The sequence below is a fragment of the Nocardia speluncae NBRC 108251 genome (assembly GCF_001613245.1).
Classification (GTDB): Bacteria; Actinomycetota; Actinomycetes; order Mycobacteriales; family Mycobacteriaceae; genus Nocardia; species Nocardia speluncae.
The window spans coordinates 1-57,671 of the sequence record NZ_BDBZ01000008.1; the positions used below are offsets into that span (position 1 = coordinate 1).

The 57,671-nt window shown below is 67.6% G+C and carries 49 protein-coding genes, 4 tRNA genes and 1 pseudogene; 30 read left to right on the forward strand and 24 right to left on the reverse strand.

Going from position 1 to position 57,671, the window contains the following annotated elements; all coding sequences use genetic code 11:
• Positions 1–592: 592 nt before the first annotated feature.
• The gene (gene dusB, locus NS6_RS11880; RefSeq protein ID WP_068040661.1) at positions 593–1,741 is read right to left on the reverse strand and encodes a tRNA dihydrouridine synthase DusB; all 1,149 of its coding nucleotides are present in this window, start codon (positions 1,739–1,741) and stop codon (positions 593–595) included.
• A 429-nt stretch (positions 1,742–2,170) separates the two neighbouring features.
• Here dusB and NS6_RS11885 point away from each other — a divergent pair, with 429 nt between their 5' ends.
• Positions 2,171–2,800 (forward strand): hypothetical protein, encoded by a 630-nt coding sequence (locus tag NS6_RS11885; protein WP_245669277.1) that lies wholly within the window; start codon positions 2,171–2,173, stop codon positions 2,798–2,800.
• A gap of 79 nt (positions 2,801–2,879) precedes the next feature.
• Here the strand turns inward: NS6_RS11885 and NS6_RS11890 are convergent, their stop codons facing one another.
• Positions 2,880–3,848 carry an acyl-ACP desaturase gene (locus NS6_RS11890; RefSeq protein ID WP_068040749.1) on the reverse strand — a complete coding sequence of 323 codons (969 nt, stop codon included), beginning with the start codon at positions 3,846–3,848 and terminating at the stop codon, positions 2,880–2,882.
• A 366-nt stretch (positions 3,849–4,214) separates the two neighbouring features.
• Positions 4,215–4,287, reverse strand: a tRNA-Lys gene (locus NS6_RS11895).
• A gap of 889 nt (positions 4,288–5,176) precedes the next feature.
• On the opposite strand from NS6_RS11895, the gene NS6_RS11900 reads away from it, so the two are divergent.
• From NS6_RS11900 to NS6_RS11925, 6 genes are all read left to right on the forward strand, one after another.
• Positions 5,177–5,839 (forward strand): TetR family transcriptional regulator, encoded by a 663-nt coding sequence (locus tag NS6_RS11900; protein ID WP_068040751.1) that lies wholly within the window; start codon positions 5,177–5,179, stop codon positions 5,837–5,839.
• Positions 5,840–5,934: 95 nt separating this feature from the next.
• Positions 5,935–6,007, forward strand: a tRNA-Glu gene (locus NS6_RS11905).
• A gap of 30 nt (positions 6,008–6,037) precedes the next feature.
• Positions 6,038–6,114 (forward strand) — tRNA-Asp (locus NS6_RS11910).
• Between the two features lie 55 nt (positions 6,115–6,169).
• A tRNA-Phe gene (locus NS6_RS11915) sits at positions 6,170–6,243 on the forward strand.
• Positions 6,244–6,316: 73 nt separating this feature from the next.
• Positions 6,317–6,499: an SPOR domain-containing protein gene (locus NS6_RS11920; RefSeq protein ID WP_068040753.1), complete on the forward strand. Its 183-nt coding sequence runs from the start codon at positions 6,317–6,319 to the stop codon at positions 6,497–6,499.
• Between the two features lie 159 nt (positions 6,500–6,658).
• Complete coding sequence (locus NS6_RS11925) at positions 6,659–7,378, forward strand: polyprenol monophosphomannose synthase (protein WP_210747429.1); 720 nt, start codon at positions 6,659–6,661, stop codon at positions 7,376–7,378.
• Here the strand turns inward: NS6_RS11925 and NS6_RS11930 are convergent.
• A complete protein-coding gene (locus NS6_RS11930) occupies positions 7,375–8,829 on the reverse strand; it encodes a 1-acylglycerol-3-phosphate O-acyltransferase (protein ID WP_068040665.1) in 1,455 nt (484 codons plus the stop codon). The genes NS6_RS11925 and NS6_RS11930 overlap by 4 nt on opposite strands.
• On the reverse strand, positions 8,826–11,306 hold the full coding sequence (locus NS6_RS11935) for a glycerol-3-phosphate 1-O-acyltransferase (RefSeq protein ID WP_068040667.1): 2,481 nt from the start codon (positions 11,304–11,306) through the stop codon (positions 8,826–8,828). The genes NS6_RS11930 and NS6_RS11935 overlap by 4 nt, the downstream gene beginning before the upstream one ends.
• A gap of 535 nt (positions 11,307–11,841) precedes the next feature.
• On the opposite strand from NS6_RS11935, the gene NS6_RS11940 reads away from it, so the two are divergent.
• The 3 genes from NS6_RS11940 (at position 11,842) to NS6_RS11950 (ending at position 14,629) form a co-directional block, all read left to right on the forward strand.
• A complete protein-coding gene (locus NS6_RS11940; protein ID WP_068040669.1) occupies positions 11,842–12,720 on the forward strand; it encodes an oxidoreductase in 879 nt (292 codons plus the stop codon).
• Positions 12,721–12,814: 94 nt separating this feature from the next.
• Entirely contained in the window at positions 12,815–13,282 is a 468-nt protein-coding gene (locus NS6_RS11945) for a carboxymuconolactone decarboxylase family protein (protein ID WP_068040671.1), read from the forward strand.
• A 255-nt stretch (positions 13,283–13,537) separates the two neighbouring features.
• Entirely contained in the window at positions 13,538–14,629 is a 1,092-nt protein-coding gene (locus tag NS6_RS11950; RefSeq protein WP_068040674.1) for a 3-deoxy-7-phosphoheptulonate synthase, read from the forward strand.
• A 78-nt stretch (positions 14,630–14,707) separates the two neighbouring features.
• On the opposite strand, the gene NS6_RS11955 is transcribed toward NS6_RS11950, so the two are convergent.
• Complete coding sequence (locus NS6_RS11955; RefSeq protein WP_068040755.1) at positions 14,708–15,283, reverse strand: GNAT family N-acetyltransferase; 576 nt, start codon at positions 15,281–15,283, stop codon at positions 14,708–14,710.
• A gap of 93 nt (positions 15,284–15,376) precedes the next feature.
• On the opposite strand from NS6_RS11955, the gene sigJ reads away from it, so the two are divergent.
• Positions 15,377–16,306, forward strand: coding sequence for an RNA polymerase sigma factor SigJ (sigJ, locus tag NS6_RS11960; RefSeq protein ID WP_068040676.1), 930 nt, complete (start codon positions 15,377–15,379; stop codon positions 16,304–16,306).
• A 44-nt stretch (positions 16,307–16,350) separates the two neighbouring features.
• Here sigJ and NS6_RS11965 read toward each other — a convergent pair whose 3' ends face one another.
• Positions 16,351–16,995 (reverse strand): LysE family translocator, encoded by a 645-nt coding sequence (locus tag NS6_RS11965; protein WP_068040678.1) that lies wholly within the window; start codon positions 16,993–16,995, stop codon positions 16,351–16,353.
• A 191-nt stretch (positions 16,996–17,186) separates the two neighbouring features.
• Between NS6_RS11965 and NS6_RS11970 the strand changes: the two genes are divergently transcribed.
• The 3 genes from NS6_RS11970 to NS6_RS11980 all read left to right on the forward strand — a co-directional run bounded on the left by NS6_RS11970 (position 17,187) and on the right by NS6_RS11980 (position 21,120).
• Positions 17,187–18,857, forward strand: coding sequence for a DNA repair helicase XPB (locus NS6_RS11970; protein ID WP_068040680.1), 1,671 nt, complete (start codon positions 17,187–17,189; stop codon positions 18,855–18,857).
• A gap of 39 nt (positions 18,858–18,896) precedes the next feature.
• Positions 18,897–19,565: a DUF3239 domain-containing protein gene (locus NS6_RS11975; RefSeq protein ID WP_068040682.1), complete on the forward strand. Its 669-nt coding sequence runs from the start codon at positions 18,897–18,899 to the stop codon at positions 19,563–19,565.
• A 151-nt stretch (positions 19,566–19,716) separates the two neighbouring features.
• Positions 19,717–21,120: a M1 family metallopeptidase gene (locus NS6_RS11980; RefSeq protein WP_068040757.1), complete on the forward strand. Its 1,404-nt coding sequence runs from the start codon at positions 19,717–19,719 to the stop codon at positions 21,118–21,120.
• Positions 21,121–21,130: 10 nt separating this feature from the next.
• Here NS6_RS11980 and NS6_RS11985 read toward each other — a convergent pair whose 3' ends face one another.
• Positions 21,131–23,401: a helicase-associated domain-containing protein gene (locus tag NS6_RS11985; protein WP_068040684.1), complete on the reverse strand. Its 2,271-nt coding sequence runs from the start codon at positions 23,399–23,401 to the stop codon at positions 21,131–21,133.
• Positions 23,402–23,535: 134 nt separating this feature from the next.
• Between NS6_RS11985 and NS6_RS11990 the strand changes: the two genes are divergently transcribed.
• Positions 23,536–23,724, forward strand: coding sequence for a hypothetical protein (locus tag NS6_RS11990; protein WP_068040685.1), 189 nt, complete (start codon positions 23,536–23,538; stop codon positions 23,722–23,724).
• Positions 23,725–23,796: 72 nt separating this feature from the next.
• On the opposite strand, the gene NS6_RS11995 is transcribed toward NS6_RS11990, so the two are convergent.
• Both NS6_RS11995 and NS6_RS12000 read right to left on the reverse strand, forming a co-directional pair.
• Positions 23,797–24,450, reverse strand: a complete 654-nt coding sequence (locus NS6_RS11995) for a transglycosylase family protein (RefSeq protein ID WP_068040687.1) — start codon at positions 24,448–24,450, stop codon at positions 23,797–23,799.
• Positions 24,451–24,829: 379 nt separating this feature from the next.
• The gene (locus NS6_RS12000; RefSeq protein ID WP_068040688.1) at positions 24,830–25,078 is read right to left on the reverse strand and encodes a hypothetical protein; all 249 of its coding nucleotides are present in this window, start codon (positions 25,076–25,078) and stop codon (positions 24,830–24,832) included.
• Between the two features lie 208 nt (positions 25,079–25,286).
• On the opposite strand from NS6_RS12000, the gene NS6_RS12005 reads away from it, so the two are divergent.
• Entirely contained in the window at positions 25,287–25,706 is a 420-nt protein-coding gene (locus NS6_RS12005) for a cold-shock protein (protein WP_068040690.1), read from the forward strand.
• A gap of 59 nt (positions 25,707–25,765) precedes the next feature.
• Here NS6_RS12005 and NS6_RS12010 read toward each other — a convergent pair whose 3' ends face one another.
• The 3 genes and pseudogenes from NS6_RS12010 to NS6_RS12020 form a co-directional block, all read right to left on the reverse strand.
• Positions 25,766–26,272 (reverse strand): DUF2771 domain-containing protein, encoded by a 507-nt coding sequence (locus tag NS6_RS12010; RefSeq protein WP_068040692.1) that lies wholly within the window; start codon positions 26,270–26,272, stop codon positions 25,766–25,768.
• A pseudogene (locus NS6_RS12015) lies at positions 26,269–27,969 on the reverse strand (MFS transporter); the annotation flags it as partial. The gene NS6_RS12010 and the pseudogene NS6_RS12015, both read right to left, overlap by 4 nt.
• 641 nt (positions 27,970–28,610) lie before the next feature.
• Positions 28,611–29,384 carry a glutaminyl-peptide cyclotransferase gene (locus NS6_RS12020; protein WP_068040694.1) on the reverse strand — a complete coding sequence of 258 codons (774 nt, stop codon included), beginning with the start codon at positions 29,382–29,384 and terminating at the stop codon, positions 28,611–28,613.
• Between the two features lie 17 nt (positions 29,385–29,401).
• Between NS6_RS12020 and NS6_RS12025 the strand changes: the two genes are divergently transcribed.
• Together NS6_RS12025 and NS6_RS12030 are read left to right on the forward strand one after the other, a co-directional pair.
• Positions 29,402–30,319, forward strand: coding sequence for a DUF3027 domain-containing protein (locus tag NS6_RS12025; RefSeq protein WP_068040696.1), 918 nt, complete (start codon positions 29,402–29,404; stop codon positions 30,317–30,319).
• Between the two features lie 496 nt (positions 30,320–30,815).
• Positions 30,816–33,635 carry a sacsin N-terminal ATP-binding-like domain-containing protein gene (locus NS6_RS12030; protein WP_068040761.1) on the forward strand — a complete coding sequence of 940 codons (2,820 nt, stop codon included), beginning with the start codon at positions 30,816–30,818 and terminating at the stop codon, positions 33,633–33,635.
• A gap of 16 nt (positions 33,636–33,651) precedes the next feature.
• Here NS6_RS12030 and NS6_RS12035 read toward each other — a convergent pair whose 3' ends face one another.
• A complete protein-coding gene (locus NS6_RS12035) occupies positions 33,652–34,278 on the reverse strand; it encodes a TetR/AcrR family transcriptional regulator (RefSeq protein ID WP_068040698.1) in 627 nt (208 codons plus the stop codon).
• 125 nt (positions 34,279–34,403) lie between these two features.
• On the reverse strand, positions 34,404–34,643 hold the full coding sequence (locus tag NS6_RS34655; protein WP_068040700.1) for a DUF2530 domain-containing protein: 240 nt from the start codon (positions 34,641–34,643) through the stop codon (positions 34,404–34,406).
• Between the two features lie 60 nt (positions 34,644–34,703).
• Here NS6_RS34655 and NS6_RS34660 point away from each other — a divergent pair, with 60 nt between their 5' ends.
• A complete protein-coding gene (locus tag NS6_RS34660) occupies positions 34,704–35,141 on the forward strand; it encodes an Rv0880 family HTH-type transcriptional regulator (protein WP_174552585.1) in 438 nt (145 codons plus the stop codon).
• Here NS6_RS34660 and NS6_RS12050 read toward each other — a convergent pair whose 3' ends face one another.
• On the reverse strand, positions 35,142–35,558 hold the full coding sequence (locus tag NS6_RS12050) for a YccF domain-containing protein (RefSeq protein ID WP_068040702.1): 417 nt from the start codon (positions 35,556–35,558) through the stop codon (positions 35,142–35,144).
• Positions 35,559–35,635: 77 nt separating this feature from the next.
• Here NS6_RS12050 and NS6_RS12055 point away from each other — a divergent pair, with 77 nt between their 5' ends.
• Both NS6_RS12055 and NS6_RS12060 read left to right on the forward strand, forming a co-directional pair.
• Complete coding sequence (locus tag NS6_RS12055) at positions 35,636–36,439, forward strand: TrmH family RNA methyltransferase (protein WP_068040704.1); 804 nt, start codon at positions 35,636–35,638, stop codon at positions 36,437–36,439.
• Positions 36,436–36,741 carry a DUF2537 domain-containing protein gene (locus NS6_RS12060; protein WP_068040707.1) on the forward strand — a complete coding sequence of 102 codons (306 nt, stop codon included), beginning with the start codon at positions 36,436–36,438 and terminating at the stop codon, positions 36,739–36,741. Before NS6_RS12055 ends, NS6_RS12060 begins: the two co-directional genes overlap by 4 nt.
• Positions 36,742–36,758: 17 nt before the next feature.
• Here the strand turns inward: NS6_RS12060 and NS6_RS12065 are convergent, their stop codons facing one another.
• The 3 genes from NS6_RS12065 to serC all read right to left on the reverse strand — a co-directional run bounded on the left by NS6_RS12065 (position 36,759) and on the right by serC (position 40,505).
• Complete coding sequence (locus tag NS6_RS12065; protein ID WP_068040709.1) at positions 36,759–37,547, reverse strand: DUF6928 family protein; 789 nt, start codon at positions 37,545–37,547, stop codon at positions 36,759–36,761.
• Between the two features lie 166 nt (positions 37,548–37,713).
• Positions 37,714–39,147, reverse strand: a complete 1,434-nt coding sequence (gene sepH, locus NS6_RS35770; protein WP_245669282.1) for a septation protein SepH — start codon at positions 39,145–39,147, stop codon at positions 37,714–37,716.
• Positions 39,148–39,380: 233 nt separating this feature from the next.
• Positions 39,381–40,505, reverse strand: coding sequence for a phosphoserine transaminase (serC, locus tag NS6_RS12075; RefSeq protein ID WP_068040710.1), 1,125 nt, complete (start codon positions 40,503–40,505; stop codon positions 39,381–39,383).
• 63 nt (positions 40,506–40,568) lie between these two features.
• Here serC and NS6_RS12080 point away from each other — a divergent pair, with 63 nt between their 5' ends.
• Entirely contained in the window at positions 40,569–41,282 is a 714-nt protein-coding gene (locus tag NS6_RS12080; protein ID WP_084470981.1) for a hypothetical protein, read from the forward strand.
• Positions 41,283–41,351: 69 nt separating this feature from the next.
• On the opposite strand, the gene NS6_RS12085 is transcribed toward NS6_RS12080, so the two are convergent.
• On the reverse strand, positions 41,352–42,494 hold the full coding sequence (locus NS6_RS12085) for a citrate synthase 2 (RefSeq protein ID WP_068040712.1): 1,143 nt from the start codon (positions 42,492–42,494) through the stop codon (positions 41,352–41,354).
• A gap of 60 nt (positions 42,495–42,554) precedes the next feature.
• Between NS6_RS12085 and pdxH the strand changes: the two genes are divergently transcribed.
• The 3 genes from pdxH (at position 42,555) to NS6_RS12100 (ending at position 45,335) form a co-directional block, all read left to right on the forward strand.
• Entirely contained in the window at positions 42,555–43,274 is a 720-nt protein-coding gene (gene pdxH, locus NS6_RS12090; protein WP_068040714.1) for a pyridoxamine 5'-phosphate oxidase, read from the forward strand.
• A gap of 335 nt (positions 43,275–43,609) precedes the next feature.
• Positions 43,610–44,947, forward strand: a complete 1,338-nt coding sequence (locus tag NS6_RS12095) for a citrate synthase (protein ID WP_210747427.1) — start codon at positions 43,610–43,612, stop codon at positions 44,945–44,947.
• A 28-nt stretch (positions 44,948–44,975) separates the two neighbouring features.
• Positions 44,976–45,335, forward strand: coding sequence for an FKBP-type peptidyl-prolyl cis-trans isomerase (locus tag NS6_RS12100; RefSeq protein WP_068040716.1), 360 nt, complete (start codon positions 44,976–44,978; stop codon positions 45,333–45,335).
• 179 nt (positions 45,336–45,514) lie between these two features.
• Here the strand turns inward: NS6_RS12100 and NS6_RS12105 are convergent, their stop codons facing one another.
• The 4 genes from NS6_RS12105 to NS6_RS12120 form a co-directional block, all read right to left on the reverse strand.
• Positions 45,515–46,885: a sensor histidine kinase gene (locus NS6_RS12105; RefSeq protein WP_157112719.1), complete on the reverse strand. Its 1,371-nt coding sequence runs from the start codon at positions 46,883–46,885 to the stop codon at positions 45,515–45,517.
• Positions 46,882–47,586 (reverse strand): response regulator transcription factor, encoded by a 705-nt coding sequence (locus NS6_RS12110; protein WP_371859334.1) that lies wholly within the window; start codon positions 47,584–47,586, stop codon positions 46,882–46,884. Before NS6_RS12110 ends, NS6_RS12105 begins: the two co-directional genes overlap by 4 nt.
• A 129-nt stretch (positions 47,587–47,715) precedes the next feature.
• The gene (locus NS6_RS12115; RefSeq protein ID WP_068040718.1) at positions 47,716–48,114 is read right to left on the reverse strand and encodes a hemophore-related protein; all 399 of its coding nucleotides are present in this window, start codon (positions 48,112–48,114) and stop codon (positions 47,716–47,718) included.
• 92 nt (positions 48,115–48,206) lie between these two features.
• Positions 48,207–50,147: an AMP-binding protein gene (locus tag NS6_RS12120; protein ID WP_068040720.1), complete on the reverse strand. Its 1,941-nt coding sequence runs from the start codon at positions 50,145–50,147 to the stop codon at positions 48,207–48,209.
• Positions 50,148–50,460: 313 nt separating this feature from the next.
• Between NS6_RS12120 and NS6_RS12125 the strand changes: the two genes are divergently transcribed.
• The 5 genes from NS6_RS12125 to NS6_RS12145 all read left to right on the forward strand — a co-directional run bounded on the left by NS6_RS12125 (position 50,461) and on the right by NS6_RS12145 (position 57,520).
• Complete coding sequence (locus NS6_RS12125) at positions 50,461–54,345, forward strand: sensor histidine kinase (protein WP_084470983.1); 3,885 nt, start codon at positions 50,461–50,463, stop codon at positions 54,343–54,345.
• Positions 54,342–54,755 (forward strand): roadblock/LC7 domain-containing protein, encoded by a 414-nt coding sequence (locus tag NS6_RS12130; protein ID WP_030522784.1) that lies wholly within the window; start codon positions 54,342–54,344, stop codon positions 54,753–54,755. Before NS6_RS12125 ends, NS6_RS12130 begins: the two co-directional genes overlap by 4 nt.
• Positions 54,756–54,762: 7 nt before the next feature.
• Positions 54,763–55,137: a DUF742 domain-containing protein gene (locus NS6_RS12135; RefSeq protein WP_033244145.1), complete on the forward strand. Its 375-nt coding sequence runs from the start codon at positions 54,763–54,765 to the stop codon at positions 55,135–55,137.
• Positions 55,118–55,720 carry a GTP-binding protein gene (locus NS6_RS12140; protein WP_174552586.1) on the forward strand — a complete coding sequence of 201 codons (603 nt, stop codon included), beginning with the start codon at positions 55,118–55,120 and terminating at the stop codon, positions 55,718–55,720. Before NS6_RS12135 ends, NS6_RS12140 begins: the two co-directional genes overlap by 20 nt.
• A 72-nt stretch (positions 55,721–55,792) precedes the next feature.
• Positions 55,793–57,520: a carboxyl transferase domain-containing protein gene (locus NS6_RS12145; protein ID WP_068040774.1), complete on the forward strand. Its 1,728-nt coding sequence runs from the start codon at positions 55,793–55,795 to the stop codon at positions 57,518–57,520.
• Positions 57,521–57,671 lie beyond the last annotated feature (151 nt).

The following is a 57,671-nucleotide window of genomic DNA, read 5'->3' on the forward strand; positions in this document are numbered from 1 at the left end:
TGGTTCGGCCGGCGGGCGCGCGGTCCGGCCGGTAGGCGGGCCGGCCGGACCGGGAGCCTCCGGTCTCGGTCGCGGTTCGGCACCCTGGCGCGGCGGCGGCCCCCCGGGCCGGTCCGGCGGCGGTTGCGCCGGACTCGGTGAGGCATGCCGCCCTGTTTCGCCCGGACGGCGCCGGGCCGTACGTTCGCTGTCTACCCGATCGACCAGATCCTGCACCGTCAGTGGTGCCTGGTCTGCCGGCGGCTCGGGTTGCCGTTGCCGCCGAGCCCCTCGTGCGTCGTCCATTTCGGGGGGCTCGGCCGTGGGATAGCGCTCCCACGGTGCGCGACCTCCGGGCCGTGGTGAACGCCCGTTCCGATCGTCACCCACCAATGAACCTCGCTCTTTCGCAACTCGCTGCCACCGCAGCCGTGCTCGAAAGGCTGTGGCGGGATTCCGCAATGATAACGATTTCGCCACTGAGAGCCACTCGGGCATCTCGAGCGGGCGGGCGCCGCGGGTAATGCTGAAAAGTTGCCTGGCGATATGCTTTCACGCGCCGAGCGGTGGCTTCGGCTACCCGTGTTGCGGCGTGTCGCGCGTGTCGAACCGGTCAGCCGCCGCTGTGCATCACGTCGGCCGCGGTCGGCACGGTTCCGTCGTCCGGATCGTCGAGCCAGCCGTGCGGCAACGCGACCTTGCCCGGCGAGCCCTGCCGGCCGCGCGGCCCTTCGGCGTCCTCGGGGAAGGCAACAGTGGGATCGAGCTGTGCGATCAGGCCGTCGAGTTCGGTGAGCGAGGAGACCGTGGCGAAGCTGCGGCGCAGGTCGGCGCCGAGCGGAAATCCCATGAAGTACCAGGCCATATGTTTGCGCAGATCGCGCATACCCTTGTTTTCGCCGTGATGTTCGGCGAGTAGCCCGGCGTGCCGGGCCAGGATCGCGCCCACCTGGCCCAGATTCGGCGGGGTGGGGGCGGGCCGGCCGCGCAGGGCGGCGCTCAGCTCGCCGAACAACCAGGGCCGGCCCAGGCAGCCGCGGCCGACGACCACCCCGTCGCAACCGGTCTGCGCCATCATCGCGACGGCGTCGCCGGCACTGAAAATATCCCCGTTACCCAGCACCGGGATGGTGGTCACCGCTTCTTTGAGCTGCGCGATGGCCGACCAGTCAGCGCTGCCGGAGTAGCGCTGGGCGGCGGTGCGAGCGTGCAGTGCGACCGCCGCCGCGCCTTCGGCCTCGGCGATACGCCCGGTGTCGAGACAGGTGCGGTGGTCGTCGTCGATGCCGATCCGGAATTTCATGGTCACCGGAACACCGGCCGGTTCGGCTGCCCGGACCATCTCGCGGACGATCGAAGCGAACAGGTTCCGCTTGTACGGCAGGGCGGCACCGCCCCCGAGCCGGGTCACCTTCGGGACCGGGCAGCCGAGGTTCATATCGATATGGTCGGCCCAGCCCTCGCCGACGATGATGCGCACGGCCTCGCCGAGCGTGGCCGGATCCACCCCGTACAACTGCATCGACCGCGGCGATTCGCCTTGGTCGAACGACATCATGTGCAACGTTTTCTCGTTACGTTCCACCACGGCGCGGGCAGTGATCATCTCGCAGACATAGATCGCCGTAGGACTGCCGAACTCGCGGCAGAGTTTCCGGAATGCCAGGTTCGTGATCCCCGCCATCGGGGCGAGTACCACTGGCGGGTCGACCGAGTAAGGGCCGATCCGCACACCTGTCTCCTGTTCCAACTCTGCCTGCACGAGGATCCATTTTCCCTGCTGCGGGGTGCGGCGTCACTATCGGGTGTCTCACCGGCGTGTGCCGGTTACAGGTCTGGGTCATTGCTCTGCTGCGGCGGGTTGTCGGCTGCCGAGGGGCTCGGGGTGGGTGCCGGTCGATTGCGACCGGACCACCGCTAGCCTCGTGGACAGGGAATCGCCCCGGTGTTCACGGCCCGACCCGGGCCCGCGACCACGACGGATAGCGGCACGGCCTTACCCGTCCGGCCGCTGATCGCATCGCCGGAGGCGATCGATCGAACCCCACATCGCCCGTGACGCGTCACCGGACACCACGGTCCGGTCGGCGGGAACGAACAATTCCAGGTGGCGAAAGCCCGATAACCGACCGTTTCTCGCACAGCCCGGGCCCCACTCGACCGGGGGCGAACGAAAGAGGACGACAAAACCATGGCCGACCAGACCGAAGACTCCGGCAGCAAGCCGGGCGCCGGCGCCGCCGGCACAACCGATTCCCCGGGAAAGGCAACGGGCGGGCAGAGCACCGCCGAACGGCCGGGCACGGTGTCGATCCGGGTATCCAGCCTGGCCCGCGGCGCACTGATCGCCGTGCTCGCCGTGGTGGCGATCGTGTTCGCCGTGCTGTATTTCACCGCGCGCGGTGACCTGGCCGAACGGGACGAACGCGCCGCCGACGATCGCCGTGCCGAACAACTGGCCACCGAATACGCAGTGGGCGCGGCCACGGTGAGCTTCCGGGATCTCGACGCCTGGGTCGCCGCGCTGAAGCAGAACACCACCCCGCAGCTGGCCGGAAAGTTCGACGAAACCGCGCCGAAACTAGAGCAGATACTGGTTCCGCTGCAGTGGACATCGACGGCGACCCCTATCACCGCGAAGGTCATGTCCGAGCAGGGCGGGGTCTTCAAAGTGAACGTTTTCGTCAACGTGACCTCGACCAACGCGCAAAGCCCGGACGGCACCCGGACAACGGTCACCTACACGGTGACCCTGGACGAGAACGCCGGCTGGCAGGTCACCGATGTGGGCGGAGTGGACGGCGCGCTACCCATGAACTGAGCGGGACCGAACGAGCCGGAAACAACGTAACCGCCGGGATGGTCCCGGCGGTTACGCCTGTGTCGTGCAGTTCGCGTCTTCAGCTGCCGGCCGAGGCGAGGGCCTTCTCCCGCTTGGCGGCCTCGCGGGCGAGCATCCTGTCGCGCTGTTCTTCGAATTTGTCGACGTCCGTGGACAGTTTGTCCAGGAATTTGCCGAGCCGCTCCCGGGTTTCCTCGCCGTGGGCGGTGAAATCGGTGCGGCCGAAAATATCCCATTTCTTGAGGACCGGCTGAACGACCTCTTCGAGGTGCTGGCGCAGATCGTAGATTCCGTGCTTGGCCATCAGAACGCCGTTGCGCCGGAAATTGGGCATCCCCGCGCCCGGCATCTGGAAATTCTCCAGGATCAGGGTGATCGCGTCGAGTGCCTGGTCCGGGCAGAGGTCCAGGGCGGCTCCGCACATATTGCGGTAGAAGATCATGTGCAGGTTCTCGTCGGCCGCGATGCGCTGCAGCATCCGGTCGGCGATGGCGTCGTCACAGACCTTGCCGGTATTGCGGTGGGAGACGCGGGTGGCCAGTTCTTGGAAGGTCACATAGGCGACCGAGTGCAGGAATCCGGCGTCGGCCTCGGTGGGGGAGGCGAACCCATTGGTCATGTGGATCATCCGGGCCTGCTCCAGCGCTACCGGGTCTACGCCGCGGGTGACCACCAGGTAGTCGCGCATGGCGATGCCGTGACGGTTCTCCTCGGCGGTCCAGCGTCCGACCCAGGTCCCCCACGCGCCGTCCTGGGAGAAATTCTCGGCGATTTCCCGGTGGTAGGAAGGCAGATTGTCCTCGGTGAGGAGGTTGGTGATCATGGCCGCTTTCGCGACCTCGCTGAGCTTGGATTGTTCGGGGTCCCAGTCCGCACCGCCGAGCGCGGCGAAGTTGCGCCCCTCGTCCCACGGGACATAGTCGTGCGGATGCCACTCTTTAGCCAAGGAGAGGTGCCGGTTGACGTTCTGCTCGGCAACCGGCTCCAACTCGGTGAGCAGCTCGAGTTGAGTCAGATCCCTTGCCATGTGATCAAGCCCTTCATATGTTGCGTTGGTGCGGGTCACCTGATGTAGACCGTTGCCGATGCGGCCATACCTTACGGCACCGTAGGTGTGATGCGAAACGCATCCGGCGGACAGCGAGTGCACGGTGTTGTACGGCGTCTGCCATCGGTTGTCACAGCGAGTGTATGACCCGAAGCTCGGTTATGGGCATATCGATGGCCTTCTCGTTTCCGTTAGCGGGCGTGGGAAACGGCACATCTCGGGTCGCGCCGGCCGATGGCCGATTTCGGTCACAGTGCCCGGGGCGTGAACCTGGTGGAAGTCACAGTGGGGCGGGGCGTCCGGGAACGAAACCGGGCTCCCGGTGATCACCGGGAGCCCGAGTTGTGCCCCCACCAGGGCTCGAACCTGGGACCTGCGGATTAAAAGTCCGTAGCTCTACCAACTGAGCTATAGGGGCGCGGCCGATAGTGTACTGGGAAGACGGCGCGAGGGCGTAATCGGGTGGTTACGCTGGTGCTTTGTGTCACTCGGTGTGGCTACGTGGCGTGTGCCGATGCCGGCGGTCCCTGTCTGCGGGTGTGGCGTCGGACGAGGTAGCACGGTTGCCCGGCCGGTTTCGGGCCGTGCAGCGACCCGAAACCGTACCACCGGGTATCGAAATACGGTACCTCTGGCATTGTTGATACAACGGGTAGCACGATACGATCGAAATATGTTGGATACCAATGTCTTTGGATCGGTAAAGGCGGAATTCGCGCAAAAGCGGGGGTCTGGGCCGAGTTTCCCGGATTGTCGGCGGTTCGCGATCGCTCCTGGGCGAGGCGGTATGCACCGAGAGATGGGAGCGGCCGGCTGAGCTCCGGTTCGAAACCCGCCCCGGCAGATGAACATCCGGTGTCGTCCGGTTCGATTCGTTCGACCATTCGAGGCCCGGCAAGTCATGTTGTGTTCGCAAAATCTCGTTCGCGAAATCGTAGACGGCTCTATCGGTTTACCGCATGGCGGTACCCGATTCCGAGTACCGTGGCGATTCAGCGAATTCGGGGTGTCACTTGGGTCGACGCTGCGGGAGGCGAATCGGGGACGAGGCAGAGCGCAACGGAGTTGCCCGGGTGCGCACCCCCTGCGGCGCACCCGGGCGTTCGAATTATACCAGCCGGTGTGTTTCTTCTTCGGGCTGGGTTCCGTACCGAAAGTTCTATACAGGTCATAAAACCGACTGAAGGTCGGATACAACAGGATACGTTCGCGACGTCGGCCCGCTCGTCGAAAGCAGCTGATCTGTCGCGGGCATTCCGCAGGTGGAAATTCCGGCGGATGCACAAGGCTTCGGAGGCGTTTCGAGCATGGCACGGCAGCAAGAGCGGGCCCGTCGGACAAGGGCGGCAATTATCCGGTCCGCCGCCGTTGAGTTCGGGAAGAGCGGCTACGCCGCGGCTTCGCTCAACCGTATTTTGGAAGGATCGCGAGCGACCAAGGGCGCCATGTACTTCCATTTCGACTCGAAAGAGGATCTGGCGCGGGCCGTACTCGAATCGGCCGTAGAGCGATACGGCCGAACCATCGATCGTTGGCTCATTCGTGTGGAACTGGGTCCGCTCGATATTTTGCACGGGATCTTCGACGAGGTGGCCCTGCGCCTCGAACACGACATCATCGTGCAGGCCGAATTCCGTCTGGTCATCGATCCGGGTTTCGGGCAGCAGGACGGCGGCGGTTGCCGGATGCTCTACTCGGCAATCCGGAGCCTGGCCGTCGGAGCTGTCGATCAGGGGCAGCTACGGCCGGACACCGATCTCGACCGTTTCACGCGCACACTCGCCGGTGCGATCATCGGTCAGCGCTATATCGTCGACGCCCACCGTGGCGGCCCGGATCTGCGTACCCGATTCCGGGAAGTGCTGGAGGTTGTAGTGCAAGCGAGCTGCACCACCGAATGGGTCGCGAAGTTCCACGAACACGGCTGGCGGGCACAGGCGCAACTGGAGGAGCTCGCTTCCCCAGCGTGACCAGCCGATTTGGGAATTGCGCGCACCCTGACATAAGCTATGCGAGCTCCCAACGGACAGCCGTTGAACAGCCGGTCCGGAGAAGTCCGGGACGAGCCCCCTTCGTCTAGCGGCCTAGGACGCCGCCCTTTCAAGGCGGTAGCGCGGGTTCGAATCCCGTAGGGGGTACGGCCTACGAAAGTAGGTTGCACAGAGCAAGGCCCTGTGGCGCAGTTGGTTAGCGCGCCGCCCTGTCACGGCGGAGGTCGCGGGTTCGAGTCCCGTCAGGGTCGCCAGTGGATGTCGGAGCAATCCGACATCCATCGGATGGCATTCGTTCCGGGTGCCTGCGGCCAGGTAGCTCAGTTGGTACGAGCGTTCGCCTGAAAAGCGAAAGGTCGCCGGTTCGATCCCGGCCCTGGCCACAATCCACCCCCAGACCGAAACGGTCCGGGGGTTTTGTTCGTCCTGGCCCCGGATGGATGCAATGCTGGGGTCATGGCCGAACGGTGGTACTACTGCTTGAAGCATCAGCGGGCCGAGCACGGACGTCAGTGCTGGTTCCGCGACAGAATGGGCCCGTATCCGGATCGCGCCAGTGCAGAGCGCGCGCTCGAGACCGTGCGACAGCGCAACGCCACACAGGACGCTGCGGACCGGGAGTGGCGCGACGGGCAGTGACGTGCCGGCTCGCGATCGGCCGGTCCACCCAGGGAAGTGGCCGGTATGACCGGTGCGCTGCAGCTGCGTGTCCGCGGTTGGGCTACCGTTCACGGGTAATACGTAGCGACGCTCGCGGCTCTTGGTTCGGCTGACGGGCGAGACCAGGGAGGGCGACCCTTGAGGGTTACCGTTGTTGTGCCGACCTACAACGAGCGGGACAATCTGCCGGTTGCGGTGGAACGGCTGACTGCGCTACCCGTGCCCGACCTGCACGTACTGGTAGTAGACGACAACTCCCCGGACGGTACCGGCGAGGTGGCCGACAAGCTGGCCGTGGATCTGCCGAACGTTGTCTCGGTGCTGCACCGTACCGAAAAGGACGGTCTCGGGCGCGCGTACATCGCCGGGATCACCCAGGCACTCGACGAGGGCGCCGATGTGGTGATCCAGATGGATGCGGATCTTTCCCATCCCGCCGAGGTGATCCCGGCCATGCTGGAAGAGCTGAACCGGCCGGGTATCGGGGTGGTACTGGGTTCGCGCTACGTGCCCGGCGGCTCGACGGCCGCGGAATGGAAGTGGTACCGCAAGGCGCTCTCGGCCTGGGCGAACTTTTATGTCAACGCCCTCCTACGGCTCGGCATCAAGGATGCCACCGCCGGTTTCAAGACCTGGGAAGCCGATACGCTGCGGGCGATCGATATCGAGTCCATCCGCAGCAACGGCTATTCGTTCCAGGTCGAGATGAACTACCGGACCAAGAAACAGGGCATCGGCATTGCCGAGGTGCCGATCCGCTTCGAGGAGCGGACACTGGGCGCGTCCAAGATGAGCCTGTCGGTACAGCTGGAATCCGCGCTCATGCCCTGGAAGCTGCTGCTGGGCCGGTCGCTCTAACCGGCGGCCGGGGGCCAGTTGCGGAGGGTGTCGAGATAGCGCTGCCGGACCGCAGCGACCTCTCGAGTCAGATCCGCGGGATCCCAGCCGGTGCTGTCGATCGGCGGCAGAATCGCGATATCGACGGTGCCGGGGCGAGCGATCATGGAATCGCGCCGGCCGATATCGGCGGCATTACGAATCACCACCGGGATCACCGGTACGCCCGCCTGCGCGGCGATATGAAACGCGCCTTTCTTGAACATGCCGGGTTGCGAGGTATAGGAGCGGGTTCCTTCCGGGGCGATCGCTATCGACAGCCCGTCGCCCAGCGTGTGCACCACCGGAGCCAGCGAAGCCTTGGCGCGGTCGGTGTTCGAGCGGTCGATGAACGTCACCCCCACGAACCGCATGAGCGGACCGAAAACCGGATGCCGGATGAGCTCCTTCTTCCCGACCCCTGTCACACCCGCACCGAGCACCGCCGGAACTATGAGGACATCGAACTGGCTCTGGTGGTTGAACAGGAATACGGCCGGCCGTGGACTCCGGGCGTATTCGGCGCCGGTGATCCGCAGCCTGATCCCGCACAGCCGTAACGGCCAGCTGGTGCCGTAGCGCATCAGTGCGTCGGACATGGTGCGTCGGTCGCGGGTATACGCCCTGCTCAGCACCCCGAACAATGCGCCGCCGAGCAGGGCGGCGAAGCCGAGGACGGTGCGTAGACGGTCGGCGACGGTGGGGGAGGTCCGGGCAGCGACGGCCGGCCGGGACCAGCCGTGGTCGGCCGCGGCGGCTGCGAGGGTGGTATCCGGCGCGATCGGAACCGCGGTTCCTACACCCGACAGCAGCGGGAGATCGGTGGCGCTACCGGTGTAGACGTAGGAACGCCGCAGGTCGATGTCGTGGGCGGTGGCGAAATCGGCCACCATCGCGGCTTTGTCCGGGCCGAAGGGCAGGGGTCCGTCGAACCCTCCGGTGAACCGGCCCTCGGCCACGGTGGGACGGGCGCCGAGGGTATGGCCGATCTCCAGCGCCGCGGCCACGGGATGCAACTGGTACTCGGTGACCGTGCCGGTCAGCGCGACGGTGTGCCCGGCCGCGAAATGTTCGCGCACCAGCCGCCAGACCTCCGGGTACACCCGGTCGTACCAGCCGCGTTCGAACACCCGCTCACCTTGCGCGGCCAGTTCGGCGGGCGTACTTCCGGCGGCGTGCCCGCCGAGACGTTCGAGCAGGTCGGGTCCCGCACTGTCACCGCTGTGGCGCAACTGCTCGAACAGGAGACCGGCCGTCGCGGAACCGGGGTCGCGGAACCGGCGGCCCGCCATGGCGTGCAGATCCGCGACCGCCGACAGGTCGAAAAATGCGCCGATATCCGCTCCTTGCGGACCCGAACGGATCGCCGCGATCAACGCCTCGAGCTCCCCTGATCCAGTGGTTTTCGTGGCGGCGGCCCTGCCGAGGCTCATCGAGTCCGTCCCTTGGTGCGGTTGGACGGGTCGAGCGCGGCGGCCTGCGATATGCGGATACCGATTGTGCGCAGCCGGTCGGCGAAATCCCGCCGAGCCTCCGCCAGCGCCTTCACAGATTTCTCCGAATCCGGATCGGCAGCCTCGACGAGGCCGTGATTCGCAGCCAATTTCAGTGCACTCCCGAAAAGTTCGGTGGATACCGATTCCGTGCTGTGCAGGCGTTTCTGCAGCAGCATCTGTTTACCGACCGATACGCATTCGGCGATGAACTCCTTGTGGTCGATTTCCACCGTCGGTTCCCGATCGGCCAGCCGCTCGGCTACAACCAATTGCGCATCGAAAAAGGAGCGCAGTACGCGGTGGGCCATCATGAAACCGCTACCGGTGAGCGCCGCCAGGATTTCGCTGCCGAGGGTGTTGCGGGGGCGCGTCCGCCAGGCCGGGTCGACGAGCAGCATTTCGGCGGTGATCCGCTCGGCGAATTCCGCCCGGTCAGGGAAGAAGAATTCGAACTTCAGCAGATCCCGCAACCGATACGCCTCCGCCCAGCCGATATCCAGGGCATCGGTGTCCGGCCCGACGGCACCGGCCATCGGATCGTCGGGGGCCGCCTCGACCGCGGCCAGAATCGCCAGTTCCAGGATTGCCCGGTCGACGAACCAGTGGACCGCGCTGTTGCGGTAGAACGCAGCCTCGAGATGAGCGCCGGGCTCGATCGCATACACCGGTTCGACCCCGACACGGTAGACCGTGACCACTTTGGCCAACGATAGCTGCTCCAGCACGACGACCAGGCTCTGTTCGTCGCGTAGTTTCGCGATCTCGCCGCGGGGCAGGTCGTGTTTGCCGATGTAGTCCATGACCGGATCGAGGACTTCGCGGACCTCGGCCAGCGTCAGCGCGCGGTCGTGCACTCCGAGCAGCGCCAGGGTGACCAGCGCGTTGGCGGTGATCGGGGTGACCGCGTTGATCCCGACAGCCACATCGAAGGCGAGCCGCTGCACCGCGGCGCGTTCTCGTTCACCGAGGGAATCCGGTTCGGCGACGGCCGGGCGCCCGCCGGTGTCGGTAGGGTGCAGCGGAATCGTGACCGGGGGCTCGGTGAGCGGATCGCCGTGCGTGGCCAGCCGGTCGCGCGCCGAGATCGGGTCGCCGAATCGGACATACACATGACCGGCCGAATGCTGTTGGTTGCGCACATAGCGGGCCAGCCAGGCCAGGCCTTCGGGTTTCTTCCGGCCGCCCACCTGTTCGTCGGCGATCGCGCCGAGTTCGTTGAGCCGCTCGTAGGTGATCGATACGGGCACCAGCAGCGCGTCGGCGACCCGGTCGCGGCGCACCGCCGCGGCCAGATAGTTCAGCAGGCCGTAACGCGGCGGGCGGAGTTTGCCAGTGCGGGTGCGCCCGCCCTCGAAATACCACTCCAGGTTGAAGCGGCGGGCGAGCAGATACCCGAAGTACTCCTCGACGACCGCCTGGTAGACGGTATCGCCGGCGAAACTGCGCCGGATGAATATGGTGCCGGTGCGGCGTGCGATCGGGCCCATCGGCCAGAACCGCAGATTCGCTCCGCCGATGACGTGATTGGGTGGGAAATCATTGCGCGCCAGTACATCGCCCAGTACGAAGGCATCCACATACGACCGGTGCGACGGCAGGAACACCAGCGGATACCGCCGGTTGAGATCGCGTAGCGCGGCGAGACCGGACTCGTCGCAGTCCACCTTCCAGGTCGACGCGTGCACCGGCCGCATGGCCTGGGTGAACAGGTCCGATACTGTGCGGCTCTGCGCAGCGACCAGTTCGTTCAGGGCTTTCTCGGCGCGCCTCGCCACGTCCTGCGGATCGGTACCGGTCTCGTCGGCGATACGTTCCAGCCGCCGCAGAAAATCCGGCGAGTCCATGATCTCCTCGGCCACCAGCCGCGGGACTTTGTAGCGGTCGCCGATCACTGTGCGTTCCGCGCGTTCCAGCGCGAGCACCGCGGCCCGGACCACCGCGCGCGCGAAGGGTTCGGCGCTACCGGTGTGGTGCAGTGCCGCCGCTTCCGGATGGTTCGCGCGTAACTGGGTGAGGCGGGCGGGAACGCCGGTCAGCACGAGGTGCCGGTCCGGGGCCCGGCCGATCAGCCGGCGTTGCGCGAAGCGGTTGGGGCGGCGCGGGTTGGTCAGCAGGGCGAGATCACCGAAGGTCACCCGGCGGACGCCGTCGCGTTCGGGTGGCAGCCACAGCACCCGAACGGGTACCACCAGCGGATCGTCGGTGCGGCCGGTGAGCCGGTCGGCCACGGCACCGGCATCGAGATCGAGCTGGGTGACGGGTGCGTGGACGCCGAGTTCGGCGGCCAGGCCGCCCTCGGCGATCCACCGGCCGATCAGCCCGCGTTCGGTGCCCGATGCCGAATCCACCAGCGCTACCACCGATTCCGGCGGATCGTCGGCCGGCGACGGTGCGCCGCCGAGGTTCTCGATCATGGTGTGGGATCCTCTGCGTCCGATCGGAGGGGCTCGCGGCTGTGCTGTCCGAGGCGGTCGGTGCGCGGCTTGTTCGCCGGGGAGCCGGTCGCCGGCGGCAGTGGATTCGAAATTACTCCATGTGACAACTATGGACGGCTCGCGCGCCGTACGGGGCAGTTTGCCGGAGTCGTCGCGGGCTGTGCTCGCCACAGCATTCCCCGCCGTGGGCGTCGGATAGGTGGATGGTTCGGGGGGCTGCCGGACGCGGACAGATTTCGGCTCGGTGGCTCCCGCATTGCCGAAGAAAACCCCGCCGACACGCTCGGTGCCGTGGCGGCGGAAAAGTTGCGATATGCCTCACCGGGGACAGGGACTAGAAGTTGTGTGCGGCGCGTTCTGGTCCCTCAATAGGTTAGGCAACCCTATTTAATTTGGGAAGGGGGTGGGTCGCTTCCAGATGAATCCGCACGGCGTTCGCCGCGGATACCGGCGGTGCGGCACACCCGGCGTCGCCGGCCGGGTATGCCGTGGCCATGCGGATTAGACTCGTCACATGAGTGGTTGGGGTGTCGGGGATATCCCCGATCAGCGGGACCGGACCGTGATCGTGACCGGCGCGAACAGCGGCTTGGGCGCAGTCGCGGCGCGCGCTCTGGCCGGTGCAGGGGCGCAGGTGATCCTGGCCTGCCGGAACGTGGACAAGGGCCGTGCCGTCGCCGCCGAGATCGGGGACCGCGCGCAGGTCCGGCGACTGGACCTGGCCGATCTCTCCTCGGTCCGCGAGTTCGCGGCCGGGGTGGAAGGTGTGCACGTCCTGATCAACAACGCGGGGGTGATGGCGGTACCGCTGCGCCGCACCGTCGACGGATTCGAAATGCAGATCGGCACCAACCATCTCGGGCATTTCGCGCTGACCGGCCTGCTGCTCGGCAAGATCAGCGAACGTATCGTCACGGTCTCCAGCGGGGCCCACGCCATCGGCGCCATCGATATCGATGACCTCAACTGGGAGCGTCGCACCTACAAACGCTGGCCTGCCTACGGTCAGTCCAAACTGGCGAATCTGCTGTTCACCTTCGAACTCCAGCGCCGGCTCACCGCTGCCGGTTCGGCGAAGCAGGCCGTCGCGGCGCATCCGGGTTACGCGGCCACCGGTCTGCAATCGCATACCGAATCCATCCTGGACAAGGTCATGGCGCTCGGGAACAGGCTCGCCGCCCAGAGCGCCGAAATGGGTGCGCTACCGGAGCTTTTCGCCGCCACCGCCGCGGTCGAACCCGGCGGCTACTACGGACCCACCGGCCTGGGCGGAACGCGTGGACACCCGGGTCCCTCCGGTTGTTCCCGGCGAGCCCGGGACGAGCTCACCGCTCGCTCCCTCTGGGATCTCTCCGAACGGCTGACCGGGGTGAAGTTCGACTTCACCGGCTGAGGCCCCCGCCGGGAGGAGAAATCAACACGGGATGTCACACCTGGAGTGCGCGCGTCGTCGACACCATGAGACCGCATCACGAAAGGAACTCGATATGGAACCCCGCATCGATCTATTCGCCAACAAAGTCACCGCGAGCTACAGCAAGCGCCTGCTCACCGCCGGAAAGGTGGTGGATGATTCCGGGTTGCCCAAGGCGGTCTACGAATTGGTCAAGATTCGGGCGAGCCAGATCAACGGCTGCTCGTTCTGCGTTGATATGCATACCAAGGACGCCGCCCATGCCGGTGAATCCCAGGTCCGGATCAATCTGGTCGCGGCCTGGCGGGAAGCGGCGGTGTTCACCGAACCCGAACGGGCCGCACTCGAGCTCACCGAGGCCGCCACCCGGCTGGCCGACGGCGGCGGGATCGGTGCGGACACCTGGCAGCGGGTACGTAAACACTATGACGACGAGCAGGTCGGCGGGCTGATTGCCGCCATCGCCACGATCAACGCCTGGAACCGGATCAACGCCATCGCCCACACTCCGGCAGGTAGTTACGAACCAGGACAGTTCTGAACCGATCCGGGACGGAGTTGTGTTGAGCATCACTTTCTTTCACTCGATTCCGTCCCGGGCTCACCTGCGTGTTCCACCGCCTGGTAGCCTGGCAAATCGTGCAGCGCGTGTATTTCTGGTTTAGCAAGCCGGCCCGGGGCGGGTCGGTCTGCCGCAACCGCGCGCGCTGACCAGTACACCCCGAGCCGGATAACGACCGGCTCGACGGGTATTTTCTTTTCCGTGGGTCGGCCTGAACGAGAAGGACACCCCACGATGACCATCGCAGTCGATATCGATGCCGACCACAGCGATCTGGACGATCAGCGAACCCTGAGCGTGAGCCCGCTGCGTTCCCCCGCGGAGGTACGCCGCGTCCATGCCATCACCGATGAACACGCCGCGACGGTGCGCGCCGGCCGCCGCTCGACGGTGGCTGCGCTGACCGGCGCCGACGACCGCCTCATGGTGATCGTCGGACCGTGTTCGGTACACGATCCCGCGGCAGCCCTGGACTACGCCCGCCGGCTCGCCGCCGCGCAGGAGACTCTGTCCGACCGGTTGCACCTGGTCATGCGGGTGTACTTCGAGAAGCCGCGGACAACCCTGGGCTGGAAGGGCCTGATCAACGATCCCCATCTCAACGGCAGCTTCGACGTCAACACCGGGCTGGGAATCGGCCGCCGGTTACTGCTCGATATCACCGCCATGGGCCTACCGGTGGCCTGCGAATTCCTCGACCCCATCACCCCGCAGTACATCTCCGACCTGGTGTCCTACGGCGCCATCGGCGCGCGCACCGCGGCCAGCCAGGTACACCGGCAGCTGAGCAGCGCTCTGTCCATGCCGGTCGGTATCAAGAACGGCACCGACGGTGACGTACAGGTCGCGGTGGACGGGGTTCGGGCGGCCGCGGCCAGCCACGTCTTCCCCGGTACCGACCTGGACGGCCGGTCCGCGCTGATCCAGACCGCCGGGAACGAAGACTGCCACGTGATCCTGCGCGGTGGCTCCAACGGCACCAACTATGACGCCGCCTCTGTCGCCGACGCGTGCGCGCGGCTGGAGAAGTCCAAGTTGCCGCAGCGAATCGTGGTCGACGCCAGCCACGGCAACAGCAACAAGGATCACAAACGCCAGCCGATCGTGGTTGCCGATATCGCCGAGCGGATCGCCGCGGGTGAACGAAGTGTGGTCGGTGTGATGCTGGAGAGCTTCCTCGTCGAAGGCCGTCAGGACCTGACGCTCGGCCGGGCCGGCGACCTCACCTACGGTCGGTCGATCACCGACGCGTGCATGGACTGGGACACCACCGCCGCCCAGCTGGACCGGCTGGCCGAAGCTGTCCGCCTGCGCCGGGAACGCTGAGCGGCCGGAACTCTGCCGCCGGCCAGATGGTGGTCCGCTGGCGCCGGTTCGGTTGGTGACCGGCGTGCGGCGGGTAGTTCAGATATCGACAGGCCATTCACCGGCCGGTCCGGGCGGATCGGTGTGCAGACGGGCAGCGACCCAGTGGTCGCGGCGGGTACCGCGATGATCGCTGCCGAGCCGGGCCAGCCCTTCGTAACGGAACCCGTGCTTGCGGGCGACCGCGGCCGAGGCATGGTTGCCGACGAAGGCTCGCCATTGGATACGGATCAGGCTCATGCCTGCCGGATCGAATCCGAAGTCGCAGGTCAGAGTGACCGCCCGGGAAATAATCCCCTTCCTGCGGTATTCGGGGTGGAGCCAGAAGCCGATTTCGGCGGCGGTTTCGTCGCGCGGCCGGGTGCCCAGACTCACGGTGCCGAGCAAACGGCCCCGCTCAGCGGTTCGGACGGCCCAGATCGGGCAGCGCGCCGCCCAGCCGTCCGCGACCGTTGTGCCGATGAACTCCTCGGCGTCGGTCCGGCGGTAGGGCCACGGGATCGTGATCCATTCGGCGATCTCGGGATCCTGACAGGCCTCGGCGATCGCATCGATATCGTCGGCATCCGGCCGGCCGAGCCATATCGTGCCGTCGGTCAGCGTCTGTTCCTCCACCCGCCCGATAATCGCATCGCAGCGGTGTCCGCGGCATCTGGTTTTCCGGGTGCGGAGGGAACGGGATGTCCAGCGCTCCGTAGAATTCGGGTGATGGTAGCCGCGCTTCTCGCCGACCAGTTCGAATCGCATCGCGGGCATCTGCTCGCGGTGGCTTACCGGATGACCGGCAGCGTGTCCGACGCCGAGGACGCGGTGCAGGAGAGCTGGCTGCGCCTGGCCGGGGCGCCGCAATCCCAGATCGAGGATCTACGGGCCTGGCTGACCACGGTGGTCTCCCGGCTCTGCCTGGACCGATTGCGCAGTGCCGCGGTGCGGCGGGAAAGCTATGTGGGGCAGTGGCTTCCGGAGCCGGTGGTGACACCGGTGGCCGGAGCCGGCGGTTCCGATCCGCTGGCCACGGTGGTGCTGCGGCAGGAGTTCCGGCTGGCGGCGCTGGTGGTGCTGGATCAGCTCACGCCGCCGCAACGAGTCGCGTTCGTACTGCACGAAGGGCTGGCGGTGCCCTATAGCGAGATCGCCACGATCCTGGATATCACCGCCGAGGCGGCGCGGCAGCTGGCGGCGCGCGCACGTAAGGCGGTCCGGGACCAGACACCGCAACCGGTCGCCGACGGGGAGCACGAGGCGGCGGTGCAGAAGCTGCTGATCGCGCTGAACACCGGCGATGCCCAGACGGTGGCGGCCGTCCTGCATCCGGACGCGCTGATGATCGGCGATTCCGGCGGCACCACGCCGACCGCGCGCAATGTGATCGTCGGCCCGGACAAGGTGGCCCGCCTGTTCTTCGGTCTCATCCGCCGCTATGGCCTGGAGGGGGCGGACGCGGATTTCCTGGCGACCGGGGTGGAATTGGTCCGGGTCAACGGTCAGCTGGGCGCGTTTGTCCGGGCCCATCCGTCGGATGGAACACATCCCGGCTTCCCGGCGCGAGTAATGGGTTTCACCGTTGTGAACGGTCTCATCCAGGGCGCATACGATATCGCCAACCCGGCGAAGCTCAGTGGGGTCCGGCTGCGCTGATCGCCGCTGCCGGGAACGGCTCATGCCACCCGGCGCGATTCGGCTCAGGCGGGTACCGGCCGGGTCCGGTCGGTGAGTAGTAAGGCCGCCATACCACCCAGCACCGTGCCCATCAGCAGACGCTGGACCCGGAGCCACAGCCGCCGGCCCGCCAGGAAACGGCTCACCGTGGCGGCCGAGCACACGATCAGCGCGTTCACCGCCAGCGCCACCGCGATCTGCACCCCGCCGAGGCACAGGCTCTGCAGCCATACCGGGCCGGCCGCCGGAGCGACGAACTGCGGGATCAACGCCAGGTACATGACCGCGATCTTCGGGTTGAGCAGATTGGTCACCAACCCCATGGTGAACAATCGACCGGCCCGGTCGCGGGGCAGAGCGGCGGGCGCGAACACCGAGGTCCCGCCCGGCCGCAGCGTCTGCCACGCCAGCCACAGCAGATAACCGGCGCCGGCGATCTTCAGCGCCGTGTACAGCTCGGGGACCAGTGCGAACACCGCCGTGATCCCGGTGGCGGCCGCCGTCAGATACACCGCGAATCCCGCGGCGACACCGGCCAGCGAGATCAGTCCGGCACCGCGGCCCTGCGCTATCGTGCGCGAGACCAGGTACATCATGTTCGGGCCGGGGGTGAGTACCAACCCGAGCGCCGCCACCGCGACGCCGGCCGCGGCCGAGATTTCGATCATTCGACGATGATCGCCAGGATCGGCGGTTGTGTCGCGGTCCAGTCGGCAAGTACTGGCCGCGTTCCCGCCGGGCAGGCGCGGAGCCGGTGAGGTGGCAGTGGTGCTCGGCCCCGGCACGCTGTCTGCTTCGTCACCCGGCGTTGTCGGTGGCTTCGGGGACAATGGGCAGAAGTCGAGGTGAGGAGGGCCCCGTGGCGGATGGGCCGCTGATCGTACAAAGCGATAAAACAGTACTGCTCGAGGTCGATCACGAGTTCGCGGATGCGGCGCGGCAGGCGATCGCCCCGTTTGCCGAGCTGGAGCGGGCGCCCGAGCATGTGCACACCTATCGCATCACCCCGCTGGCCCTGTGGAACGCGCGTGCCGCGGGGCACGACGCGGAACAGGTGGTGGATGCTCTCGTCGGCCACTCCCGGTTCCCGGTTCCGCAGCCGCTGCTGGTCGATATCGTCGATACGATGGCCCGCTACGGGCGGTTGCAGCTGGTCAAAAATCCCGCGCACGGGCTCACCCTGGTGAGCCTGGATCCAGCCGTACTGGCCGAGGTACTCCGGCACAAGAAGATCGCCCCCATGCTCGGGGACCGCCTCGACGAGGACACGGTGATCGTGCATCCGTCCGAACGCGGGCACATCAAACAACAGCTGCTCAAGATCGGGTGGCCCGCGGAGGACCTGGCCGGCTATGTCGACGGCGAGGCCCATGCCATCGATCTCGACTACCACGGCGACGGCTGGTACTTGCGCGACTACCAGGAGATGGCCGCCGATTCGTTCTGGGCCGGCGGGTCCGGCGTGGTGGTGCTGCCCTGCGGTGCAGGGAAAACCATGGTCGGCGCGGCCGCTATGGCCCGGGCCAAGGCCACCACCCTGATCCTGGTCACCAATACCGTCGCCGGGCGGCAGTGGCGGCGCGAACTGCTCGCGCGGACCTCGCTCACCGATGAGGAGATCGGCGAGTACTCGGGCGAACGCAAGGAGATCCGGCCGGTCACCATCGCCACCTATCAGGTGATCACCCGTAAATCGAAGGGCGAGTACAAGCACCTCGAACTCTTCGACAGCCGCGATTGGGGCCTGGTGATCTACGACGAGGTCCATCTGCTGCCCGCCCCGGTGTTCCGGATGACGGCCGATCTTCAGTCGCGGCGCCGGCTGGGCCTCACCGCGACACTGGTCCGCGAGGACGGCCGTGAGGGCGATGTGTTCTCGCTGATCGGGCCGAAACGCTATGACGCACCGTGGAAGGATATCGAGGCCCAGGGCTGGATTGCGCCGGCCGAATGTATCGAGGTACGGGTCACCCTGACCGATGCCGAGCGAATGTCCTACGCGACCGCCGAACCCGAGGAGCGCTACAAACTGTGCTCCACCGCGCACACCAAGGTCGCGGTGGTGGAATCCATTCTCGAGCGGCATCGCGACGCTCCGACGCTGGTGATCGGCGCCTACCTGGATCAACTCGACGAACTGGGCGCCGCACTGGATGCTCCGGTGATCAAGGGGTCCACGAAGAACAAGGAACGCGAGGCGTTGTTCGAGGCGTTCCGCCACGGGGAGATCCCGGTTCTGGTGGTGAGCAAGGTGGCGAACTTCTCCATCGATCTACCGGAAGCCTCGGTGGCAGTGCAGGTTTCGGGAACGTTCGGATCCCGGCAGGAGGAGGCTCAGCGGCTGGGCCGGTTGCTGCGGCCCAAACACGACGGCGGCCAAGCGCATTTCTACTCCGTCGTGGCGCGCGACACGCTGGACGCGGATTACGCTGCGCATCGCCAACGTTTTCTCGCCGAACAGGGGTATGCCTATCGGATAACCGATGCCGATGATCTGCTGGGGCCTGCGTTCGGGGCAAATGATCAGTAGGGTCTCGCGGATTCGACCGACTGTGTAAGGGGTGGCGAAGTGCGGCACTTCGACTTCGCGGTCGACCGCAGGCATGTGCATGCGGTCAACGAAGTGGTCGTGGGACGCCGCCGGCTGCGCCTGGCCGCGCTGATCGCGACACTGGTCTGCGCGACTGCCACCGCGTATCTGGTGCGGTTGGGTCACGCCTGGTCCTACCCGCTGGCATTGGCCTGTGCGCTGGGCGCCGCGACCGCACTGTGGGTGGCGTTATGGGCGCCGCGCCGCACCGGTATCGCCCGGCTCTACGCCGACGGTGAGCTGATACCGGCGGTCGTCTCCGGATTCCATTCCCGCGGGGCGGTGCTGCTCGCACTGGTCAATGTGGCACGCCGGGATACCGGCGAATCCCGGTACGCCCTGGTTACCAAGAAGGTACGCGAGTTGCCCGGGCACCGGTTCGCGCCGGGCGAACGAGTGCCGGCCGTCGCGGTCCGCGGCGACCGGACGGCGCGCACGATCGGAGAACGCTGGCTCCCGGTCGATACGATGCCGATCGCCTGGGGCACCTCGGACGGCGCCGTGATCGAGCGCGCCCGCGCGGCCATCGACGAGATCGAATGGCGGTTGCTCGCCGATAATCTCGCGCTGGCCGATCAGGTGCAGCGCAGTTCCACCAAACGCCTGCTGCTCGATCCGGGGCAGTTACCGGAGGGGCTCGGCGCCTGACCTACCGCGGGTTATGCTCGCGCACGCCGTATTCGGCGAAACCGGCAGCGCGCCGGGGGCGCATACGCCTATCGGGCGGGATCTGCGACTAACGTCGTCGAGCGGGGTAATCGCTGTGATCGCACGCCGAACCACGGAAGGTGGAAACCGCATGAAACTCACCCGCTGGCTGATCGCCGGGGTGGTTGTGCTGTCCAGTCTGTCTCTGGCACCCGCGGTAGGGCACGCCCAATCCGCGAACCTGGCCGGTGCCGACGGATTGGGTGATCCCTATTTTCCCCAGGACGGTAACGGCGGGTACGACGTCGGGCACTACGAGGTCACGCTGGGGTACGACCCGGCCGGCCACCAGCTCACCGGGTCCACGCGTATCGACGCGCATGCCACCCAGCCGCTCACCGCCTTCAACCTCGATTTCGCCGGGCCACCGGTGAGCGCTGTCCGGGTGAACAATATGCCCGCCGGTTTCGTCCGGCAGGACCCGCACGAACTGGTCGTCACCCCGGCTCTGCCGCTGCTGCCGGGGCTGCCCTTCACCGTCACCGTCGAGTACGCCGGTATCGCCGCCGACACCGCGGGCGAAGGCTGGACCTACGCCCCGACCGGCGGTGCTTTCGCTGCGGGACAACCGCATTCGGCCGCGACCTGGTACCCACTCAACGATTCCCCCCGCGACAAGGCCACCTTCACCCTGCATGCGACCGTCCCGGCGGAATGGGAAGTGATGTCCGGCGGTGCCCGGGTGCGCGACGAGGTGCGCGACGGATTCCGCACGGTGAGCTGGGAACAGCGGCACCCGGTGATCGGATACCTCACGACCGTCGCCATCGACAAGTTCGAATACTTGGAGCAGCGGCGCGCGAACGGTACGCCGTTGTTGAGTGCATTCGCCCCTGGCGCCGAGGACCTGCGCGCACACGAGCAGCGGCTGCCCGAAGTGCTCGATTTCACCGAAAGCCTGTACGGCCCCTATCCATTCGACAACGCGGGCGGTATCTATCTGTCCGCCCCGCTGCCGTTCTCGCTGGAAACTCAAACGCGGCCCGTCTACGCCGACTGGGCCGATCTGAATACGGTGGTGCACGAGGTGGCGCACCAGTGGTGGGGTGATTCGGTCTCGGTGTACAGCTGGTCCGATATCTGCCTGAACGAATGCCTTGCCAGCTATACCGCCGACTATCTGTGGCCGGAGCGGACGGAGGGCGTCGATGTGGACGCCGAATACCGGGACACGATCCGGAAGATGATGGACAAGCCCAAGTTCTGGGCGGTACCGCTGCAGGACCCGGGACCGGAGAAGATGTTCACCTCGGTGTACTACCGCGGCCCGTTGTTCCTGCACGCCCTGCGTAAACAGCTGGGAGATGCGGTGTTCTTCGGGGCCCTGAGGGAATTCGTGACTGCCCACGCCTACGGTCACAGTTCGATGCCGGAATTCCGTGCCTTCATGCAGTCGAAATCGCCGATCGATCTGACCGGTTTCTTCGATGCTTGGCTGCACGGCACCACTCCACCGCCGGAGCAGTATCTCTATCCCGGTGACCTGCGCGGCTGACCGGCCACAGCTACTCCAGCAGCGCGACCGATGAGATCCGGTGCAGTGTGAACTGCCGGACGGCCCCGGTGACCGTGTCCAGCGCTTCGAGCTGCCCGTTGCCGACCCGCACCGGTTCGACCACCCGCTGGATTGCGGTGCCCTTCGCATCGACGTAGCCGATATGCACCTGCCGATGCACCCGCGCGGCGAGCTGCAACAAGGCGAGGGCGGCGGCCGTGCTGGTGCGGCTACCGTCGCTGCGCACCGTTGTCCCGGATGTCGCCCCGGCCGCGCGCTCCCCGGCCCGCAGCTCGGTGACCAGGAGATCCAGCTGCTCAGCGGTGGGCGGCGCGGGGCGGTACGGCTGGCGCGCGAGGGGCCGCACATTGATCCGAGCACCGCGCCGCCGTAGGTCGACTATCGCGCCGGAGGAGTCTTCCCCGGCCGGCGCGAAACCCGCCGAACGAAGTTCTTCGAACAGTTCGCCCAAAGGTGCCTGGGAGATCGCGACCGTCGGCGCGATCCCCCGCAGCGCCAGCGTATCCGCCACGGGGGAAGCGAGGACCTGGGCCAGCAGCGCGGGATCCTCGCTGCGGACGAACGATTGCGCCATCCCGGCGCGTAACCGGCCGTGGCGGCGCGCCACATCGTCGATGAGGTAGGTCAGTGTCTGGGGAACGGGTGTGCGGGAATGCCGTTCGAACAGATGGTGTATTTCCGCGGCGGTGAGTCCCGCATCGAGTGCCCGGCGCAGTGAGGGTTCCGACAACCGGTAGACCGTTGCGGCCCCGGCCGATTCCACATCGGCGACCAGGGCGATGCGCTGTTGCAGTTCGGCGGTGAGCGGTCCGGGCGCAACCACTGTGAGGTCCGCCTGAACCAGCACATGATCGACGGGGTCGGGGAGCGCCGCCTCGAGTGCGGCTTCGGCCGCCGGCAGGGGCTCGGTGAGCAGGGCGCGTCCGGCCGAGGTGAGCGCGCCGCGGCCGACGAGACCGAGCGCGGCTGCTTCGTGCAGCGTGTTGTCCACGACCTGCCCTCGGTAGAGCCGTCTCCTCCGGGGGGCGCGCCAGGCCAGTAGCCGGGCGATATCGGTGGGCGCCAGATCGGTTCCCGGAGGTTGTTCGGCGAGGGCCCCGAGAACGGTCCGGCGCTCCCGGACTGCATAGGGCACCCGCAGTTCGTGTGCGAGCGCCGCCAGCGGTTTGTCGGTGGCATCGCGCAGGCCGATCATCCAGGGGTAGCGGTCCAGCTCCAGCCAGCTGTGGGCCAGCGGTGCCCAGCGACGGGCGGGTGGGGCCTCCAGCCATGAATCGGCGGCCGGGGTGGGCCCCCAGAATTCGTCGGCATCGGCTTCGGGCGGTGGATCGGGAAAACCCTTCTCGATCAGTTTCGCCGCCGCCAGCAACTCCACCAGCAACCCGGCGCGGGATTCCTCGATACCGGCTGTGCGGGCGATCCTGCGTATCTCCCGCACACCGAGGCCGCCGGCGCGCAGCGCGGGGGCGGGTGCCTGGCCGAGCACCTCCACAATCGCGGCGCAATGCCGGAGGAGTTCGCCGACCTCACCGGCCGCCACACCGTCCACCTCGGCAACGGTATGCACGGTGGCCACCGGTTCGGGTGGGGTGAGACGGCGCGGATCGGTGACCGGCTCGCCCCGCAGCAACTGACCGACCGTGGCCGGCAGCTCTACCGTCTCGTCGTCGATCCGGCGCAGCAGGCGGCGGCGCAGCAGCTGGGGAACCGGGCGGTCGGCCGGGGCGTCGGGCGCTGCGTCGCGGGTGCGCCCCCGCGGGCCGGTTTCGGCCAGTTTGTCCAGCAGGGCCCGTTCGGCGGGGGGCAAGCCGGCGAGCGCCGCGGCGATGTGCTGTTCGTCCGGGGTATCGGTATCGGTTCCGCTACCCAGCGGCCACGGCAGGGCCTCGGCGGTGGCGGGTATGAGCCGGATGCGGTCGCCGGAGAACCAGATCAGTGCCCGGTCTGCCAGCTCCGTGATCGCCGCGTCCACCGTCGCGGCCTTGGCGCGGCCGCGCAGCGCACGTTTCAACTCCGTGCGTGTCGGTGGTTCGTTACCGGCCGAGGTGTGTAGGGCCAGCTGCTCCACTATCCCGAAAGCCGCCGTGTCCAGATCGTCGGCGGCCCGCAGCACCGAGGCGCGCTGTTCGGCGCGGGTGGCGAGCACTGCCATCGAGGCGGGCAGCGGTACCGCGAGATCGGGCCGCCGTTCGAGCAGCGCCACCAGTTGGGCGTCGGAGCGGCCGCCGAGCCAGGCGGTATATGAGTCTGGGCCGGTCATCCGGTCCAGATTAGGCCCATCTCTGTCGTCGGTGCCGACCTGTGTACCGGAACGGGGGCAAGTCGCGCGCGACCTCGGCCCGCCGACAGCGGTTGTCATGCGGGGCTGCCGGGTGGACATGCCAGAATGAGTGCGTGGTGAACAAATCGAAGAAACCCTACGTCGACAACGGTTGGCCCGAAGTGGCCGACGGCGAGCACGCCGTGACCGAGTTGTCAGCGACACGCTCCGGTAATCTCTCGCCGTTCGGTGAGGATACCGAGTTCCCGGTGGCTGCCGAGCAGCTGCCGTACGTGCACCCGCATACGGTGATCAACCGCTGAGCGGGCGGACGAAAGAACCCCGTATCCGAAGATTCGGATACGGGGTTCTTTCGTAGTAGGGGAGTGTGCCGCTCAGTTCGGCAGCAAGCCCTTGTTGGACTCGTAGAAGCCCAGCAGTGCGGGATCCAGCTGCGGGGTGCCGGTCTTGACCGCCTCGAACAGGTCCAGCGCTGGCTGCGGAACCTGAACGCCCTGGGCCTTGACTGTGGCGAGGGCACGGTCGACCGCGGTGTAGACCTCCTGGGTCTGCGTCTGGGCCGGGGCCTGTGCTTGCTGCGGGGCAGCGGGGGCGGCCGGGGTGCTCTGGTTCTGGGTCTGTACGGCCGGGGTCTCGGCGGGTGTATCGCGGGGGGTCGAGCCGCTGCTCAAGCCCAGCGAGGAGGAGCAGGAGGGCCAGGCGCCCCAGCCCTGTGAGGCGAGGACCTTTTCTGCCACGGTGATCTGCTGCTCGCGGCTGGCCTGGTTGGCGGTCGCTGCGTAATCGCCGCCGCCGTGTGCCTGCCAGGTGCTCTGCGAGAACTGCAGTCCGCCGTGATAGCCGTTGCCGGTGTTGATGCCCCAGTTGCCACCGGCTTCGCACTGCGCGAGTCGATCCCAGTCGGAGTCGGGTGCCGCGCTGGCGTTACCGGCGAGGGCTGCACCCGCACCGCTGATCATGGCGCCGGTGACGGCAACCTTGGCGACAGTGCGACCGGTATTGGTGGGCTTGCGATGGCGTCCACTCATTCGGGTTCGTCTTCCTCTCGTACGCACCTGCGAGGGATTCGCTCGGGTCCAGGCTGAGAGGGTGCCCGTCCCGCCCTCGCCCCTGTCGTTTCTTTGGGGTTCCGGTACCCGCGGGGCGAGGTTCGGTGCGGCGGGCCGGTGGGCCGGTGTCCCCGGCTGGGATAGACGGTACGACGGATCCGGCGAAAAATCACTTTTTGGTAACCGGCGTGTGCGGAAGGGTTGCGGAGTGGTCACGACTGGCCCTCGGAGACTCTGTGCAGCTAGTGGGCTCGCGCTGAGGGGTGTCAACTCCCCGCAATAGGCGTTATTATTCCGTTATGTGATTATCATCACACATCAGTTTCGGTCGGTGATCCACCCGGGTATCGACCAGAAGTCACTTGACTCGCCGGCCGGACAGCAGCGCGAATATCAGCGCCAGCACGAACCCCAGCGGTGTCAGCACTATGGCGCCCAGGTACAACCACAATCCGGGCTTGCCGTCGGTGACGATCGGCGTGAGGAAGATCGCCACGATCGCGAGCAGCCCGAGGGCGAACAGGCCCAGTGCCAGCCGCAGGAGCCAATTGCCAGGGGTGCGCCCGGGCGGTGGAGTGGACGGCCGGGGATCAGCGGGGTTGGTCACTTGTCGACGGTAAAACTGATGTGCTGGCGCCCTGCCCACCGGGGTAGACTCGGGAACGATCTCGCGTCCTGCATGCTTGCCGGGGCGCGTTTTTCGAGTGCAGGCAGAGCTTTCGGGAGAAGGCAGGGGGCCCGCCCATCAGCGGGTTTCAGCAGACATGTGCGCCGGGCCGCGGGCCGGGTGCCGAACAGACGAACGGGTGAGCGCAGTGCCGACCGGCAAGGTGAAGTGGTACGACGTGGAAAAGGGCTTCGGCTTCCTTTCCCAGGACGAGGGTGAGGACGTCTACGTCCGCTCGTCCGCGCTGCCCGAGGGTGTGGAAACGCTCAAGCCCGGACAGCGGGTGGAGTTCGGGATGGCTGCCGGACGCCGTGGCCCGCAGGCGCTGAGCCTGAAACTGGTCGAAGCGCCGCCGTCGGTCCGGCAGAACCAGGAACGCAACGCGCGCAAGGAGCCCGTTGCCCGCAAACACAACCCGGACGAACTACACGGCATGGTCGAGGACATGATCACGCTGCTCGAAGCGAAGGTGCAGCCGGATCTGCGCAAGGGGCGCTACCCGGACCGCAAGACCGCGCAGCGGATCTCCGAGGTGGTGCGTGCGGTCGCGCGGGAACTCGAGCGCTGATCCCAGAGTAGTAGCCGGTGACGGGCCGGTCCGGGTTTCCGGACCGGCCCGTCCGCGTATCAGGCGGTCTTGATCGACCAGATCGCGTGCGGTATCGAGAATTCCCGGCCGGTTTCGTCGATCGCGATGATCATCACCTGCAACTCCACGCCGACCAGCTCCAGCCCCGGTTCGGGATTCGAGTCGACGGTCAGCGCCCGGATATCGCCCGGATGGTCTCGATAGCTGCTGGGCCTCTCGACCACTTCGCCGTTCTCGTCCGCATACAGCGGTAGCAATTCCCACGGTGTTCCCACGACCTCCGACGGCAGCGAGATCTGCAGCGGGTTACCTGCCGGAACCTCCAGGAACACGGTGTCGCCTTGTTCGCAATTCTCCATCCGCACCGTGCAGAAGTAGAACGGGGGCACGGTGACGGCCTCGCCGTGCGCGTACGCGGTGAGTTCCGGTTTGTGCGGCTCGGCATCGCGCGCCAGCAGCCAGACCACACCGGCCGTCCCGGCCACCAGCACCAGGATTCCGGCCAGGGCCAGCGCGAGAGTCGTGCGGAATCTGTTCGTACTCACCGGGCGGGTTCTCCTCGTGGGGTGTCGTGGTGCGGTACTTCCTGTTCGGCGTGCAGCGGGCGGCGGCCGCCGAAACCGGGCAGCAGGCTGTGCCCGCGCGAACTCAGCACAGTCTGGACCAGACCCGCGGCGAGAACGGCACTGACCACCGCGAAACCCTTCCAGTAATCGGTCGGCAGCAGTACTCCGCCGGCGCCGCCGACCACCCAGCTCAGCTGCAGCACGGTTTCCGAGCGGCCGAACCCGGACGCGATCGATTCCGGCGGCAGATCGTCCTGGATGGAAGCATCGAGCGAAACCTTGGCCAGTGCGCTGGCGCCCGCCGCGACCAGTGCGGCCAGCGCCGCCCCGAGCAGGTTGCCCAGAATCAGCGCGACCGTCGCGACGGTCGTGCAGGCCAGGGTGCAGTTCACCACGATCAGTGTCGGCCGGCCCAGCCGCAGCCGGGCGCCGGTGGCGTTACCGGCGAAGTTGCCGACCGCCGCCGCCGCGCCGACCAGCCCGAGCATCGCGGCCTGCTGCACCGGGCGGTGTTCGGTGGCCTTGGCCACGAAGGCGATGTAGAAGGTCAGGAACCCGGTGAGTACCCGGATACTGCCGTTGCCCCACAACCCGGTGACCACCGCACGACCCAGTGGTTGCCGGCGTTTGCGGGGCGGTATCGCGGATTCGCGGCCGGAATGCAGCACTTCGGTCTGCGGGTCGTCGCCGTGATAGCTCAGCGTCGTGGGGACCTCGCCCTCGGTGATCTCCACCCAGCGCGGGATCTTCCAGCTCAGATAGGCGCCGCCCAGTGCGATACCGGTGGCCAGGATCAAGGCCCCGGTCGAACCGGTGAGCGCGGCGGTGGCCGCGGCGATCCCGCCGGCTCCCAAGGTTCCGCCGACCAAACCGAACACGGTCAGCCGGGAATTGGTGCGGACCAGGTCGATATCCGGTGGTAGTACTCGTGGTGTGACCGCGCTTTTGAGTACGGCGAACGATTTGCTGAGCACCATCATGCACAGGGCCAGTGGATACAGCACCCAGCTGTCGAAACTGAAGATCAACACCACCGCCACGACCGCGCGGGCCGCGAACGAAGCCGCCAGCGCCAAGCGGCGGCCGGTCTGCAACCGGTCCAGCGCGGGCCCGATGAGCGGCGCGATGAGCGCGAACGGCGCGATGGTGATCAGCAGATACAGCGCGACCTTCGATTTGCTCTCCGCGGTGGCGCTGGCGAAGAACAGGGTATTGGCCAGCGCCACCGCGATAGCCGCGTCCAGTGCGAAATTTGCCATCGTGGCGTAAGTGAGTGCGGTGAGTCCCGATTTGTCCGCCCCGTCGGCCTCCGCAGCACGCCGGAAGGTGGCGATACCTTTCCCGGTGAGCTCGCGACCGCGCATCGCCGCCACGCGGGTGACGGTGAGTTTGCGGGGCACATGCCTGCCCTCGGCGTCGTCCTCGGCGTCGAAGTCCTCGCTGCGGTACTCCTTCGTGGGCTCGCCGGCGCCGGGGCGCTCGGACCTGGGCCCATACGGTTCGCCCGGTGTCCAGCGGTCACGTCCGGTGGCATCCAGTGGGCCGGGCCTGCTCCCCGTGCCGAGGTCGGCCGGTGTGTACGAAGTGGCACCAGCGGCGAAGTGCTCGGTCTTACCGGCCCGCGGCTCGGATTCGGTTCCACGCCGATAGCCGGCGCGGTCCGCGGAATCACCGGCCCGCGCGCCCGGCGCGTCGGCCCGCCGACCCGGCCGCCACTCGGGTGCACCTCCACCGGTACCAGGCCGGACCCCGCGTGCGCTGGAACCGGCGCCCGGCGCCGTCCGGTGCGGTCCGGCGGAATCCCGGCGGCCGTCTCGTTGCGGTGCCGCATCGGCCCGCGTGGACCCGGTTCTGCCGGTCTCGGCGGCCTCGGGCCCGCCGACCCGCTGCGCCGGCCCCCGCGACCCGCCCAGCGCGCCGAAGACCCGGGCGAAACGGCTCATTCGCCCCGGCGCGGCCGGTTCGCCGGACGCCGGGAGGACCGAGCCGGCCTCGCGCGGCACCGATATGTCGTGGCCACGCGCGGGATCGGGATCGTCCAGCGGAAGCGGCCGGGTCGGCGGCGGGGTCGGTCGGGTGTTGCCGGGGTCGGGTTCGCGATGGCGGCGGTGTGGCACGTTCGGCGGGGGGTAGCGGTCGAAACCTGGATGCCGCTGGGGTGGCGGTGACTCGCCGGCGGGCCACTGACCGCGATCGGAACCGGAGGGCTCGCGGGAAGTGGGCACTCCTCAATTCTGGCCCACGGCGACCGCGGCGAAACCCCGCCCTGTTCAGGCGGGCCGAAAAGTGAGCTGTATCGCTTCCGTGCCGGGCGGTATCAGGCCGGTACGAACCGGACCTCGAAGGTCGTCGGCCAGTACTTTCCGGTGATCAGGAAACGATCGGTGCCCGGGATCTGCGCGATGCCGTTGAGGACATCGGTGCCCGCACGCTGGTCCGCCGGCAGCAACTCGGCCGCATCGATCACCGACAGGACACGCCCGGTGTCCGGATCGATCCGCAGGATCTGATCGGTGGGCCAGGCGTTGGCGTAGACCGAACCGTCCTCGGCGCATTCCAGTTCGTTCAGACGGGTATCGGTATGGCTGGTCAGCGCGATCGAACCGGTGACGGCGAAGGTGACCGGATCGCGGAAGGTGAGCGTCGCGGATCCGTCGCTCATCACCAGCCGCCCCTCCTGGTGGCACAACCCCCATCCCTCACCCCGGTACGGGACCCGCTGTTTTTCGGCCAGCGTGTGCGGGTCGCGGGCGAAGGCGACCCCTTCCTGCCAGGTGAGCTGCCACAGAGTGTCGCCGGCGAGTGTTATGCCCTCCCCGAAGAAAGGCGGCGGCAACTCGACGCGCGCCAGCTCCGCACCGCTGGCCCGATCGATACTGCGCACATCGGACTGCCCGACCATGCCGGTGCCCTCGTACAGGACCGTGCCGTCGATTTCGAGGCCCTGAGTGAAGGCCCCCGGATCGTGTGGATGGGTGGCGATCACCTCGAGAGTGCGGTGTTCAGCGGCATCGTCGGCGTTTGCGCAGGCGCCCGGCACGAGCAGGCAGATCAGCGCGGTGCCGACCCAGGTACGCCGAGTGTGCTTCATACGGCAAAATGTAGACCGTGAGCGCAGTATCTGTATCGGACACCGACGTACGGTCGATTCTGGCCGGGGCCGTCGACTTGGCTCGTCGTGCGCTCCTGGAGCTGGAACCCTCCGGGGTCGGCGCGCATGTCGGCGTCCGCGCCGAGGACGAATATGCCGCCACGCACTGCTTCGAGGCGACGCTGCCCGGCTACCACGGCTGGCAATGGGCTGTGGTGGTCGCTGCGGCTCCGGACACCGACCGGGTCACGGTGAGCGAATCCGCGCTGCTGCCCGGCCCCGACGCGTTGATCGCGCCGGAATTCGTGCCGTGGGAGCAGCGCGTCCGCCCGGGTGATCTCGCCCCCGGGGATCTGCTCGCACCACCGGCGGACGACCCGCGCCTGGTACCCGGTTACACCGCGACCGGTGATCCGGAGATCGACGAGGTGGCTTGCCAGATCGGTCTGGGGCGCAGACAGGTCCTCGGCCTGGAGGGCCGCCTGGAGGCCGCGCAGCGCTGGTACGAGGAGTACGGCCCGGACACTGATATGGCCAGGGCCGCGCCCGCATCCTGCGAGAGCTGCGGTTTCTACGTTCCGCTCGCCGGTGCGCTACACGCCGCCTTCGGTGTCTGCGCCAATCCCATGGGTGCCGACGGTCATGTCGTGCACATGGGCTACGGCTGTGGAGCCCATTCGGAGACGCCGCTGCCGTCCGGAGCCGGGTCGCCGCTGTACGAGGCCTACGACGATGCCGCGGTGGAGGTCTACCCGGCCGAATCGCCGAAACCTGCCGCGGCCGGATCGGCACCCGCTGCCGAGACGGCGGTAGCCGCGGAATCTGCGGCCTCGGGCGCGACCACGGAAGAGTCGACCGCCACTACCGAACCGTCGAGTCCTGGCCGGTCCGAGACCGCAGGTAGCGAACCGGGGAGCGCGACCGGCGCCCAGTAACGCAATTCGACTCTCGGTGCCGGTGCGGAAACCGGCGCGACCCCGTGCCCACAGCCGACGTAGCGCCGGAACCGGACGGGGAAGCCGAGTTCGTCGGCCCGAGTGTGGAGGCCGCGGTGGCGGAGGAGGCGAGAAATCGCAGCCCACGACTCCAGGCGCTCCGGAGGTGGCAGCCGCGCGCCGGGCGGGGTCTGCCGGATGGGCTTCGCGGATGTATGCCGAGCTCTCCCCGTCGGATGCGCGCCATACTCATCGGCGCAGTGGTTGCCCTGCACCGCAGAATACTCGGCCCGGTAGGCGGCCTTGCGTCGATGCCGGGGCGTCCTATCGGAACGGATGTAACTGATGTTGTGCGTGAATAGTGCTGGGCGACAGCGATAATGATGGACAACCCGCTCGAGTGCGGGTCGGGCCGAACCGGCCGAGGCGTGGGTTCGGCCGAAGGTTCGCGGCGACGTACGCTGTGGCGGTGAGCGAGACCGGTGCGGTGGGCGATATGAGCGGATCGGCGTCTTCGTCCGCGGAGCACGACTCCGCCGACCCGTTCGGCACCGTGCAGCTTCGCGCCGGAGTGCTCGCGGCCTGGCGGGATTCGCCGACCCGGTTGCGTGAGGACGCGGCGGCCGAAGCTGATCTGGTGCGCGCCGGTTACCGCGACCGGCTGCTCACCGAGCTGGCGCAGAACGCCGCGGATGCCGCGGCGGCCGCGGGGGTGCCGGGCCGGATCGTGGTGCAGAGCAGTGATCGGACGCTGTCGATTGCCAATACCGGCGCCCCGCTGGACCTGGCGGGTGTGCACGCCCTGACCGCGCTGCGTTCCTCCGGGAAAACCGGGGGTACCGGGGAAGTGGGGCGGTTCGGGGTCGGTTTCACCGCGGTGCTCACGGTGAGTGAGGAGATCGAGTTCCGGTCGACCAGCGGATCGCTGCGGTTCTCCCGGGAGGACACCCGCGCCGAGCTCGCGGCCGCGGGCGTCACCGTTCCGGAGACGGAGGGCGGGTTTGCGCCACCGGTGTTGAGGCTGGCCTGGCCGCACGCCGCGGCACCGGGTGCCGGCGCGGACAGTGAAATCGTGCTGCGGCTGCGACCGGATATCGACCGGGCGGCGCTGCTGGAATCCATGCGCGCCGAGGCGGTGGATCTGCTGTTGGAGCTGCCCGCCCTGAACGAGATCCGGATCGAGGATTTCCCGGTTCGGTCCACGGTCCGGGATATGGGCGAGACAGGGTTACGCGAGATCCGGATCGACGTGGCCGGAGCCGAAGAGGTCTGGTGGGAGTACCGGACGGCGCGTGCGCGCTGGCTGGTACCGGTACGCGACGGCCGGCCCGTCGCCGCGCGAGCCGATGTGCTGCGCGCCCCCACCCGCTCCGACGAGGAACTGACGTTACCGGCGCTGCTGATCGCCGATATCCCCATGCAACCCGACCGCCGCCGGGTCCTTCCCGGCGCCCGGCTGCGCGAACTGGCCACCGGGTACGCCGATTTCGCGCGTGCGCTGCCGCCCGCATCGCGCCCGGTGTTGATCCCCGCCCCGGGGTTCGCGCGTAGCGAGGTGGACGGGCTGCTGCGGGAGTCGATTCTGGAGGAGTTGCGCGACAACCCCTGGCTTCCGGTTTTCGCGGCCGAACCCGCGGCGGACCGATCCGACGAGCGGGTGGCGGCACCCACCCGCACCAGCGTTTTCCCCGGCCTCACCGCCGAACTGGCCGAACTGCTCGGTGATGTGCTCGATCCACTGCTGATCCCGGACCTGTCCGGCACGCGCTACGCGGATGTCTTGGCGACAGTGGGGGTGCACCGGATCGGTTCGGCGCGCGTCGCGGAACTGTCCGCGGGCCTGGATCGACCACCGTCGTGGTGGTCCGCCCTGTACACCGCGCTCGAACCTTTCGTCACCGACCAGTTGGCGGTCGAGGAACTCGGTGCCCTGGCGGTACCGCTGGCCGACGGCCGAACGGTCACCGGCCCGCGCACAGTGCTGCTGGACGACGAACTTGCCGCGCTCGCAGATCCGGTACCCGTGCACTGGGCGCGGCTGGTGCATCCCGCGGCGGCGCACCCGCTGCTGGCTCGGCTCGGTGCCCGGCGGGCAACGCCCGCCGATCTGCTTGCGGACCCTGCGTTACAGGCGGAACTGACCGATCATCCCGGCGACCCGGACACGGTCGAGTCCGTATTACGACTGGCGGCGATGGCCGATACGGCCGCCTTACCGCCCTGGCTGGGGATGCTCGAACTCCCGGACAGCGAGGGCGGTACCCGACCGGCCGACGAACTGCTGCTGCCCGATGCCCCATTGATCGAATTGCTGGTACCTGATTCGCCGTTCGGGGTCGTGGCCACCGCGGTGGTCGAGGAATACGGCGCGGGCGCCTTACAAGCGATCGGGGTCGGCTGGGATTTCGGGATCGTCACCGAAACCGACCCCACCGGACCCGACCATCATCTCGACGACGAGGAAACCTGGTGGGCCGGGCTTTCCGAGGACCCGCCGGAGCTGACAGCGGTACGCGATCTGGACCTGGTGGACGATGCCGGCTGGCCGGAGGCACTGTGGCGGTTGCTGTCCGACGAGCGGACCCGGCCGCTGCTGGGTGACACCGACGGATACACCGCGTGGTGGTTGCGCAGGTACGCGCGGATCGACGGGGTCGCACTGGGCGGCTACCGGCACCCGGCCGAGACCGAATTCGCGGGGCTGCTCCCGGAACTGCCGATCACCGGGTTGTCCGGCCCGGACCTGGACGCGCTCGGCGGCTGCCTGGCCGACCCCGCTGCCCTCGACCTCACGCTCGCCACAATGCTGCTCGAAGCGTTGGCGGATCCGGCGAAGACACCGGCTGCGGAAGTGGTTGCCCGGGTACACGCACGGCTCGGCGCGGCGGTACACCGGCTCGATATCACCGCCCTGGACCCACCCGATCGGGTACGTGCACTGTCGGGCGCGGTGATCGACGCCGGGGACGCGCTCGTGCTCGACAAGCCGTGGTTCGGTTTGGCGGTCCCCCCGGACCGGCTGGTCGTCGCCGATCCCGAGACGGCGGCGGATCTGTCGATGCTCCTGGATCTTGCTTCGGTCTCGGAAGAGGTGGATGCAGAAGTGCTCGACGCGGGCCACGAAACCGACTGGGATCGGGAACCGCTCGGCGTGGTCCTGCGCCGGATGTTCACGCTTGCGCCGCAGCCGGGCACACTGCGGGTGCACGACGACCTACGGGTCCGGCTTTCGGGGGCGGTGACGCGGACGGTGCGGGTTCCGTGGTGGCAGGACGGCGATACAGTGCATGTGCTGCGGCCGGGGCCGGCGCACTGAGCGCGGACGCCGGGTGTCAGTCCGCCTGTTCGGCGAGCGCACGGGCCAGTAGATCGAGCTGAGTGCGCACACTTTCGCTGTCGTCGTCGACCAGCCAGCGCAGGACGATACCGTCGATGGCGCTCAGCGTGAACCGGGACAGCTGCCGTACCGGAACCTTCCAGGTGCTGCCCGTCGCGTCGCGGGCATGGTCGAGAATATCGGCGACCGTGGAATCGTTGAATTCGTACTGTTCCCGTGCGATCGCCAGTTTGGCGGGCGTCTGCTCGCCCTCCCGTAAGGCGTAGGTGGTGGTCTCGTAGGTAAGCAGCTGACGCTCGGGGGTGGCCTCGATATTCAGCCACATGAGTTCCAGCCCGGCGCGCAGCAGATCGCGCAGTGCGGTGGTGCCGCTTCCGGCCTGCTGCCAGACGGATTCGTTGGCGTCCACTGAATCGCGCAGCTCCATCGACAGCGCCTTGACCAATTCGGTCATCAGCGCGTCTTTGTTCTCGAAGCAGTAATGCACCACACCTAGCGATACGCCCGCCGCTTGGGCGACATCACGGGTAGTGACACCCGCGACCCCCTTTTTCTCGGCAAGGCCGATCGCGGCCTCGATAAGGTGGGCCCGTCGTTCTTCGACGCTCAATCGGGAGGACACACGAGCGAGTTTGGCGGTCCGGGTCCCAACAGTCAATTCCCCGTCGCGGTCTACGGGACCCCGTCCGGCCCGGCGCACCGACAGCCGGTGCGGCCCCGCTGCCTCGGATAATGCGCGGCCGATGCTCACAATCCCGTCTGCGCGCCCTTGTCGCCGCGGCGGGCGCCCCGGCGCTGTACGACGAAGATCGTGTAGCCGAGCAGGCCGACGGCCAGACCCATCAGGCATACCGGCCGCGCAGTCTCCCAGCGGTCGCCGCCGAGCCAGACGACCACGGTGGCGATCGCGAACAATACGGAGCCCAGCGCGAGCACCGGGCGAGGGTCGGTCAGCCACGATGGGAACTGCGGGAGCCGGGCATTCACCTGATCAGCGTAACCGCAGTACGCGCGCCGATTCGACGCGTGTCACGTATCGTTCACATTGTGAATACGGACTCGGATGTACGGGCGCTGGCCAGCGACCTCTCGCTGGCGGTGGTGCGTTTGACCCGGCATCTGCGGGGGCGGCGTGCGGAATCGCAGATATCGCTGACCCAGCTCTCGGTTCTGGCCACCCTCGCCAACGAGGGTGCCATGACGCCCGGTTCACTCGCCGCGAAGGAACGGGTCCAGCCGCCGTCGATGACGCGGGTGATCGCCTCGCTCACCGATCTGGGGCTGGTGGATCGCGACCCGCATCCGACCGACGGCCGGCAGATCATTGTCTCGCTGTCCCGGGTCGGGCATACGCTGCTCGCCGAGGAGCGCAGCGCCCGGGAAGCCTGGATGAGTGACCGGCTCGCGGACCTGGATCCCGATCAGCGTGCCGTACTCGAACAGGCCGTATCGATTCTCAACCAGATCGTCGCCGACTCCGAATAATCAGTGGGCGGCACCGTAGCTCGCCCCGAAGGGCTGGTCGCTGTCGACTATCTCGCGGCCGAGGGGGAACAGGGCCAGCGGGATGAGTTTGAGGTTCGCCCAGGCGAACGGGATTCCGACGATGGTGACGGCGAGCGCGATGCTGGTGCCGAGGTGCCCCAGCGCCAACCACCAGCCGGCGACCACGAACCAGATGATGTTGCCGAGCAGGGCGCCCGCGCCGGCTCCCGGCTTCTCGACGGTGGTGCGGCCGAACGGCCACAGCATGTAGAGAGCATTGCGCATCGCCGCGACCCCGAACGGGATCGTGATGATGAGGACGAAACAGATCAGGGCAGCGACGAAATATCCCAGCGCCATCCAGAAACCGCACAGGATCAGCCAGAGGATATTGAGCAGCAACTGGATCGGCTTCATACGTCAAGCATGCCCGAGCGACGCGATATCCGCACCCAGAGCGCGGCCCGGGTGGCGCGGCTTGGCAGGATAGGTGCGTGGCCGTGGTTCTCGATGTGGACAGTGCTGCCGATCCGCGGGTCGACGATTTCCGGGACCTGAAGGCAGCGGACCGCAGACCCGACCGTCCCGGTGGGAAGGGCCTGGCCATCGCGGAGGGGGCCGTGGTGGTCCGGCGCATGCTGGAATCGCCGTTCCGGCCGCATGCCCTGCTCGGCGTGGACAAGCGATGGCAGGACCTCGCGGCCGACCTCGCGGACTTCGATATCCCCTTCTACCGTGCCCCGGCCGAGGTGATGGCGCAGGTGGTGGGTTTCCACCTGAATCGCGGCGTGCTCGCGGTGGCCCACCGGCAGCCGGTCCGGGATTTCACCGACCTCCTGGCCGGCGCCACGACGGTCGCCGTACTCGAGGGCGTGAACGACCACGAGAATCTCGGTGCGATGTTCCGCAATGCGGCAGGGCTGGGCGTGGACGCGGTGCTGTTCGGGCCCGGCTGCGCCGATCCGCTGTACCGCCGCTCGATTCGGGTTTCCATGGGGCATGCGCTGCGGGTGCCGTTCGCGCCGGTGCCGGACTGGCCGGCCGGCTTGGAGGTGCTGCGCCGGCAGGGCTTCCAGGTGATCGCGTTGAGTCCCGATCCAGCGGCCGCGACGCTCGCCGCCGCGCTCGCCGGCCGCCGAGTGGCGCTGCTGCTCGGCGCGGAAGGCCCCGGCCTCACGGAGGAGGCGATGGCGGCGGCGGATATGCGAGCCCGGATCCCGATGTCCCCGGGCACCGATTCGCTGAATGTGGCCACGGCGGCGGCGATGGCTTTCTACGAGCGGGTGCGGGCCTCGTGACCCCCGTCGGCCGTCCCGGCTACGGCGACTACCCCGGCCCGCCCAGTGAACCGACTCCGTGGGCGGCGGGGATAACGGTTGCCGCACTGGTCGCCGCACTAACCGCGGTCGGTGTATTCGCTTTCGGCGCGGCCCTGACCCAGGTGCACCCGCTGCTCTCGCCGGCGGTGAATGTGGTCGCGGTGGTCGGTATCGCGCCCACCGCATGGCGTTGGCGGCACCGCCCGGTGACCCGCTGGGTACTGGCCGGTGCCGGGATCGGCGTACTGCTCGGCTGGATCGGGCTGCTCGCCGGCATCTGAGCGCAGCGCGGCGGGGGTTACTTCTCGGCGGGTACCGCGGCATCGTGGCCGCGTAACCAGGACAGCAGACCCTTGCGTTCGTGATCGCCCCGGTTGCGTGGCGGCCGGGGATCGTGGCGTGCGCCCTCGTCCTTGGGATGGAGCCGGAAACCACACACCCGGATATCGCCGGGGGCCACCGTGGGCCGTTCCGTATCGGAATCCCGCGCGCTCGGCTGCTCGGGCGGAGCCGAGGTCGTCGGGAAGTACCGGAATCCGAGCCATTCGTGGTTTGCCGTATCCGCGAAACCGGGCGGGTCGAACGGCAATACCAATGGATCCGGGAGTTCGCCCAGCCGCCACAGGATCGGATGCTCACCCGCCCAGTGCGGCCGCTCCCAGATATGCGGCAGGCCCTGGTCCTGCAGGATGTTGAGACGGGTGGAACTGAACGCCCGGCGCAACTCGCCGCGTTCCCAATGCGCGAACGAACCCCAGCCGTATTCGAGGTCGAACGACACCAGATACGTATGCTCCTCGGCCAGCGGTCGCACGAGCAGGTCCGGGATCTCGGTCGGGTGTACCCGGGCCGCGTAAGGGCTGCACAGTAGGTTCAGGCCCGGATAGCAGCCGATGAACAGTTCGTCGGGCCGCGGTCCGGTGGCTTCCCGGAGAGTCGCCGATGCCCTCGGTTCGACCTCGAGGTCGGGATGCAACTGCCGGGCCAGTGCGTAGGCCGCATCCGGGTCGGGGTCCGGGTCGGCGCCCAGGACCGCGAGCGGGTCGGGCGTATCGACGTACCAGACCGAGGAAATCTTGGACAGCATCCACCCACCTCCGATAGCACACGAACCGGGTCGTGAACTGCTCGGCGTGCACCTCGGTCGTTATCGGGGCAGCCCCGAATCGACCGCGTCGCCGTACAGCGGAACTTACTCGCCCGACCCGGTGGATCGGGCGGTTGTCGCGGGAAACACGCCGGTTCGCAGCCGTTCAGTGACCCGAGCTGCGGACCCCGAGCAGCACGTCCTCCCACGACGGCATGGGCGCCTTACCGCGTTTGCCGCGCGAAGTGGATTTCGTGGCTTTGGCCGGCCCCTTGTTCGTAGCAGGTTTGGCCGTCGGCTCGAGTTCGGGAGTCCGCTGCGCCTCGGCGGGGGCGGGCCCGGGTTGGGCGGTATCCGCGTTCCGCGTTTCGCCGGCTTCCGCGGCGGGCACCTCGGAACCGCCTGCCTCGGCGGGGGCGGTGGTCGGTTCCGCGGCGGGCTCGGCCGGCGATTCTGCGGCTTCGGCGGGGACCTCTGCGGCTTCGACCGGCGGGTCCGCGATTGCCGCGACCCCCGAGGGTTCGGGCGCTACCGCGCCGGCTTCACTGGTGGCCGGGGCGGCCTCGGGCTCGGCGAGCTCCGGCTCGGCCGGCGCGACGGATTCCGCCGGCCGCGTCTCGGTTTCCGCTACGGGGTAGGTCACCGCGGGGGCGGGGTCGGCGGTAACAGGGGTTTCGACCGGCGCGGGAGCAACCGGCACTTCCGCCGCGGGCGGGCGATGAACTTCCGCCGCTGCCGGCCGATACGGTTCGGCGGGAGCCGGCGGGGCAGCGGCGTTCGCCGCGCTGGTACCCGCGGGCAGGGCGGCCGCGCCGGTGGGCCGGCCGGTGCCCGGCGACAGCGGTGCCGGAGCGGGCAGGGTCGTACTGCCGCCCGCTGCGACAGCGCGCTGCTCGTAGAAGTTGTCCACCGCGGCCGGCCGCGCCGGCTGCCGGTGAGGTTCGGCCACAATCGGTTCCGGCACGGCCGGTGTTTCGGCTTCGACCGGCAGAATCGAGGCGAGCCCGCGCAGTGCCCGGCCGAAATCCGGATCGATCAGATCGGTGGCGGGATCATCGAGAGGGGATACCGTGCCGCCGTGCGCGTCCGGCTGGTAGCGCCAGTGCGCGGCGATCTCGGAACGGCCGTTCTGCCATTGCAATTGCGCGACCCAGAAACCCTTCTCGTCTTTCCAGGCATCCCATTCGGCATTGTCGAGGGTATGACCGCGGGCGGTGAATGCCGCGGTGACCACATCGATCAAGATTTCCACCGCCGGCCCGTCGGGCCGGATCGGATGGGCCTTCTGGGCGAGGTCGGCAGCCCGCGCGCGTTCCAGCAGTACCGGATAGGCGAAACGTTCCACCCGGCTCAACGGCATCCCGGATTCCTGGGTCACCTGCTCCACGGAAGCGCCGGCGCGGATTCGAGCCTGGATATCGCGAGGACGCATAGTTGCTTCCATTTCGATCTCTATCTGGCCGAATCGGGCAAGGTCGCCGCGGGCCGCGGCACGGAGTTTGTCGTCGGCGGGAAGCCGGAATTTCTGGCCACTTTCCGTGTCGACGCACACGATATGGGCGGAGTCGGGCGTCACCCCGATCACTCGAAGTTCACGCACCATTACCTCCTTATCGCGTCGCTCGCGATACCGCCCACGTTCTGGAACAGTAGTGCACTTCTGGGATTCGTGTGGCAAGACACGCGGCACCGAAATGTACCCTGCGGCCGTCACCTACGGCTAATCTGCTCTATTCCCTTGTGTATCAAGTCGATTCCGGATGAAGCGGATGTCAAGGCGTCGGGCCCGCCGCGCAACACGCGCGACGGGCCCGAATTCGCAGGTGATCCGGTTCAGCCGAGTTTCTCGACCACCCAATCGACACAGCGGGTGAGCTGAGCCACGTCCTCCGGATCGATGGCCGGGAACATGCCGATGCGCAGCTGATTGCGGCCCAGTTTCCGGTACGGCTCGGTATCGACGATCCCATTGGCGCGCAGCGTCTTGGCGACCGCGGCGGCGTCCACCGAATCGGCGAAGTCGATGGTGCCGACCACCTGGGAGCGGTGTGCCGGATCGGTGACGAAGGGGGTCGCGTACTCGCTGGCCTCGGCCCAGCCATACAGCCGGGAGGAAGAATCCAGCGTCCGCTTCACCGTCCAGTCCAAGCCGCCGTTACGGTTCATCCACTCGATTTGATCGGCGAACATCAGCAGGGTGGCCAAGGCCGGGGTGTTGTAGGTCTGGTCTTTGACGCTGTTCTCGATCGCGATCGGTAGCGAGAGGAAATCGGGGGTCCAGCGACCGGAATCCTTGATCTCCTGGACCCGTGCCAGCGCGGCCGGGCTCATCAGCGCGATCCACAGCCCGCCGTCGGCGGCGAAGCATTTCTGCGGCGCGAAATAGTAGATATCGGCATCGGTGATATTCACCGGCAACCCGCCCGCACCGGAGGTCGCATCGATGGCGATCAGTGCGTTGTCCGAGCCCACCGGCCGCTGCACCGGAACAGATACACCGGTGGAGGTTTCGTTATGTGCCCAGGCGATCAGATCGGCGGCCGGATCGGCGACCGGTGCCGGTGCACTACCCGGATCGGCCGATACGACGATCGGATCGCCGAGGAACGGATTCTTTTTGGTGACACTGGCAAACTTCGAGCTGAATTCGCCGTAGGTCAGATGCAGGGAGCGCTCGCGGACCAGTCCGAACGCGGCGGCATCCCAGAAAGCCGTGGTGCCGCCGTTGCCGAGGACGACCTCGTAACCTTCGGGAAGCGAGAACAGATCCCGCAGCCCGGACCGCACGCGGGCGACCACATCCTTGACCGGTTTCTGCCGGTGGCTGGTGCCGAATACCGAGGCACCCACCTCCACCAGGGATTGCAGCTGCTCCGGGCGGACCTTGGACGGGCCGCAACCGAAACGACCGTCGGTGGGCTTGAGCTCATCGGGGATGGTCGGGAACGCACTGGTCATGGCCAACAGCGTAACCGCGCCGTTGCTGTGCCGCGTACCACACTCCGGCTAACGTGAGTGGGTATGAGCATGCGGTCGTCGAGGGGCGCTGCCGGAGATCGATCCGATGACGGCCGTGGCGGTGGTCACGGCGAGGAATCGGGTCCACCGGCGCCGGGTGGGTGGCTGCGCGGACTGCTGCCGCGGCGTTTCCGTCGTCGTGGCGAGGCCCCCAGCGGCGCCGATCGCCGGGAGTTGCTGACGTATGGCACGGCCGGATCCGCCACGGTGCTTGCGGCCGGGACCCGGCGGCGTGAACCCGGCTATACATTCCGGGTCCGTGTCCGGCTTCCCGGGCTGGCCCCCTACGAGACCCAGATCCGGCAGCGCGTATCCGGCGCGGAACTGGACCGGATGCGCCCCGGCGACCTGGTGTGTTGCCGGGTGGACCCGCACGACCGCGACCGCATGGTGCTGTATTCACCCGGCGAGGCCGACCCCGGCCGGGCCGCGCTGGCGAAAACCTTGGCCGACGGCCGCCGGGCCACCGCGACCGTACTGGCGGTGAATCCTGTCGAAGTCGACTACTGCGGCTGCGACGATCCGGTGATGCGCCTGGACCTGGAGTTACGCGCCTGGGACGAACCGGACCCTTGGCATGTGCGGGTCGTCCAACCGGTGCCCCTGTCTGCGATCGAACTCCTGGACCTGGGCGCGAAACTCCGGGTCGCATTCTTCACCGTCGACAACGGCGACTCGGTGGCCATCGATTGGGAAGCCGATCCGGACTGCGTCTGACGACGCGGCGTCGGCCTACTTCCGCGGCGGATGCGCCGGCGGCTCTGAACTACGCCGGGAGTCCACGCACTACACGGCGACGCTGCCCCAGCCCGCGACGTCCTGCGGGGCGCGGGGGCCCGGCCCTGTATAGATAGCCGCGGGGCGGACCAGTTTGCCGAGTTTCTTCTGTTCCATGATGTGCGCGCACCAGCCGGCGGTCCGGCCGCAGGTGAACATCGCCGGCATCATATGGGCCGGGACCTCGGCGAAATCGAGGATGACCGCCGCCCAGAATTCGACATTGGTTTCGATGGCCCGGTCGGGGCGGCGTTCGCGGAGTTCGGCCAGCGCCGCCTGTTCGAGGGCGGCCGCCACTTCGAAGCGCGGGGCGGCCAAGCGCCGGGCGGTATCGCGCAGCACCCGGGCCCGCGGGTCTTCGGCGCGGTAGACACGGTGGCCGAAGCCCATGAGCTTTTCTTTACGGTCGAGGATGCCTTTGACCAGCGCACGCGCGTCGCCGCTCCGCTCGACTTCCTCGATCATCGGCAGCACGCGAGCCGGTGCGCCGCCGTGTAGCGGGCCGGACATCGCGCCGATGGCGCCCGAGAGCGAAGCCGCGACATCGGCACCGGTGGAGGCGATGACACGGGCGGTGAACGTGGAGGCGTTCATACCGTGTTCGGCGGCCGATACCCAGTAGGCGTCGATGGCTTCGGTGTGCCGTGGGTCCGGATCGCTCTTCCAACGCGTCATGAACCGCTCGGTGACCGTGGTGCATTCGTCGATCCGGCGCTGCGGGACCGCAGGCTGGTAGATACCGCGCGCAGACTGCGCGACGTAGGACAGAGCCATGACCGACGCGCGGGCAAGGTTGTCCCGGGCGGTGGTTTCATCGATGTCCAGCAGTGGCTGATATCCCCAGATGGGCGCGAGCATGGCCAGACCGGCCTGCACATCGACCCGGACATCGCCGGTGTGCACCGGCAGTGGGAATGGTTCGGCCGGGGGGAGACCGTGCCCGAATTCACCGTCCACCAGCAGTGCCCAGACATCGCCGAAGGTGACCCGGTTGGTGACCAGATCTTCGATGTCCACGCCGCGGTAGCGCAGCGCGCCGCCGTCTTTGTCGGGTTCCGCGATATCGGTGGTGAACGCGACCACCCCCTCGAGGCCGCTGACAAAATCGTCCGGGACCCGGCCGGCCCCCGAAACGCCGGAATTGGTGGTCATACGCGACTCTCCTTTCAACAGAACTCTAGCGCTTTGCTACTCCGGAGTAACGTCTGGCCCATGTCCGATGTGGAGGAGTCCGACGCCGGTCTCGCGGCGATGCGCGCCGAATACGGTGCGGCCCACCCGCGTTCACCGGAGCAGGGGCCGCTGCTCGGTGTGCGCGATACCGAACTCGACGAGAACTCGGTGGCCGGTGGCTGGGAGCCGCTGTTACGGCAATGGATCGACCAGGCCACCTCGGCCGGTATCGCCGAGCCCAACGCGATGGTGCTCGGCACGCTCGATTCGGCGGGGCCCGTCACCCGGCCGGTGACCCGTACCGTCCTCTGTAAAGGGCTCTCGCCCGACGGTGTCACCTTCTATACGAATTACGACTCGGCCAAAGGTGCGCAACTGGCCGCGGTGCCGTATGCATCGGCGACCTTCCTGTGGCCGCAGCTCGCGCGTCAGGCGCATCTCCGCGGTCGGGTGGAGCGGGTACCTGCCGGAACCACCGAAGAGTATTGGCGGTCGCGCCCTCGCGAATCGCAGCTGGGAGCGTGGGCGTCGGAGCAGTCGCAACCGATCTCCTCGCGGGACGAACTCGATCGGCGGTTGGTCCGGGCCACGGCACGCTTCGCCACCGCCGCCGAGATTCCCGTGCCTCCGCATTGGGGCGGTTACCTGCTGCGACCCGACGAGGCGGAGTTCTGGCAGGGGCGGCGGGGTCGCCTGCACAACCGGATCCTCGTCCGGGTCGGCGCAACCGGGATGTCGGTGCAGCGTCTGCAGCCGTGACCTGGCGGTTCGTCCGCCGTCACGGTCCGTTACCCCCGTGTCCAGGCCTTTCGGTGACATTTCGCACGGTTTCGATTCCTGTGCCGTGGGTACCGTATTGCTACCCGGCGCTGCGGCGGTTCACCCCACCGCGGCGCGGATCGTTGCGGTGGGGTCGTGCCACCACGGCGCAGGTTCGTAATCCGGCCGGTCACAGCGGTGCCGGGCGGTGTCCGGCAGGCCGAAACGCACGCCCTTTCGGGCCGTATTGTGAGATAGCGGCGCGGGTACCCTCCCCGCCGGCCCCCTCGGAGCAAGGACTAGCGTCTACCGATAACGCACCGCGTGCCGACCGCATGCGATGCCGATGGTCACAGCCTGAGAGGGAACCTTCCGTGCCGGAGAATCACATCAATGACGCCAAACCGGTTCTGACCTATCCGGGTGGCGAGTACCCCATGACGATCGCCCAGGCCGCCGAAGGAAACGACGGTATCGATCTCGGCAAGCTGCTGGCGAGCACGGGATATACGACCTATGACCCCGGGTTCGTCAATACCGCGTCCACCAAATCGGCGATCACCTATATCGACGGTGAACAGGGCATTCTGCGCTACCGCGGGTATCCGATCGAACAGCTGGCCGGTAACTCGACCTTCATCGAGGTCAGCTACCTGCTCATCTACGGTGAACTCCCCACCCAGGACCAGCTGGAGGATTTCACCGACAAGATCCGCCGGCACACCCTGCTGCACGAGGACCTGAAGCGCTTCTTCGACGGCTTCCCCCGTAACGCGCATCCCATGCCGGTGCTCTCCTCGGCGGTCAACGCGCTGTCCGCGTACTACCAGGATTCGCTGGACCCCCGCGACCCCGAACAGGTCGAGCTGTCCACCATCCGGCTGCTGGCCAAACTGCCGACCATCGCCGCGTACTCGTACAAGAAGTCGGTGGGCCAGCCGTTCCTCTACCCGGACAACTCGCTGTCGCTGGTGGAGAACTTCCTGCGGATGACGTTCGGCTTTCCGGCCGAGCCGTACCAGGTAGACCCCGAGATCGCCAACGCTCTGGACATGTTGCTGATCCTGCACGCCGACCACGAGCAGAACTGTTCCACCTCCACGGTCCGGCTGGTCGGCTCCTCCGACGCCAACCTGTTCACCTCGGTATCCGGCGGTATCAATGCGCTGTGGGGCCCGCTGCACGGTGGCGCGAACCAGGCGGTGCTGGAGATGCTGGACGGTATCCTGGCGGCCGGTGGTGACGTCAAGGAGTTCATCCGCAAGGTCAAGAACAAGGAAGACGGTGTGAAGCTGATGGGCTTCGGGCACCGGGTCTACCGCAACTACGACCCGCGCGCCGCGATCGCCAAGAAGCACGCCGACACCATCCTCAGCAAACTCGGCAGCGATCCGCTGTTCGATATCGCCCAGGCGCTGGAAGAGGCCGCGCTCACCGACGACTACTTCGTCGAGCGCAAGCTCTATCCGAACGTCGACTTCTACACCGGCGTCATCTACAAGGCCATGGGCTTCCCGACCCGTATGTTCACCGTGCTGTTCGCAATGGGCCGGCTGCCGGGCTGGATCGCACACTGGCGGGAAATGCACAGCGAAGCCATCAAGATCGGCCGCCCGCGGCAGATCTACACCGGTTACGGTGCACGGGACTATTCCGAGATCACCAACCGCTGACCCGATTGAATCGAAGGGGATTCAAGGCATGAGCAAACCGGAAATCGAATTCCAGGCGGGCCCGCCGCCCACCGAGCTGGTCATCAAGGACATCACCGTCGGTGAAGGTCCGGAAGCGGTGCCCGGTGGCACCGTAGAAGTGCACTACGTCGGCGTGGAATTCGATACCGGCGAGGAATTCGATTCGTCGTGGAGCCGCGGCGAATCGCTCAGCTTCCCGTTGCGCGGCCTGATCCAGGGCTGGCAGGACGGCATCCCTGGGATGAAGGTCGGCGGCCGCCGCCAGCTCACCATCCCGCCGGAACTGGCCTACGGCCCCGCGGGCGGTGGCCATCCGCTCTCCGGTAAGACCCTGGTCTTCGTGATCGACCTGCTCGACGCGAAGTAGAACCGGCCACACCTGAATATTGCCTCGGCGCGCGCCTCCACCAGGGGGTGCGCGCCGACGCATTGGGTCGGTGTTTCCGGTGTCTGCGCCCGCGGGGTTTCGGCCCCTCGTCCGGCTGCCGGGATCTCGCGGTTCTCTCGCGTGAGCTTCGGGCAGTGCCGGCCGGATGGGGCCGGCGGCTACTCCAGCGCGCCGTCGCGCCGGTCATCCGGCAGAACGAGAACCAGCCGGACTCCGCCGAGTGTGCCGTCGTCGAAGTACGCCCGGCCGCCGTGTAACTGGGCCTGCTGAGCGACCAGTGCCAGACCGAGCCCCGATCCCCCCTTGTGGGCGCCGGTACCGCGGGCGAAGCGGGCGAAAACCGCTTCCCGCTCCGCGGTCGGTATTCCGCGGCCGTTGTCGTCGACGGAGATGACGATGGTTGCGTCGTCGTCGCGGTGTGCCGACAGCACGGCCGCGGTCGCCTCGCCGTGTTTCACCGAGTTCTTCAGGGCGTTGTCCACCGCCAGCCGCAAACCCGCGGGCAGACCGCGAGTGATCAGTTCGGCATCGGTATCGACGCGGACCACCAAGCCGGGATAGTGGCGCATCGCGTCGTGGGCGGCGAGATCGCACAGTTCGGCGATATCGGTGTCGATATGGTCGCGTTCGGAGGTGAGGTCGCCGGAGGCCAGCCGTTCCAATGCGGCCAGGGTGGTTTCCACCCGCTCCTGGCTGCGTTGCAGGTCGGCGAGGATTTCGGTGCGCTGTTCCGCGCTCAGGTCCAGCGTGGCCAGCACCTCGAGGTCGGTGCGCATCGCCGTGAGCGGGGTGCGCAGTTCGTGCGCCGAGACCGCGGCGAAATCCCGCGCGGTTTCCAGGGCGGCCGCCGTTTCGGTCTGTGCCTGGTCGACCCGGCGCAGCATGGTGTTCACCGCGTCCGCCAATTTCTCGGCCTCCAGCACCCCGGAGCTGTCCACCGGTTCGGGGGTGGCGTCGCGGTAGCCGGTCCGTGCGCCGACCTGGCGGGTGAGTACCACGATGGGACGGACCGCCCGGCCGCCGAACAGCCAGCCCAGCGCCGCCGACGCGGCGATCGCCGCCAGGCCACCGAACAGCAGCCACCGTCGCTGGTCGGCTGTGGCCTGCGCGGCGTCCGCGGCGGGGATGCCCAGTGACACTGTCCGGCCCGTGGGCTGGTTCTCGGTGGTGGTCAGCACCCGGTAAGGGGTGTCGTCGACGGTGACCGTGCGCGATCCGGGGTCCAGCTCCGGTAGCCGGGTGACGCTGGAGGCCACCATCTGACCGTCGTCGCGGACGGTCAGCGCCATATCGCGATCCGGCCCCACCAGGTTCACGATCCCGACCGCGATCACCGGGTCGATCACCACCAGCCGGGACGCGATCCGCAGCTGCTGATCGGTCTGCTGCAAGTTGTTGCGTTCGATCGCAGGTATGGCGATGGCGCTGACCAGCGCGACGATGAGTACCGATCCGGCGGCCGCCGCCCCGGCGACTCGGGTGCGCAGGGAATATGATCTGCGGCGCCGGCGGGGAACGCCGTCGTTCACTTGGTGTCCCGGAGGACGAACCCGACGCCGCGGATCGTATGCAGTAGCCGCGCAGTGCCGTCGACCTCCAGTTTGCGGCGCAGGTACCCGACGAAAACGTCGACCACATTCGTATCGGCGGCGAAATCGTAGCCCCATACCAGTTCCAGCAGCCGTTCCCGGCTCAGTACCACCCCCGCGTTGCGGGCCAGTGTGGACAGCAGTTCGAATTCGCGTTTGGTCAGATCGATCTCCTGGCCGCCCAGCACGGCCCGGTACCCGGCCGTATCGACCTGTAGCGGCCCGACGACGATGGTGTCGGAGGGCCCGGCCGCAGCGGTATCGCTGCGCCGGCGCAGCAGCGCTTTGATCCGGGCCACCAGTTCGGCGAGAACGAACGGTTTGATGAGGTAGTCGTCGGCCCCCGATTCCAGCCCGGCGATCCGGTCGCCCACCGAACTACGCGCGCTGAGCACACAGATCGGCACCTCGTTGCCCATCGCCCGCAGCGCCGTCACCACCCCCGCACCGTCGAGCACCGGCATATTCATGTCCAGCACAATTGCGTCGGGTCCGTTGTCGGCCACGGCCCGCAGCGCCGCCGCCCCGTCCCGGGCGATACTCACCTGGAACCCGGACAGGCGCAATCCCCGTTCGACCGACGCGAGTACATCCTCATCGTCGTCGACAACCAGAACCGCCGGTTTGGTCCGCTCCACCACACCGCCCAGTGTATTGACGAGCAATCGGTGCGCGGTGACGCCGCGGCGAGTGTCCAGGCGGGACCCGGGCGTTCGGCTCGCTCCCGCGAACCGAACGCCCGGTCGTTCTCACCCTCGGTGCGTGAGAGCTCAGTAGCTGTGGCAGGTGTCGGCCACGCCCTGCAGGGTGGCCTGCATTTGCTGCGCGCCCGGGTCGTCCTGAGCCCGTTGCGCGGCCTGCGGGTTCTGCTCGATGTACTGCTGCAGCTCGGCCCGGCGCTGTTCGACCGGCTGATCGAACTTCGCCTGCAGCTGGGCCTTGGCATCCGGGTTGCTGTCCAGCATGGCCGCGAGATCCGGAGCCTGGTCGTGGAGTGCGGCATCGACCTGGGCGAACGAGCAGTCGCTCGTCAGCAGAGGTTCGGCCATCTCCATGGGGCCTGCCGAGGCGACGGCGGGGCTCAGGAAGGCGGTGGCCGCGGCGGCCGCTCCCAGGGTGAGGGTGGTGAGACCGAACTTGCCGAACCGCCGGTTCGTGGTGTGTGCCATGGGGACTACTGCCTCCTACGTGTCGAGTCGAGCCGTGGCTCGTGGGCACCTCAGACCGTATTGGGCAGTGTTGGCCGGACTCTGAGGTTTTCTTAAGAGGACTTTGTGCTTTGTTGCGGCTGGATGATCCGGACGAGTTCGTCGAGGACGGTGGGATCCTCGATGGTGGAAGGTATTTCGTAACTTTCGCCCGCTGTCATCTGGCGGATGGTTTTGCGCAGGATCTTTCCGGACCGGGTTTTCGGCAGCGCGGGGACGACGACGGCGTCGTACAGTCCTGCCACGGCACCGATTTGGGTCCGCACACGTTCACTCAGTTCGTCGCGCAGCGTTTCGATATCTACCCGGGCATCGGATTTGAGTACTACATAAGCGATCGGCCGCTGCCCTTTGAGTTCGTCCGGAAGACCGATCACCGCGCATTCGGCCACCGCTTCGTGCCCCGCGACGGCGGCCTCGATACTGCCCGCGGAAAGGCGGTGCCCCGCCATATTGATCACATCGTCGCTGCGGCCGAGGACGAAAAGGTATCCGTCCTCATCGAAATAGCCCGAGTCACCGGTCAGGAAATGACCCGGATACGCCGCCAGGTAGGAACGCTGGAACCGCTCCTCGTCGTGCCACAGACCGGTCAGCGCGCCGGGCGGCAGCGGAAGACCGATGACGATATTTCCCTCGGTATTCGCCGCGACCGGATTACCCGAGGAGTCCAGCACCCGCAGGCGGTATCCCGGTACCGGCACCGAGGCGGAACCCGGTTTGATCGGCAGTCGCTGTATCCCGAGCGGATTGGCGCAGATAGGCCAGCCCGTTTCGGTCTGCCACCAGTGATCCACCACCGGACAGTCTTCGCGCCCGGCGAGCAGTGTTTCGTCGGCCCAGGTGAAGGTGGCCGGATCGAGCCGTTCGCCCGCGCAGAACAGTGCGCGCAAGGAGGAAAGATCATGTTCGTGGGCCAGTTCGGCGGCGGGATCGGCGCGGCGGATGGCCCGCAGCGCGGTGGGTGCCGTGAACAGTGTGTGCACACGGTGTCGTGCCACCACTCGCCAGAACGCGGCGGCATCCGGGGTGCCCACGGGTTTGCCCTCGAACAACAGTGTGGTGGCCCCGGACAGTAGCGGGGCGTAGACGATATAGGAATGGCCGACCACCCAGCCGACATCGGAGGCGGCCCACATCACCTGCCCCGGCCCGACATCGTAAATATTGCGCATGGACCAGGTCAGGGCGACGGCATGCCCGCCGTTGTCGCGCACCACCCCCTTGGGCTTACCGGTCGTACCCGAGGTGTAAAGCACGTACAGGGGATCGGTCGCCGCCACCGATACCGGGTCCACTGGGGCGGCCTCGCGTACCGCGGCGTCCCAGTCGAGCCAGCGCGCGGCGCCGCCGGAAACCGCACCGAAATCGTGCCCGGGAAACCCGGGGCGCTGTTTCACCAGGACGATCCCGGGGGCCGCGGTTTCCGCTAGTTCCAGTGCCCGGGCCACGATAGGCGGGTAGTCGATGGTGCGGTGGGGTTCGAGGCCGCCCGAAGCGGTCACGATCAACACCGGTTCGGCGTCATCGATGCGCGCCGCCAGCTCGGGCGCGGCGAACCCGCCGAACACCACCGAATGCACAGCTCCGATCCGGGCGCAGGCAAGCATCGCGACCACGGCCTCGGGGATCATCGGCAGGTAGATAACGACCCGGTCACCGGCCTGCACGCCGAGGTCACGCATGGCGCCGGCGAATCGGGTGACCCGGTCGAGGAGTTCGGAATAGCTGTAGACAAGACTTTCGCCGGTCATCGCCGATTCGTAGATCAATGCGGATTGCTCGCCGCGGCCGGCGATCACATGCCGGTCGAGCGCGTTGTAGCAGGTATTGAGACGGGCTCCGGGAAACCAGCGCGAAATCGGTCGGGCCGTGTCGAGAGCCTGTTCGGGTGGGGTATCCCAATCGATATCCGCCGCGGCCCGGGACCAGAACTCGGCGGGATCGACCAAACTGGTCTGATAGACCGGTCGATACTCGTTCCTCGCGTTCACCCGTGCTCCCTAGCCTCGCAGCAATCCTCGCCTCGATAGATCAGCACGATTGTGGCAGACTTCACGCGACCCCCTGTCGGGTGTCGCGACCATGGCTTATGCCTGTAATCGGCTGGTCAGTGTGCGCCAACCCGGGCCTAGTACACCAAGAAGTTATTGATCCGTTAGAATCTGATGACACGAATTCGGTCCGTCGTAGACGCAATTTCTCGGCCAGCCGCGATCCACGGGCAGCTCCACCCGTCGAACCACTATGCGAGTGTGGAGCTCTCCTGTGGTGCATGGCTGGGGCCAGGTTGGAAAGTGAGTGGGAATGCGTGACGCCGCTAGGTCCGGCACGAAGCGCTGGGCGCTGAGTAACTGGGACCTTCGCTGGAAGGTTACGGCCGTCCTGGCTGTGCCATTGGCGGTCGCGGTCGGACTCGGTGTGTCGAGGATATCGGCGCAGTGGGGCGAAGCGAATCGGCTGGGCTCGTCGGCCGAGAACGTCAGCCTCGTCCCTGCGGTTCTCGATCTCAGCTCGGCCACCTCGACCGTCGCGGGCTCGCAGGCCATCGCGATCGCCCCCAATCGATCCATGGTCACCGAGGACAACCTGACAACCTTGGACCAGACCATCACGGCAGCCAAGGACGCTCTCACCGATCTCGACGATCTTCCGGGCGCGCACCAGGCACTGTCGGAGATGATCGATCAGGCCGAGCAGGTACGTGCCGGCGGTCTGGCGCCGTCGGGTTCGCCGGACGAGGCGGTCGCGGAGCTGGACCGAGCCCGCAACGCCGGTGTCCGCGCCGTGGAGGCGATCATCGGCGAGGTCGGCGACCCGTCGATCGATCCGGACAAACTCCGGCTCGTCGACGCGCTGAACCTGCGTTCCGCCATGGTCGGTGAGATCACCGCCGCCGCCGAGCTGCTGCGCGATCAGGAAACCGGTGAGCAGGCCTACCGGGCCGCGACCGATACCGAACTCGCGCTGCTGAACATTCTGAGTCAGCGCTACAACGCCGAAGACCCCGATATCGTGGCTCTGCGCGAGGGCGTCTTCACCCGTCAGGCGATGCTGGATACGCCGGAGGCGCAGGCGGGCCGGATCCCGCTGGGTGAAGCCCGCGAATCGCTGCTGGCGAGCACCTCGACCACCGACAAACTCATCAGCGAGGCGACCACCGAGATCGACAACGGTGTGCAGCGGATGGCCGACCGGGCACTGTCCGACGCCGTCATCTATTCCATCGTGGTGCTGCTGACCATCCTCGCGGCCTTGCTGCTGGCCGTGTTCGTGGCCCGTTCGATGATCGTGCCGCTGCACCGGCTGCGGCTGGCCGCGCTGCGCGTCGCCGAAAGCGATCTGCCCGACGAGGTCGCGCAGCTGCGCACGGGAGCCGCACCGGAAGAGGTCCCACTCGAACCGATGCCGATCCGGTCCGAGGAGGAGATCGGCCAGCTGGCCCGCGCGATCGACGATATCCACGGTCAGGCGCTACGTCTGGCCAGTGACCAGTCGCAGATGCGTTCCCAGGTCAACGATATGTTCGAGACCCTGGCGCGGCGCAGTAAATCGCTTGTCGACCATCAACTCAGCCTCATCGAGGCGATGGAGTACGACGAGAAGGACCCGCGACTGCTGGAGAACCTCTTCCGGCTGGACCATCTCGCCGCCCGTATGCGCCGTAACGGCGACAACCTGCTGATTTTGGCCGGTACCAAGCAGCGGCGCGCGAAATCGGCGCCGGTCGAGATCGCCGATGTGCTGCGTGCCGCGATCTCCGAGGTCGAGGATTACGAACGCGTCAAATTGGGTGCCACCCCGCGCGGCGCCCTGATCGAACCGGCGGCCTCCGATATGGCGCATCTGTTCGCCGAGCTGCTGGACAACGCGCTGCGGGCTTCGCCGCCGGAAACCGATGTGAAGTTCACCTTCGCGCAGGCGCACGACCAGGGACTGCTGATCGAGGTCGCCGACCGCGGTATCGGTATGCCGCCGAGCGAGATGGCCGAGATCAACCGCCGGCTGGAGAACACCGCCGAACCCGGCCCGGACACCGCCCGCCATATGGGTCTGTTCGTCGTCGGCCGACTCGCGGAACGGCACGGCCTGGATGTCCGGCTGCGGCCGACCTTCGATACCGCCCGCGATCCCGGTGTCACGGTGACCGTGCATGTCCCGATGAGCCTGATCGTGGCGGGCGAAACCCAGATCCTGCCGCTGGCCACCGGTTCGGGCCCGCAGCCGCTGGTGCCCAGCGACGGCGGTAAGAAGCCCGAACCGGAGGGATCGGCCGACGAGGCCGCCGCGGCGGCGCTGCGCAATGCCGGCGGCGCGGCCATGCAGACCCGCGGTATCAGTCGTACCGCCGACGGCAACATGATGGTCACCGTCGATCCGGGGATGAGCGGTCCGCTGCCGGCGGTCGAACGTCCCAAACCGGCGGAACGTCCGGGCAGTCCGGCGTCGGCCGGCACGGGCGGCTTGCCGCAGCGGCAGCCCGGTTCCGCGATGGCCGGCGGTCTGCGTGACGGCGAACAGGGCACCACCAGCCTGCGTCAGGCCAGTGCGGGCAGTACGGCGCAGCGCGGAAAACTCGCCGCCGCCAACCTTCCCAAACGTAATCTCGGCCCCGGCGGTGCCACCCCCACCCCGCCGTCGCGCACCCCGGGTGATTCGCCGGCGGATGGCGCGCGTCCCACGGAGAGCAGCCTCAGCGGTTTGCCGCAGCGTCAGCCGGGCACCGGTGGGTCGCCGCAGCGGGGCGCCGGAGGTCTGCCGCGGCGTCAGCCGGGTGAGGGTGACGCGGCGCGGCCCGGCCCGAGTGGTCTGCCGCAGCGTCAGCCGACCGGTGATGCATCGCAATCCGCGTCTGGAGGTCTCCCGCAGCGCCTTCCCGCCGCTGGTGATGCATCGCAATCCGCGCCCGGAGGTCTGCCCCAGCGCCAGCCCGCTGCTGGTGATGCATCGCAATCCGCGCCCGGAGGTCTCCCGCAGCGCCAGCCCGCCGCCGGGGACGCATCGAGATCGGGGGCCGGTGGCCTGCCGCAGCGTCGTCCCGGAGCGAACGGTGCGCCCGGGGCGCCTCAGACACCGCCCGCTCGTTCGGATTCCGAGCATGTCGCCGAAACCGCGTCGGAAACGGCGGCACCGCAGCGTCCCGCCGGACCGGTGCCCCCGCGGCGCCCGGCCCCGCAAGGACCCAACGGACTCCCGCAACGCGAACCCCGTCCGAATGCTGCCCGCGAACCCGGTGGTCCGGGTCTGCCCCAGCGCCGCCCGGCGGGGGGCCAGGGCGGGCGTGACCAGGAACCACCGCAGCCGGCCGATACCGCTTCCGGTGCCCTGCCCACCCGGCGAGAACCCACGCACAACGGTCTGCCGCCGCGCGATTCCTCCGGTGAGCTGCCGGCGCAGCGTCGTCCGGCCGATGGTCTGCCGTCGCGGGAATCTTCCGGTGAACTTCCCGCCCAGCGGCCCCCCGTCGGTGGTCCGCCGCCCCGGCATCAGTCCCCGGGCGGCGGGTTGCCGCAGCGAGGTGCGGGCAGTAGCGGCCTGCCACAGCGCAGCCCGGCCACCAACGGGCGTCCCCGGCCCGCCGGTGTCGAGAACGGTCTGCCACAGCGTGAGAACGGGGCCCTGCCACGCCCCGACGAATCGGGTGCGTTGCCGAGGCGGCAGCCGGGTGGGTACACCGCCGAGCGGTTCGACAACCCGCCGGGTGTCGCGCTGCCCCGGGAACCGGAACCCGCCGAGGGCTCGGCATCGGTTCGCGAACCCGGGCGGCACAGTTACAAGTCCAACCCGGCGAAGACCGCTTCGTTCTTCCAGACCCGACTGCAACCGGCCGAGGAAACCGACAGCGTGATGGGCGGTACACCCATTTTCGCGGAGATGATGTCGGCCTGGCTCTCGGATCCGAACGCCGATCGCTCCGAGGCCGGCGGCTCCTTCGAATCACCGGGCGACGAGGGCTGGACGGCTGCTCGGCGAGCCAGCGAGGCCGAACCCGAAACCCGTACCGCGGCCGGTCTTCCGCAACGTAATCCGGGCGGCCGACTGGTGCCCGGCGCCGTCAACGGCGCCCAGGAACGGACGCCGAGTCGCAATCCCGAAACGATCCGGTCTAGTTTGAGTCGGCACCAGCAAGGTGTTCGGGATGGCCGTGCAATGCGAGCAATGAACCTAACCGGAGACAAAGGAGACCGATGAACCCCGAACTAGGTGGTACGAACCGTCAGTTGGATTGGCTGGTTTCGAACTTCGCAGGCGAGGTTCCTGGCGTAGCCCATGCCGTTCTGGTCTCGGCCGACGGCCTGCTGATGGCGGCGAGTGCCCAGCTACCGGTCGATCGGGCCGAACAGCTCTCTGCTGTTACGGCCGGACTGGCCAGTCTCTCGGTGGGTGTGTCCAATCTCTTCGAGGGCGGGACGGTCCTGCAGTCCGTCGTCGAAATGGAACACGGCTACCTGCTGTTGATGGCGGTAGGTGACGGGTCATATCTCGCTGTCCTGACCAATACGTCCTGCGATATCGGACAGGTCGGATACGAAATGGCTTTGTTGGTCGAACGCGTGGGCCAGACAGTTCAGGCCACTCCGCGCGTCACAATGGGTTCCTGATGGTGGGATGGACATAGAGGATCACCGCGTGGGAGGCTCCGAGCCCAGTCTCGTGCGCCCGTACTCGCTGACCGCCGGTCGTACCAGACCGAAGGTGGAGCTGGCGCTCGAGGCTCTGGTCGCGTCCCATCCGATACCGCTCGAACGCCAGTACGAACTGAGCAATATCGAGAATTCGATAGTCGAGTTGTGCAGGGAGTCGCCGTCGGTCGCCGAACTAGCGGCGCGACTGGGTATACCGATCGGGGTGGCGCGTGTATTAGTAGCGGACCTGATCGAAGCCGGGCATGTCCGCGTTTCGGCGACTTTGAAAGACGATTCCAGCGACGATGAACGTCGCGAGCTGATCGAAAGGGTTCTCAGTGGACTCCGGCGTATATGATTCGACGGCGCAGGTCGATACCCGTGTCATCAAGCCGACCTCGGCAAAGATCGTGGTCGCAGGCGGGTTCGGCGTGGGCAAAACGACGCTGGTGGGGGCAGTTTCGGAAATCGTTCCGTTGAGAACCGAGGCTCTGGTGACCAATGCCAGCGCCGGGATCGACAATCTCGCGGGTATCGAAAGCAAATCCACCACCACGGTGGCCATGGACTTCGGCCGCATCAGCCTGGCCGACGATCTGGTGCTGTACCTGTTCGGTACCCCGGGCCAGTACCGCTTCTGGTTCATGTGGGACGACCTGATCCGTGGCGCCATCGGCGCGGTGGTGTTGATCGATACCCGGCGACTGGAGGACAGCTTCGCGGCGGTCGACTACTTCGAGGCGCGCAACCTGCCGTTCCTCGTCGCGCTCAACCAGTTCGACGACGCCCCGCAGTACCCGGTCGAGGATATTCGGCAGGCGCTGGCGGTTCCCGCCGATGTGCCGATCATGCCGATCGACGCCCGGCGCCGGGAACCTGCCAAGGAGGCCTTGGTGCGGCTCACCGAGTACGCGCTGCAGAAGGTCACCCGCGGCTACTGAACCGCTGCCGGTCATACTGGTCGGTGTGCCGGTATGGACTGTTGAGGTGCAGGGCGGCCCGGGATGGCTCGGATGACGCCGGCGAAACGCCGGATCGGCTCTCGCGAGCTGCTCGACGCGCTGCTCGATCCGGGAACATTCGTGAGCTGGGATGTGCCGCCGATAGTGGTGGCGCAGACCGGCGTCTATCGGTCCGCACTGGCCGAGGCGGCCGCTGTGGCGGGTACCGACGAATCGGTCCGCACCGGGGAAGGCCGGTTGCGTGGGCGGCGGATCGCGGTCATCGCATGTGAGTTCGCGTTCCTGGCGGGTTCCGTGGGCGTTGCTGCCGCCGAACGAATCGTCGGCGCGGTCGAGCGGGCGACAGCGGAGGGGCTTGCGCTGGTCGTCTCACCGACCTCGGGCGGCACCAGGATGCAGGAGGGCACGGTCGCCTTCGTGCAGATGGTGAAGATCGTCGGTGCCGTCGCCGCGCATAAATCGGCCGGCCACCCCTATATCGTGTACCTGCGGAATCCGACCATGGGTGGGGTTTTCGCGTCCTGGGGGTCGCTCGGGCATATCACCTTCGCCGAACCCGGCGCGCTCATCGGCTTTCTCGGGCCGCGGGTGTACGAGGCGCTGTACGGCCGCCCGTTTCCGCCCGGCGTGCAGACGGCGGAGAACTTGTATCGAAGCGGGGTCATCGACGGGGTTGTCGAGGTATCGGTCTTCCGGCGAATCGCACACCGGGCGCTGAGCGTGTTCGGCGGGATCCCGGATGATCCGAAATCCGCAGCCGGAGAACACTACCCCGGCGTCGAGTCGATACCCGCCGTCGCGGGGTTGCGGTCGGCGGGTGATACCTCGTCGACCGCGAGTTCCGCGGCTCGTGCGGCTCGGAAAGGGGTGAATCCGGCCGTCGCGGCTCCGGAGACGGCGGCTCCGGGCACCGAAATTCCGGACGCCGAGACCTGGGATGCCGGGGGACTCGGGGCCGGATCTGTGCGGCTCGGCGGCGGTCAGTGGACGGGTGTGGTCACCGAGCCGGTCGAAGCGTGGGAATCGGTGCGCATTTCGCGGCGACCCGAGCGGCCGGGGATCCGTGAGCTTCTGCGCCGGAGCAGGCAGCGGGTGCCGCTCAGCGGTACCGGTCAGGGGGAAGCAGATCGCACGGTGGTCCTTGCGCTGGCCCGTTTTCGGGGGCGTCCGTGCGTGGTGTTCGGACACGATCGTGCGCACCAGGATCCGGAACACACCATGGGGCCGGCCGCGCTGCGGGCGGCGCGGCGGAGTATGCAGCTCGCCGCCGAGCTGCGGCTCCCGCTGGTGCTGGTGATCGATACCATCGGTGCGGCGCTGTCCAAGGAGGCCGAGGAACGGGGCCTGGCGCCTGAGATCGCGCGCTGCATAGCCGATCTGGTGACCCTGGATACCCCGACCGTCGCGGTGCTGCTCGGCCAGGGCACCGGCGGCGGCGCGCTGGCGCTGCTGCCGGCCGACCGGGTGCTGGCCGCTACACATGGCTGGCTGGCGCCGCTGCCACCCGAAGGTGCGAGCGCTATCGTCCACCGTGATATCGGGCATGCCGCGGAATTGGCTGCGCAGCAGCGGATCCGGTCGGCAGATCTGCTGGCCGACGGGATCGTGGACCGGATAGTGCCCGAATATCCCGACGCCGCAGTGGAACCGGACAAGTTCGCGCGTCGTATGGTCGCCGCCATCGCCGGCGAGCTGACGGCGTTGTCGGCGCAACCGGCGGAGCAGTTGCGGGAGATCCGGCACCTGCGCTACCGCCGCCTGGGTCTTGCGGACCGGTAGTCCTGCCGAGACTCCGCCGCCGACGGGCTGGGGCCGCCTTTTCGGACGTGCCCCGTCTGCTCGACGGAAGGGGCGCATGGCTGTGTCCAGTGCGGGATGGTCGCCGGTGTTGCGTAGGAGGGACCCGCTTCCCCTCAGCCCTCAGCCCTCA

Bases quoted from the DNA above. Each gene is read 5' to 3' on its own strand.
- NS6_RS11885 (WP_245669277.1), top strand. From the start codon at position 2,171: ATGGCCGACCAGACCGAAGACTCCGGCAGCAAGCCGGGCGCCGGCGCC.
- NS6_RS11890 (WP_068040749.1), bottom strand. From the start codon at position 3,848: ATGGCAAGGGATCTGACTCAACTCGAGCTGCTCACCGAGTTGGAGCCG.
- NS6_RS11900 (WP_068040751.1), top strand. From the start codon at position 5,177: ATGGCACGGCAGCAAGAGCGGGCCCGTCGGACAAGGGCGGCAATTATC.
- NS6_RS11920 (WP_068040753.1), top strand. From the start codon at position 6,317: ATGGCCGAACGGTGGTACTACTGCTTGAAGCATCAGCGGGCCGAGCAC.
- NS6_RS11930 (WP_068040665.1), bottom strand. From the start codon at position 8,829: ATGAGCCTCGGCAGGGCCGCCGCCACGAAAACCACTGGATCAGGGGAG.
- NS6_RS11935 (WP_068040667.1), bottom strand. From the start codon at position 11,306: ATGATCGAGAACCTCGGCGGCGCACCGTCGCCGGCCGACGATCCGCCG.
- NS6_RS11940 (WP_068040669.1), top strand. From the start codon at position 11,842: ATGAGTGGTTGGGGTGTCGGGGATATCCCCGATCAGCGGGACCGGACC.
- NS6_RS11945 (WP_068040671.1), top strand. From the start codon at position 12,815: ATGGAACCCCGCATCGATCTATTCGCCAACAAAGTCACCGCGAGCTAC.
- NS6_RS11950 (WP_068040674.1), top strand. From the start codon at position 13,538: ATGACCATCGCAGTCGATATCGATGCCGACCACAGCGATCTGGACGAT.
- sigJ (WP_068040676.1), top strand. From the start codon at position 15,377: ATGGTAGCCGCGCTTCTCGCCGACCAGTTCGAATCGCATCGCGGGCAT.
- NS6_RS11965 (WP_068040678.1), bottom strand. From the start codon at position 16,995: ATGATCGAAATCTCGGCCGCGGCCGGCGTCGCGGTGGCGGCGCTCGGG.
- NS6_RS11980 (WP_068040757.1), top strand. From the start codon at position 19,717: ATGAAACTCACCCGCTGGCTGATCGCCGGGGTGGTTGTGCTGTCCAGT.
- NS6_RS11985 (WP_068040684.1), bottom strand. From the start codon at position 23,401: ATGACCGGCCCAGACTCATATACCGCCTGGCTCGGCGGCCGCTCCGAC.
- NS6_RS11995 (WP_068040687.1), bottom strand. From the start codon at position 24,450: ATGAGTGGACGCCATCGCAAGCCCACCAATACCGGTCGCACTGTCGCC.
- NS6_RS12020 (WP_068040694.1), bottom strand. From the start codon at position 29,384: ATGAAGCACACTCGGCGTACCTGGGTCGGCACCGCGCTGATCTGCCTG.
- NS6_RS12030 (WP_068040761.1), top strand. From the start codon at position 30,816: ATGAGCGGATCGGCGTCTTCGTCCGCGGAGCACGACTCCGCCGACCCG.
- NS6_RS12050 (WP_068040702.1), bottom strand. From the start codon at position 35,558: ATGAAGCCGATCCAGTTGCTGCTCAATATCCTCTGGCTGATCCTGTGC.
- NS6_RS12065 (WP_068040709.1), bottom strand. From the start codon at position 37,547: ATGCTGTCCAAGATTTCCTCGGTCTGGTACGTCGATACGCCCGACCCG.
- serC (WP_068040710.1), bottom strand. From the start codon at position 40,505: ATGACCAGTGCGTTCCCGACCATCCCCGATGAGCTCAAGCCCACCGAC.
- NS6_RS12080 (WP_084470981.1), top strand. From the start codon at position 40,569: ATGAGCATGCGGTCGTCGAGGGGCGCTGCCGGAGATCGATCCGATGAC.
- NS6_RS12085 (WP_068040712.1), bottom strand. From the start codon at position 42,494: ATGACCACCAATTCCGGCGTTTCGGGGGCCGGCCGGGTCCCGGACGAT.
- pdxH (WP_068040714.1), top strand. From the start codon at position 42,555: ATGTCCGATGTGGAGGAGTCCGACGCCGGTCTCGCGGCGATGCGCGCC.
- NS6_RS12095 (WP_210747427.1), top strand. From the start codon at position 43,610: ATGCGATGCCGATGGTCACAGCCTGAGAGGGAACCTTCCGTGCCGGAG.
- NS6_RS12100 (WP_068040716.1), top strand. From the start codon at position 44,976: ATGAGCAAACCGGAAATCGAATTCCAGGCGGGCCCGCCGCCCACCGAG.
- NS6_RS12115 (WP_068040718.1), bottom strand. From the start codon at position 48,114: ATGGCACACACCACGAACCGGCGGTTCGGCAAGTTCGGTCTCACCACC.
- NS6_RS12125 (WP_084470983.1), top strand. From the start codon at position 50,461: ATGCGTGACGCCGCTAGGTCCGGCACGAAGCGCTGGGCGCTGAGTAAC.
- NS6_RS12130 (WP_030522784.1), top strand. From the start codon at position 54,342: ATGAACCCCGAACTAGGTGGTACGAACCGTCAGTTGGATTGGCTGGTT.
- NS6_RS12135 (WP_033244145.1), top strand. From the start codon at position 54,763: ATGGACATAGAGGATCACCGCGTGGGAGGCTCCGAGCCCAGTCTCGTG.
- NS6_RS12145 (WP_068040774.1), top strand. From the start codon at position 55,793: ATGACGCCGGCGAAACGCCGGATCGGCTCTCGCGAGCTGCTCGACGCG.